This is a genomic window from Burkholderia sp. YHN3-13 (genome assembly GCF_055810675.1).
Map to the genome: position 1 here is coordinate 1 of NZ_JBVVNQ010000023.1, position 56844 is coordinate 56844.

The 56844-nt window shown below is 68.4% G+C and carries 49 protein-coding genes and 1 pseudogene (1 of these 50 only partly in view); 28 read left to right on the top strand and 22 right to left on the bottom strand.

Translation table 11 applies throughout. From position 1 onward, the window contains the following. From AC0KUR_RS32775 to AC0KUR_RS32810, 8 genes and pseudogenes are all read right to left on the bottom strand, one after another. Positions 1–351, bottom strand: a pseudogene (locus tag AC0KUR_RS32775) (transposase); the annotation flags it as partial. A 119-nt stretch (positions 352–470) separates the two neighbouring features. Beyond that, entirely contained in the window at positions 471–2288 is a 1818-nt protein-coding gene (glmS, locus tag AC0KUR_RS32780; protein ID WP_034186685.1) for a glutamine--fructose-6-phosphate transaminase (isomerizing), read from the bottom strand. A 48-nt stretch (positions 2289–2336) separates the two neighbouring features. Then, complete coding sequence (locus AC0KUR_RS32785) at positions 2337–3425, bottom strand: prenyltransferase/squalene oxidase repeat-containing protein (RefSeq protein WP_124609343.1); 1089 nt, start codon at positions 3423–3425, stop codon at positions 2337–2339. Between the two features lie 92 nt (positions 3426–3517). Continuing rightward, positions 3518–5668: a polysaccharide deacetylase family protein gene (locus AC0KUR_RS32790; RefSeq protein WP_473376944.1), complete on the bottom strand. Its 2151-nt coding sequence runs from the start codon at positions 5666–5668 to the stop codon at positions 3518–3520. A 334-nt stretch (positions 5669–6002) separates the two neighbouring features. Beyond that, a complete protein-coding gene (locus AC0KUR_RS32795; RefSeq protein WP_049035217.1) occupies positions 6003–6773 on the bottom strand; it encodes a hypothetical protein in 771 nt (256 codons plus the stop codon). 13 nt (positions 6774–6786) lie between these two features. Continuing rightward, positions 6787–7800 carry a YaiO family outer membrane beta-barrel protein gene (locus AC0KUR_RS32800; protein ID WP_034186689.1) on the bottom strand — a complete coding sequence of 338 codons (1014 nt, stop codon included), beginning with the start codon at positions 7798–7800 and terminating at the stop codon, positions 6787–6789. Positions 7801–7811: 11 nt separating this feature from the next. Continuing rightward, positions 7812–8807 carry a bactofilin family protein gene (locus AC0KUR_RS32805; protein WP_473376945.1) on the bottom strand — a complete coding sequence of 332 codons (996 nt, stop codon included), beginning with the start codon at positions 8805–8807 and terminating at the stop codon, positions 7812–7814. Between the two features lie 3 nt (positions 8808–8810). Further along, positions 8811–10355 carry a glycosyltransferase family 2 protein gene (locus AC0KUR_RS32810; RefSeq protein ID WP_034186766.1) on the bottom strand — a complete coding sequence of 515 codons (1545 nt, stop codon included), beginning with the start codon at positions 10353–10355 and terminating at the stop codon, positions 8811–8813. Positions 10356–11548: 1193 nt separating this feature from the next. On the opposite strand from AC0KUR_RS32810, the gene wecB reads away from it, so the two are divergent. From wecB to AC0KUR_RS32840, 6 genes are all read left to right on the top strand, one after another. Further along, positions 11549–12766 (top strand): non-hydrolyzing UDP-N-acetylglucosamine 2-epimerase, encoded by a 1218-nt coding sequence (gene wecB, locus AC0KUR_RS32815; protein WP_034186691.1) that lies wholly within the window; start codon positions 11549–11551, stop codon positions 12764–12766. Positions 12767–13469: 703 nt separating this feature from the next. After that, on the top strand, positions 13470–13931 hold the full coding sequence (locus AC0KUR_RS32820; protein ID WP_034186692.1) for a (2Fe-2S)-binding protein: 462 nt from the start codon (positions 13470–13472) through the stop codon (positions 13929–13931). Beyond that, positions 13928–16252 carry a xanthine dehydrogenase family protein molybdopterin-binding subunit gene (locus tag AC0KUR_RS32825; protein ID WP_034186693.1) on the top strand — a complete coding sequence of 775 codons (2325 nt, stop codon included), beginning with the start codon at positions 13928–13930 and terminating at the stop codon, positions 16250–16252. Before AC0KUR_RS32820 ends, AC0KUR_RS32825 begins: the two co-directional genes overlap by 4 nt. Before the next feature lie 72 nt (positions 16253–16324). After that, the gene (locus tag AC0KUR_RS32830) at positions 16325–17092 is read left to right on the top strand and encodes a class II aldolase/adducin family protein (RefSeq protein WP_049029982.1); all 768 of its coding nucleotides are present in this window, start codon (positions 16325–16327) and stop codon (positions 17090–17092) included. 108 nt (positions 17093–17200) lie between these two features. Next, positions 17201–19030: an acyl-CoA dehydrogenase gene (locus AC0KUR_RS32835; RefSeq protein ID WP_059557040.1), complete on the top strand. Its 1830-nt coding sequence runs from the start codon at positions 17201–17203 to the stop codon at positions 19028–19030. A gap of 148 nt (positions 19031–19178) precedes the next feature. Then, positions 19179–20159 (top strand): NADPH:quinone oxidoreductase family protein, encoded by a 981-nt coding sequence (locus AC0KUR_RS32840; RefSeq protein WP_473376946.1) that lies wholly within the window; start codon positions 19179–19181, stop codon positions 20157–20159. A gap of 162 nt (positions 20160–20321) precedes the next feature. On the opposite strand, the gene AC0KUR_RS32845 is transcribed toward AC0KUR_RS32840, so the two are convergent. Beyond that, positions 20322–20858, bottom strand: a complete 537-nt coding sequence (locus tag AC0KUR_RS32845) for a PadR family transcriptional regulator (RefSeq protein ID WP_049032392.1) — start codon at positions 20856–20858, stop codon at positions 20322–20324. A gap of 151 nt (positions 20859–21009) precedes the next feature. Here AC0KUR_RS32845 and AC0KUR_RS32850 point away from each other — a divergent pair, with 151 nt between their 5' ends. Beyond that, a complete protein-coding gene (locus AC0KUR_RS32850; RefSeq protein WP_473376947.1) occupies positions 21010–23034 on the top strand; it encodes an oxidoreductase in 2025 nt (674 codons plus the stop codon). A 47-nt stretch (positions 23035–23081) separates the two neighbouring features. Beyond that, positions 23082–23519, top strand: a complete 438-nt coding sequence (locus AC0KUR_RS32855; protein ID WP_059557038.1) for a nuclear transport factor 2 family protein — start codon at positions 23082–23084, stop codon at positions 23517–23519. Positions 23520–23628: 109 nt separating this feature from the next. Here the strand turns inward: AC0KUR_RS32855 and AC0KUR_RS32860 are convergent, their stop codons facing one another. Genes AC0KUR_RS32860 through AC0KUR_RS32870 form a run of 3 tightly spaced genes read right to left on the bottom strand, consistent with a single transcriptional unit; the run spans position 23629 to position 25884 of the window. Beyond that, positions 23629–24696: a maleylacetate reductase gene (locus AC0KUR_RS32860; protein ID WP_226227171.1), complete on the bottom strand. Its 1068-nt coding sequence runs from the start codon at positions 24694–24696 to the stop codon at positions 23629–23631. Between the two features lie 7 nt (positions 24697–24703). After that, entirely contained in the window at positions 24704–25006 is a 303-nt protein-coding gene (locus AC0KUR_RS32865; RefSeq protein ID WP_473376948.1) for a Dabb family protein, read from the bottom strand. Continuing rightward, positions 25003–25884, bottom strand: a complete 882-nt coding sequence (locus tag AC0KUR_RS32870; protein ID WP_034186702.1) for an intradiol ring-cleavage dioxygenase — start codon at positions 25882–25884, stop codon at positions 25003–25005. The genes AC0KUR_RS32865 and AC0KUR_RS32870 overlap by 4 nt, the downstream gene beginning before the upstream one ends. 118 nt (positions 25885–26002) lie before the next feature. Here AC0KUR_RS32870 and AC0KUR_RS32875 point away from each other — a divergent pair, with 118 nt between their 5' ends. The 5 genes from AC0KUR_RS32875 to AC0KUR_RS32895 all read left to right on the top strand — a co-directional run bounded on the left by AC0KUR_RS32875 (position 26003) and on the right by AC0KUR_RS32895 (position 32156). After that, positions 26003–26926 (top strand): LysR family transcriptional regulator, encoded by a 924-nt coding sequence (locus AC0KUR_RS32875; protein ID WP_473376949.1) that lies wholly within the window; start codon positions 26003–26005, stop codon positions 26924–26926. A gap of 346 nt (positions 26927–27272) precedes the next feature. Next, complete coding sequence (locus AC0KUR_RS32880; protein WP_473376976.1) at positions 27273–29363, top strand: TonB-dependent receptor; 2091 nt, start codon at positions 27273–27275, stop codon at positions 29361–29363. An 11-nt stretch (positions 29364–29374) separates the two neighbouring features. Next, complete coding sequence (locus AC0KUR_RS32885) at positions 29375–30160, top strand: ABC transporter ATP-binding protein (RefSeq protein WP_034186768.1); 786 nt, start codon at positions 29375–29377, stop codon at positions 30158–30160. Next, positions 30157–31146 carry an ABC transporter substrate-binding protein gene (locus AC0KUR_RS32890; RefSeq protein ID WP_473376950.1) on the top strand — a complete coding sequence of 330 codons (990 nt, stop codon included), beginning with the start codon at positions 30157–30159 and terminating at the stop codon, positions 31144–31146. The genes AC0KUR_RS32885 and AC0KUR_RS32890 overlap by 4 nt, the downstream gene beginning before the upstream one ends. Positions 31147–31148: 2 nt before the next feature. Then, positions 31149–32156 carry a FecCD family ABC transporter permease gene (locus tag AC0KUR_RS32895; protein ID WP_473376977.1) on the top strand — a complete coding sequence of 336 codons (1008 nt, stop codon included), beginning with the start codon at positions 31149–31151 and terminating at the stop codon, positions 32154–32156. A gap of 56 nt (positions 32157–32212) precedes the next feature. Here the strand turns inward: AC0KUR_RS32895 and AC0KUR_RS32900 are convergent, their stop codons facing one another. After that, positions 32213–33592 (bottom strand): ATP-binding protein, encoded by a 1380-nt coding sequence (locus AC0KUR_RS32900; RefSeq protein WP_343727060.1) that lies wholly within the window; start codon positions 33590–33592, stop codon positions 32213–32215. After that, on the bottom strand, positions 33593–34318 hold the full coding sequence (locus tag AC0KUR_RS32905) for a response regulator (RefSeq protein WP_059557031.1): 726 nt from the start codon (positions 34316–34318) through the stop codon (positions 33593–33595). Positions 34319–34563: 245 nt separating this feature from the next. On the opposite strand from AC0KUR_RS32905, the gene AC0KUR_RS32910 reads away from it, so the two are divergent. Next, on the top strand, positions 34564–35313 hold the full coding sequence (locus AC0KUR_RS32910; RefSeq protein WP_226227168.1) for a MipA/OmpV family protein: 750 nt from the start codon (positions 34564–34566) through the stop codon (positions 35311–35313). Here AC0KUR_RS32910 and AC0KUR_RS32915 read toward each other — a convergent pair. Then, positions 35301–35471 carry a hypothetical protein gene (locus AC0KUR_RS32915; RefSeq protein WP_473376951.1) on the bottom strand — a complete coding sequence of 57 codons (171 nt, stop codon included), beginning with the start codon at positions 35469–35471 and terminating at the stop codon, positions 35301–35303. The genes AC0KUR_RS32910 and AC0KUR_RS32915 overlap by 13 nt on opposite strands. A 61-nt stretch (positions 35472–35532) precedes the next feature. Between AC0KUR_RS32915 and AC0KUR_RS32920 the strand changes: the two genes are divergently transcribed. Continuing rightward, positions 35533–35847 (top strand): hypothetical protein, encoded by a 315-nt coding sequence (locus AC0KUR_RS32920; protein WP_473376952.1) that lies wholly within the window; start codon positions 35533–35535, stop codon positions 35845–35847. A 46-nt stretch (positions 35848–35893) separates the two neighbouring features. Here AC0KUR_RS32920 and AC0KUR_RS32925 read toward each other — a convergent pair whose 3' ends face one another. From AC0KUR_RS32925 to AC0KUR_RS32935, 3 genes are all read right to left on the bottom strand, one after another. Further along, entirely contained in the window at positions 35894–37087 is a 1194-nt protein-coding gene (locus tag AC0KUR_RS32925; protein WP_473376953.1) for a transglycosylase SLT domain-containing protein, read from the bottom strand. An 88-nt stretch (positions 37088–37175) separates the two neighbouring features. Continuing rightward, complete coding sequence (locus tag AC0KUR_RS32930) at positions 37176–37370, bottom strand: hypothetical protein (protein WP_156444746.1); 195 nt, start codon at positions 37368–37370, stop codon at positions 37176–37178. Between the two features lie 118 nt (positions 37371–37488). Next, on the bottom strand, positions 37489–38649 hold the full coding sequence (locus AC0KUR_RS32935) for a porin (protein WP_124669786.1): 1161 nt from the start codon (positions 38647–38649) through the stop codon (positions 37489–37491). A gap of 417 nt (positions 38650–39066) precedes the next feature. Here AC0KUR_RS32935 and AC0KUR_RS32940 point away from each other — a divergent pair, with 417 nt between their 5' ends. From AC0KUR_RS32940 to AC0KUR_RS32955, 4 genes are read left to right on the top strand one after another with little or no spacing between them, the layout of a single operon-like run. Further along, a complete protein-coding gene (locus tag AC0KUR_RS32940) occupies positions 39067–39576 on the top strand; it encodes a sigma-70 family RNA polymerase sigma factor (protein WP_473376954.1) in 510 nt (169 codons plus the stop codon). Between the two features lie 3 nt (positions 39577–39579). Next, the gene (locus AC0KUR_RS32945; protein WP_473376955.1) at positions 39580–40566 is read left to right on the top strand and encodes a FecR domain-containing protein; all 987 of its coding nucleotides are present in this window, start codon (positions 39580–39582) and stop codon (positions 40564–40566) included. Positions 40567–40620: 54 nt separating this feature from the next. Further along, the gene (locus AC0KUR_RS32950) at positions 40621–43182 is read left to right on the top strand and encodes a TonB-dependent siderophore receptor (RefSeq protein WP_473376956.1); all 2562 of its coding nucleotides are present in this window, start codon (positions 40621–40623) and stop codon (positions 43180–43182) included. A gap of 55 nt (positions 43183–43237) precedes the next feature. Then, the gene (locus AC0KUR_RS32955) at positions 43238–43999 is read left to right on the top strand and encodes a hypothetical protein (RefSeq protein ID WP_473376978.1); all 762 of its coding nucleotides are present in this window, start codon (positions 43238–43240) and stop codon (positions 43997–43999) included. A 15-nt stretch (positions 44000–44014) separates the two neighbouring features. Here AC0KUR_RS32955 and AC0KUR_RS32960 read toward each other — a convergent pair whose 3' ends face one another. After that, complete coding sequence (locus AC0KUR_RS32960; RefSeq protein ID WP_473376957.1) at positions 44015–44905, bottom strand: LysR family transcriptional regulator; 891 nt, start codon at positions 44903–44905, stop codon at positions 44015–44017. A gap of 112 nt (positions 44906–45017) precedes the next feature. Here AC0KUR_RS32960 and AC0KUR_RS32965 point away from each other — a divergent pair, with 112 nt between their 5' ends. Both AC0KUR_RS32965 and AC0KUR_RS32970 read left to right on the top strand, forming a co-directional pair. Beyond that, positions 45018–45443, top strand: a complete 426-nt coding sequence (locus AC0KUR_RS32965) for a VOC family protein (protein ID WP_069706049.1) — start codon at positions 45018–45020, stop codon at positions 45441–45443. Positions 45444–45573: 130 nt separating this feature from the next. Beyond that, positions 45574–46158, top strand: coding sequence for a flavin reductase family protein (locus tag AC0KUR_RS32970; RefSeq protein ID WP_034186717.1), 585 nt, complete (start codon positions 45574–45576; stop codon positions 46156–46158). Positions 46159–46197: 39 nt separating this feature from the next. Here AC0KUR_RS32970 and AC0KUR_RS32975 read toward each other — a convergent pair whose 3' ends face one another. Next, on the bottom strand, positions 46198–47094 hold the full coding sequence (locus AC0KUR_RS32975; protein WP_473376958.1) for a LysR family transcriptional regulator: 897 nt from the start codon (positions 47092–47094) through the stop codon (positions 46198–46200). Positions 47095–47191: 97 nt separating this feature from the next. Here AC0KUR_RS32975 and AC0KUR_RS32980 point away from each other — a divergent pair, with 97 nt between their 5' ends. From AC0KUR_RS32980 to AC0KUR_RS32990, 3 genes are read left to right on the top strand one after another with little or no spacing between them, the layout of a single operon-like run. After that, complete coding sequence (locus tag AC0KUR_RS32980) at positions 47192–48490, top strand: CitMHS family transporter (protein WP_034186719.1); 1299 nt, start codon at positions 47192–47194, stop codon at positions 48488–48490. A 39-nt stretch (positions 48491–48529) separates the two neighbouring features. After that, positions 48530–49888, top strand: a complete 1359-nt coding sequence (locus tag AC0KUR_RS32985; protein ID WP_034186720.1) for an acyclic terpene utilization AtuA family protein — start codon at positions 48530–48532, stop codon at positions 49886–49888. Further along, a complete protein-coding gene (locus AC0KUR_RS32990; RefSeq protein WP_034186770.1) occupies positions 49888–50199 on the top strand; it encodes an AtuA-related protein in 312 nt (103 codons plus the stop codon). Before AC0KUR_RS32985 ends, AC0KUR_RS32990 begins: the two co-directional genes overlap by 1 nt. Positions 50200–50236: 37 nt before the next feature. On the opposite strand, the gene AC0KUR_RS32995 is transcribed toward AC0KUR_RS32990, so the two are convergent. Together AC0KUR_RS32995 and AC0KUR_RS33000 are read right to left on the bottom strand one after the other, a co-directional pair. Next, positions 50237–51058: a carbon-nitrogen hydrolase family protein gene (locus AC0KUR_RS32995; RefSeq protein WP_473376959.1), complete on the bottom strand. Its 822-nt coding sequence runs from the start codon at positions 51056–51058 to the stop codon at positions 50237–50239. A gap of 184 nt (positions 51059–51242) precedes the next feature. Then, complete coding sequence (locus tag AC0KUR_RS33000; protein WP_473376960.1) at positions 51243–52046, bottom strand: helix-turn-helix transcriptional regulator; 804 nt, start codon at positions 52044–52046, stop codon at positions 51243–51245. A gap of 105 nt (positions 52047–52151) precedes the next feature. Here AC0KUR_RS33000 and AC0KUR_RS33005 point away from each other — a divergent pair, with 105 nt between their 5' ends. The 4 genes from AC0KUR_RS33005 to AC0KUR_RS33020 form a co-directional block, all read left to right on the top strand. Next, the gene (locus AC0KUR_RS33005; RefSeq protein WP_473376961.1) at positions 52152–52937 is read left to right on the top strand and encodes a hypothetical protein; all 786 of its coding nucleotides are present in this window, start codon (positions 52152–52154) and stop codon (positions 52935–52937) included. A gap of 43 nt (positions 52938–52980) precedes the next feature. Then, positions 52981–53787 (top strand): topoisomerase IV, encoded by an 807-nt coding sequence (locus tag AC0KUR_RS33010; protein ID WP_473376962.1) that lies wholly within the window; start codon positions 52981–52983, stop codon positions 53785–53787. A gap of 156 nt (positions 53788–53943) precedes the next feature. Beyond that, positions 53944–56259: a hypothetical protein gene (locus AC0KUR_RS33015; RefSeq protein WP_473376963.1), complete on the top strand. Its 2316-nt coding sequence runs from the start codon at positions 53944–53946 to the stop codon at positions 56257–56259. Continuing rightward, positions 56256–56844 carry the beginning of a hypothetical protein gene (locus tag AC0KUR_RS33020; RefSeq protein WP_473376964.1) on the top strand. Its footprint extends 626 nt past the window's final position, so the window shows 589 of its 1215 coding nt (coding positions 1–589); its start codon is at positions 56256–56258; its stop codon lies off the right edge, out of view. The genes AC0KUR_RS33015 and AC0KUR_RS33020 overlap by 4 nt, the downstream gene beginning before the upstream one ends.

Here is a 56844-nt window from a genome sequence, read left to right on the forward strand (position 1 = left end):
TGCCAAACAACGCGCAAGTCTTCGTCAGGCTGGTTCGATAGCGATCACGCAATTCATCGATCAACATGCGCCGACGGGCAGGCTTCAGAGCTTTTTTGCGAGTACGTCCTGCAGCATGGCCTTGTCCAGGCTCAGGTCCGCCACGAGCCGCTTCAACTTCGTGTTTTCCTCTTCGAGCTGGCGCAAGCGGCGCAACTCAGAAGGCCCCAGCCCTCCGAATTTCTTCTTCCAGTTGTAGAAAGTCGCCTCGCTTATTCCGAGTTTGCGGCAGATCTCCTCGACCTTCGTACCCAGCTCGGCTTGCTTCAGGGCAAATGCGATCTGCTCTTCCGTAAACTTGCTCGTCTTCATGGCATGGCCTTCGTGTCCGCTTGGACACATCATGCCGAATTTCTCTACTTTTGCACCGGACTATTTCTTGGGTCAGGGTCATATTGAGTGGGAAAACCCGCGAAGCGCCGAGGTATTCGTCACTCCACCGTCACCGATTTCGCCAGATTCCTCGGCTTGTCGATATCCGCGCCGCGCAAGCACGCCGCGTGATACGCGAGCAACTGTAACGGCACGACGTGCAGGATCGGCGACAACAGCCCGTAGTAATCCGGCATCCGCAGCACCGACACGCCTTCGCCGTTGTCGATCCGCGTATCCGCGTCGGCGAATACGTAGAGCTGCCCGCCACGCGCCCGCACTTCCTGCATGTTCGACTTGAGCTTTTCGAGCAGCGCGTCGTTCGGTGCAATCGTCGCGACGGGCATCGTGTGCGTCACAAGCGCAAGCGGCCCGTGTTTCAGCTCACCCGCGGGATACGCCTCCGCGTGGATATACGAAATCTCCTTCAGCTTCAGCGCCCCTTCGAGCGCGATCGGATAGTGCAATCCGCGCCCGAGAAACAGCGCGTTTTCGTGCTGCGAGAATTCCGCCGCCCAGCGCTCGATCTGCGGCTCCAGTCCGAGCACGTCTTCGAGCGCACCGGGTAGCCGTCGCAACTGCATCGTGTACCGCGCGAGCTGCGCGTCGTCGACGTAGCCGCGCAACCGCCCGAGCGTCACGGCAAGAATGAACAGCGCGACGAGCTGCGTCGTGAACGCCTTGGTCGACGCGACGCCGATTTCCGGGCCGGCCCGCGTCAGGAAGCGCAGGCCGGTTTGACGCATCATCGCGCTGGTCGGCACGTTGCAGATCGCCAGCGTGTCGATATGGCCGAGCGCCTGCGCGTACTTGAGCGCGGCGAGCGTGTCGGCGGTCTCGCCGGACTGCGACACGCTGACCACCAGCGTATTCGGCATCGCGAGCGCGTCGCTGTAACGGTATTCGCTCGCGATCTCGACCTGTGCGGGTATGCGCGCGATCGTTTCGAGCCAGCGGCGCGCGGTCAGGCCGGAATAGTGACTCGTGCCGCACGCGAGAATCAGCACGTTGTCGATCTGCTCGAACGCTCGCGCGGCATCCGGGCCGAACACGGCCGGATCGAACAACCCCGCGTCCGGGATGGTCGCGGCCACCGCCTGCGGTTGCTCGAAAATTTCCTTCTGCATGAAATGCCGGTACGGCCCGAGTTCGACCGCACCCTGCGCGGACGAAACGGTTTGTATCGCGCGTTCGACCGGTGCGCCGGTGCGATCGAGCACGCATACGCCGCCTGGCGTCAACTCGACGATGTCGCCTTCCTCGAGAAAGATGAAGCGGTCGGTGATACCGGCGAGCGCGAGCGCATCGGACGCAAGAAAGCATTCGCCGTCCTTCACGCCGACGACGAGCGGCGAGCCGGCCCGCGCGCCGATGAGCCGCTGCGGTTCGTGTTTGCTGAACACCGCGATCGCGTAGGCGCCGTGCAGCTGCGCCGTCGCATCGCGTACGGCGGCGAGCAGGTCGCCGCGATACTTGCTGTGGATCAGGTGGGCGACGACCTCGGTATCGGTCTGGCCGTCGAATTCGTAGTGCTTGTCTGAAAGTTGCTTGCGCAACGTTTCATGGTTCTCGATGATGCCGTTGTGCACGAGCGCGATCTCGTCGCGCGAGAAGATCGGGTGCGCGTTGCAGGTTGCGGGCGCGCCATGGGTCGCCCAGCGCGTGTGGGCGATGCCCGTGCTGCCGGTCAGGCCGGCGCTGCGCACGTGCGCGTCGAGATCGGCGACGCGCGACATGCTGCGTTCGCGGCGCGCCTGGCCGTTGACGACCGTCGCCACCCCGCATGAATCGTAGCCGCGATATTCAAGGCGGCGCAAACCTTCGATCAGAATCGGGACGATGTCCCGTTGCGCGACCGCGCCGACGATGCCACACATGACACGTCTCCTTCCCTGTCAATTCTCCTGGACCGCGTGCACGCTGTGTCAGCGCGACGCGGTCGCCGTTGCCTCTGCCGTCGTGAAGCCGCACTGAGCGGGCGCGACGGGGTCGGCCATCCTGCTTTCGAATGCGAGATAAAGGGATTCCTCCAGTACGTTCCAGTGCGCGCCGTGCCGGTACGGGCCCGATCGCGCATGCCAGCAGGCGACCGTGCTCCAGTCGTTCATCTTGAATGCGACCAGCGCGATCAAGCCCCATGGATAATCGCTGCCGGCCAGCTGCAGCCAGGTCTTGCCGTATTTCTGCATCCATTGCGCGTAGATCGTCTCGTTCGATTGGGCGGGAACTTGAATCCCCGACAGGAGCGGGAAGATCTGCGCGACTTTCGCCGGATAGAAAGTCGTGTCGCTGATGCGCTGCGTGCTCGCCCGAAAGCCGGACTGCGTGCCGCGCCAGAACACCTTCAGGATCGCCGACGAGAGCCGGTCGGCGCGCTGGCTCCACGGGCCCGCATGCGCGTAGTCGGCATGCCGCATGTAGTACGCGGCGAGTGCCTGGAACGCGCTGTGTACCTCGACGTTGTCCATCAGCAGCGCGACGTGCAGCGTCGACGAGATCTGATAGACGCCGGCGGGCTTGCTGAGCAGCGTGTCCAGATGCGCGCCCGCGCGGTTCAGGCTGAGTTCCCAGGCGGCGGGCATGCCGTCGGGCGGCGCGAAGCGGGAGAGCAATTCGATCCACGTCGCCATCATCGAGTCGTCGGCGTCGGCTTCCGCGCATGGACTGTACTGGCCGCTCTTCATGCAGTAACGATCGAAGCCGCCGTCCGGACGCTGGCGCGGCAACAGCCACGCGATCCACGCGAGTGCGGCCTGACGGGCATCGAGCCCGGCGTCGGCGGCGCCGAGCAGCGCCTTCGCCGCGAAGTAAGGATCGATGCCGGCGCCGTTCAGGCGTACGGTGATCGCGCCGTCGGGGCGCTGGTACAGTCCGTTGAGCTGGAGTTCGGCGGCACTCGCGTGCGGCGCGAAGCCGAATGCCGAGAGGCAACTGACAACGCACCACAGGCGGCATAGCCGGGCGACGGCCGCCACGCGTGCGCGTGCGGCCGGGAACAGCGCGGGCCGGTTCATGATCGGGGGCTCCTGCGCGGTGGTCCTGCGCAAATCCCGCCGGGCGCGGCGTTGGCCGCGTCGCGCGCCGGCGGGTAGGTCGATGTTGCGGCTCAGTGCACCTTGGCGCTGTTGAACTTGAGGCTGGTGCCGCTGATCGCGGTCACGAGCCAGTACGTCGAGTCGGTAATGACGACGCTGCCGAGGCCTTGCGTGATGACCGGCAGTGCGAAGCCCTTCTTGGGCAGCAGCCAGGTCATGTTCGCGAGGCTGGTCGGGTGGCTGGCGGCGAACGCCCAGCCGCTGCCCGTGTCGGTGGCCGACCACGTGACGTTCAGGCGTGCGCGATCGAAGATCGTGATGTCGCTCATCGTGTACCACTTGAACTGACCCGCCAGTTTCAGCGTATTGGCTTGCGAGAAGATCGCGGACAGCGTCGACGTGTAGGACGACGCGCCGAGCGGGTGCGCGTAGATCAGCCGGCTCGTACGGTTCGCGACGACGAAGTTCATCAGGGCTGCGTACCAGTTGTTCACGTCGCTCGTGGGCACCGCATACTGCTGGAATTCCTCGAACGTCGCGTACTTGCCGAACGGCATCACGGGGTAAGCCCACAGGCCCGGGTTCAGCAGCGCGCCGTTGCGGTATGCGCGGGTCGGCGCCGAGCCGGTGTGGCCGGTGAAGTAGTACCCGTTGAAGCCGTTGCTCTCGAGCCAGTTGACCGACCAGGTCGGCGTGTTGCCTTCCGGCGCCGCATATTCGACATCCGGCTGGCCCGACGCGGCCTGGACGGCCTGATGGTTCATCACGAGGTACTGCGTGAACGTGCTTGCGTTCGTTTCGCTGGCGTTCGCCCCCCAGTAGTCGTGGATCCAGCCGCCGTGGCTGCCGACGCGATGGCCCTTGCTCACGAAATACCTCACGAGACTCTGCGCGGTCGGGTTGTTGGCGAGGTTGATGCCGTCGCCGTCGCCGAAGGCCGCTTCGTCGGGGCCGGCCGTGATCACGAGCGAGAACGGGCCGTTGTTCCACACGCCGAGGTTCTTCAACTGGAGTGCGGGTTGGATCTGGTCGCCGGCGCAGAAGTGCCAGTTGAACACCAGCCCGGCCATCGCCTTCGGCAGCGGCGACAGCGACGGCAGGTTCAGCATCTGAGTGCCGAAATAGTGCAGGTACCCGTGGATCAGCATGCCGTCGGTCTGGCCGTCGAGGTAGGCGAGCGGCAGGTTGACGAATAGCACGCCGCCGTTGCCGTACGTGTTGTAGCCGGATACCAGCCCGAACGTCGGCGAGGTCAGGATCGTCGTGCCGGTGTACGTGCCCTGCGTGACGAAGCTCGGATAGGTGAGGAAGCCGTACACGTAGCCGGAGATGCCTTCGAGCGTGTCGGTGGTCGTCGCCGCGGTCGACGCGAGCGCGGTGGTCGCCGTGCCGGCCGTCGTGCTGACGAGCGAGTTGGCGCTATAGGTGCCGGACTTCACGAGCTTGCCGTTCGCAACGCCGGTCAGCTTCGGGGCCGTCTGGTTCAGTACGCCGCTGCCTGCGGACGGCGTGTCGTACTGGAACCACGCACCGTGGTTGTAGTTGGCGAGGCCGCCCGGGTTCGACGGGCTGGCGGACAGATAGAGCGCGCTGCCGGACGTCTGCTTCGACGAATTGTTCGTCTTCGTGTTGTTCGTGCTCGCCGCGGCCATGACGCTGGCGGTCGTCGTGGTCGACGCGGTCGTGGTCCACGTCATCGACTTGCCGGGAGGCACCTGGAGCGTGCGAAGCCAGCTGCTCATGCCGGTTACGTTGCCGAGACCGATCATGTTGCCGCCCAATTGGTCATACAGTACGTAGTCCACACCGACCATGTTGCTGAAACGGGATTTGGGGCTCACGTAGAAGCCGGCCGAATTCAGCACGCCGAAATCGTAGACGAGCATCACCTTGCCGCCGTTCAGCGCATAGTTCTGGATCGCCGTGACGAGCGTGTCGTCGGCCGTCGTATGCACCTGATCGGGCAGGATCAGGCCGGGATACTGCGACAGCGACGCGCCGGCCGCCATGAACTGGCTGTCGGTCATCACCGTGATCTGCAGCCCTTCCTCTTGCGCGGTGTCCAGCCATGCAGACACGCGCGGATCGGGCAATGTCAGCGTATTCGGCACCAGCAGGATGAGCTGGTTGGTGGCCGCCTGAACCCCGCCCGGACTGAATGCGAACGCGAGCGCGAACAACGCGAACAGGATCCGCAAGAACTTGCCTGACTTTGCCAACATGGTGTACTCCTCGCTCAAGGAATGGGGGCGCGCGGCCGCCGTGATGCGCGTGCCGCCAGGTCGACCAATCCTGCCCCGTAGGTGTGTGCGGCTGTCCGGTGCGTCGGATATCGAGCGGCACCTGTCGACGGCAGCCGGACCGACGAGATACGTCGGTATGCCGCGCTGTCGTCGTCGACGAGAGGACTCGATGCGACGTATCGAACGAAGCGAACAACGTGCCATTCGCCCCGGAGGCCCGGTCCTGCTGGCTTCATGTGACATGGACCGTGCGGCACGGGAGCAAACGCAATGGATTCGTTTCATCGCTGATACGGCGCATTAGCGGGCGAAATCAGCAGACGGAATCGGAGCCGTTCGTCAGCGCGCCGGGCCAGCTTGCGCAGTAGGTGTAGAGCGTGACCAGCAGGCCGATCAGCAGCGGTCCGCCAAGCAGGAAATAGCAGAACGGCAGGAACAGCAGCGAGCCGTGATGAATGATCGTCGCGTGCAGCAGCATCACGAACGGCAGCGCGACGATGAAGTAGCCGAGCACCAGCATCGACGCGACGGCCTTCTGTGGCAGCGAGAAATCGAGCGGGTAGTACAGCGCCGCCATCACCAGCGGGATCATCGCGATCGCCGCGCCGTGCAGCACGAACATGTCGCGCAGATGCAGCAACGGGCCGTACGGAAACGTGCCGGGCGCGAGCCAGAAGTACACGCAAATCAGCAACTGGGTGAAGCTCGCGATACGTAACAGATATGCAACAGGCAGCCAGTTCCTGTGCCGTATGAAGGATGCGGCGAAGCCGATCGCGCAGAGCGCCGCGGTGGCGGCCAGCAGCACGCCGCCCGGCATGCGCGCGGCGACGTCGATCGACAGCAGCGGTACGCGCGGCGCATCGGGCGGATAGCCGAGCACGATCACGTGGAGCGCCGGATCGATCTGGTGCGCACCCCACACCATCACCGCGCGCCAGTAGCGCCAGGCGAGCGGCAAGCCGACCCACAGCAACGCATACAGCGAGGGCGTCAGCAGGGCGATCGACAGCAGCCAGCGCTGCGGATGGGCGTGAATCCGCAGCGAACGGTCGGCGGGAGGGCGGACGGGATGCGTCTGCATGGCGCCCGCCCGGCTACCAGCGATAAAACACGCTGAGCTCGCCGCCGATCCGCGAGTAGTAAGGGTTGTGGTAGTAATTGAATTCGAGCTGCGTGCCCCACTTGCGCGTGAACCAGTAACGCCATTTCGCGTCGATCTCGTGGCTGCGGAAATCGGCGATCTGCGAGCCGGAGCCCGTGACCTGGTAGGCCTCGCGCCCGAACCCGCCGCGCAGCACGATCACGCTCTTGCCGACTTCGCCGTAGGTGACGGCGCCGTAATAGGCCGGCGCCTTTACCGATCCGGGCGAATCGACGGTGTAGTTCGTGCCTGCCTCGAAGATCCACTTCGGCAGGGCGTACCAGATCACGCCGGCGTGATAGAGCTGGTCGCGATGGCCGCTGCGGTTCCATGCGTAGCCGGCGCCCAGCGACACGACCAGCGAACGATCCGACAATAGCTTGCGATTGATCGACAGGTCGACGCGTGCGCTCGGCAGGATCGTCCCCGACGTGGTGCCCGCGAAGCCGATGCCGCCGAACCAGTCGGGGCCGAGATCCTGCACGTACGTCAGGGCGCCGAGCTGCGTGTTCTCGCCGAAGCGGTGCAGTTGCGCGAGTTCGCCGAGCACGGTGCGCCCGCCATCCTGATAGACGCCACGCAGATGCACGCCGTACCAGTCACCGTAGCCGTGCGTCAGGTGTGCGCTCGAATAGCCGAGCGACAGTTCGGTATGCGATTCTTGCGGCGCCTGGACATGTGTGACGATTGCGTCGGGCAGGGCCGGCCGGTTCGTATCGTCAGGCGTGAACTCGGCGAGCGGCACGCCGTCCGGCAGGCCGTCGGCGCTGACGCGGACGAACGTGGATTCGTCGCGCGGCCGCGGCGTGATGACGGTCGGGACGTCGGGCGACGGCGCGGGCGGCGCGGCGGCCGCATCGTCCGGCAGTGCCGCGAGCGCCGGTGGCGTACCGAAGGCGACGCCGCACAGCACCGCGAGGGTGGCAACCGGCACGCGCGGACCGCGATGGCAAGGGCGATCGGACATGAAGGCGCTCCTTAACGGGATGCATGAAACCAGCCGCTGCGCCACGCGACGAGGTCGCCATGCACGCAGGCATGACCGACGACCGAGACGTCGCGCGCACATGCGCTGACAGGATGGCCGGCGACACCGATGCGTGCACCGGTCAGCCGCAGCAGGCCGCCGGCCGACACGATCCCGTCGATGCAGCTCGCATTCGCGAGCAGCACGTCGTCGCGCGCGAACACGGCGCCGTGCAGCAACGCATGACGTTCGAGTTCGACGCGATGCGCCTTGACGCTGCCGCGCAGCACGCAGCCTTCGCCGAGCACGAGCGTGCCGTCGACGATGAGGTTGCCTTGCACGACCGTGTGCGCGGGCAGGCGAACGTCGCAATGCACCAGGTAGCGGCCGTGCAGGAAGCGATGCGGGAGCGATGCGAAGTGGCGGGCGAGCGAGATCGCGCGGCGCGGCGCGGCTGGCGTGCCGACCGGTCGCGCGCTCGGTGCCGCGCCGAAGACGATCGGCTCGCCGTACAGGCACGCGAAGCCGCCGGCGCCGCGCAGGTGTACCGTGCCGCCGACCACGACGCCACGCAGCACCGCGCCGTCGACGTCGATCCGCGGCGCGTGCGCAAGCGCGCCGATGGTCGCGCCGGCGCGAATGTCGATGCGTTCGCCGGCGAACGCGTACGCCGCGTGGGCGCCGCCGTCGAGCGTGATCGCATGATCGGCATGGAGCACGTCGTCGCGATGCTCGTCGTGCGCGACGTGGATCGTGCCGGCGTGCTGCACGGCCAGTCCGAGCGCTTGCCAGGGCGGTGCGGCGGATGGATCGGCCGCCGGTTCGCCGGCCGCGTGCGCGCGCAGCGCGTCGTGCCATTGCGTGGCGAGCAACGCCTGATCGACGAACGGACCGTCGCCGATCGGCAGTGCCGCGACGTCGCTGCGCCGGATCAGCTCATGCAGCATCGGCAGGAACGGCAGGCTGAGCACGCCGGCCACCGGCACCAACACATTGAAGGTCGTCATCGATCAACGCTCCGGTTTCAGTTGCCGGCGAAAACGCTCGGTCTTGTCCCACTTCAGTTCGCGACGGAATGCGGCGTCGAGCGTGAGTCCCCACAACGCGGAGACGACGGCCGCGATCGTCACGCAGAAGCCGACGACGTTGACCGGTACGAGCCGCAGCCGCGTCGCGCGGCCGTCGAGCCGGGCGGCGACGACGATCTCGAAGAACACGCCGAAGTTGCCGAAGGTGCTGAACGAGAACAGCGCGAACAGCGACACGATCAGGCCGAGCGCCGTCGAGTTGACCCCGTTGAACAGGTAGAGCGTGAGCGCGGCGATCCATGCGACCGCGAGCAGCGCGGGCATCACGAACACGCCGAGCAGCAACGCGCCGTCCAGCCGGCAGCGCCGCGAGATCAGCGGGTTGCGCAGTACCGGAACCAGATAGCGCAGCAGCGTCTGGTTGTGGCCTTTCGCCCAGCGCGTCAACTGCCGGGCACGCACGGCCCAGCGCTCCGGCACTTCCTCATAGCATTCGGCGTGATTCAGGTAGACCGTGCGCCAGTCGCTCAGCAGCAGGCGATAGGTCATGTCGGTGTCCTCGGCCAGCGTGTCGTCGCGCCAGCCGCCCACCGCGTCGAGCGCGCCCTTGCGGATGCCGCCGACCGTGCCGCCGTACTGCGGCACCAGGTTGAGGTTGTTGCGGGCTTGCTGGTTGACCTGGTAGCCGCCCGCGCGCTCGAGGTCGAGCAGCCGCGCGAGCAGGTTGCTGTCGGCGTTCTGCGGCACGACGCGGCCCATCACCGCGCCGACTTCCGGATCGAAGAACGGCGCGACGAGTTCCTTCAGCAGCCCCGGGCGCGGCAGGTAGTCGGCGTCGAACACCACCATGATGTCGCCGCGAATGTAGCGCAGCGCATCCTTCAGCGCGGCCGCCTTGCCCGGTTTGCCGGTCTCGCGGTGAAACGGCTGGATGAGGTCGGGCGCGAGCGCCCGGACCTCGTCGATCAGCGCACGGGTGTTGTCGGTCGAGCGGTCGTTGACCGGAATGATCGTCAGCCTGTCGCGCGGGTAGGTCGTCGCCAGCAGTGCCATCAGGCAATCGACGACGACGGCTTCCTCGTTGTGGGCGGCGACGAACACCGTGAGCCTCGGCCAGTCGCCGTGGGTAATCGTCCGGTAGGGCGCGCATTGCGGCTTGAACAGGCGGTCGAGGCTGAACACGTAATGCCGTCCGGCGTAGATGCACGTCAACACCGTGAACAGCCACAGGTACGCGACGCAGGGCATCAGCAGCAGGTCGGGGTCGAGCGTGATACCCGGCGCGCCGGCCGGCGGCGGCTCGAGTGACGCGTTCGCATCGGGCGAAGCCTGCGCGGCGATCGCGAACCGCGCGCCGTCGAGGGCCGCGCGTTCGACCGCGACCGCGGCGTTTGCGGCAGGCAGGATGATCCGCGCCGGCTCGGCGATCGCCTGCGATGCGGTGTCGCGCACGCTCAGCGAAAAGGCAAGCACGATCAGCAGCAGAACGCCTTGCTCGCAGAGTGACGCCATCCGCGGATTCTTCATGTCCTGGTCCCCGGTGTCCGCGACGACGACCGATGAGAGCGGAAGGCGCCCGTGGATCGCGCGGATGTCAATGGGACGCGGCCGCACGTTCGTCGCGCGGGGCGGATGTCGTTCGCCCCCGCGCACGCGTCGCGTCGCTTCCCGGCTTCGTTGCTTTGGCGTCCCCGTCCGTCTGCTGCTGCCGTGCGAGTGCTTCGGGACGCACCTGTCTGACATTAAGCAAGGCGTGAGCCATGGGCCGCGATGCCCCGTGCAGCAAGGAGGCGGGCGCGAGGCGCGCGTAGGGTCAGGCGCGTGGCGACGTGTTTTGATTCACTGACGAATCAGCGCCGTCGCGCGACATGCGACGCCACGCAGCCTGCGACACATCTCGCCGACCTCGCACGGCGGGCGGTTTGTCTAACGAGTCGTCGCCGCCTTGTTCGATGTGGCCTTGCGAGACGTGCAGCGGCGTGTCGCTCGCCGCGCGCGCGTTGCCCCGATGGACGAAACGGTTGCCGCCGTCGTGCGCGCGGAATAGACCGGACTCCGATGTATCTTCCCGCTCGGCTCTGCGTTACACATTCGCAACATTTCCCGCGCATGCATTCGTGCGACGCAAGCCGCGCCGCGTGTCGGGGAATTCGCGCGCACATGGTCGTGGCCGGAGGTCGCGTGCGCGCCGCGCGCTGCACAGACAAAAGTGCCGAATCGAGACGACGCAACGCGCTTCGAAAGATGCACGCGGTGCGATGCGTGACGGGCGTCCGACCTGCGTTCTCGATTCATCGGACGACGTCGTCAGACGGATCGCGCGATCGGCCGGCTGTTTATCGTTGTCGTGCCGGCTCGTCGATGAGACGCCCGTAGCAGTTGTGAAACATTCCGTAACGCACCGCGCATGTGCGGTGTGCGTCGCGCGAGCCAGCTGCGGCTGCGGGGGCGGCTGGTTTGAATATTGCTGGTGTGGAAGCGACGTGACGGACCGACGTGACGCTCGACACAGCGAGGAACGACTCATGACGTGACTGATCAGTGCAACGGGACGCCGGTAGTACGACGATTCGCGTGGCCGGGACCGCGCGGACAGGACGGCGCGCCTGCCTCGCAGCACGGTTACGTGCCGACCGCGCGAGTATGGGCAGTGCCGCCTGAATACATGCTTCGCGCCACGTGCAGGATCATCCGCGCGAAGTGGCTAAACGAGGATAACGATGAAGAAGATCTTGCTTGTGTTCGGGACTCGGCCGGAGGCCATCAAGATGGCGCCGCTGGTGCGTGCGCTGAAGGCGCAAGCGGAGGTCGACGCCCGGGTATGCGTGACCGCGCAGCATCGGGAAATGCTCGACCAGGTGCTGACGCTGTTCGACATCAAGCCCGACTACGATCTCAACCTGATGCGGCAAAGCCAGACGCTGACCGACGTGACGACCGGCATTCTTCAGGCGATCGGCATGGTCTTCGACGACCTGCGTCCGGACGTCGTGCTGGTGCACGGCGATACGACGACCACGCTGGCGGTCAGCCTGGCGGCGTTCTACCGCTATCTGCCGGTCGGGCACGTGGAGGCCGGGCTGCGCAGCGGCGACATCTGGTCGCCGTGGCCGGAGGAGCTGAATCGCCGCGTGACCGATGCGGTGTCGTCGTGGCACTTCGCGCCGACCGGGCAGGCGCGCGACAACCTGCTCAGCGAGGGCGTGCCGGGCAGCGGCGTCTCGCTGACCGGCAATACCGTGATCGATGCGTTGCACGAGGTCAAACGCATGCTGGACCGCACCTCTGCGTTGTCTGACAAGGTCGCCGCGTATTTTCCGTTTCTCGAACCGTCGCGGCGCGTCGTGCTGATCACGGGGCATCGCCGCGAGAGTTTCGGCGAACCGTTCCAGCATTTTTGCGAGGCGCTCTGTACGCTCGCGGGCCGCTATCGCGACGCGCAGTTCGTCTATCCGCTGCACATGAATCCGAACGTGCGGGAGCCGGCGCGAGCGCGGCTCGGCGGCGTGCCGAACATCTACCTGATCGAACCGCAGGAATACCTGTCGTTCGTATTCCTGATGTCCCGCGCGCATTTCATCATTACCGACTCGGGCGGCATTCAGGAAGAAGGGCCGGCGCTCGGCAAGCCGGTGCTCGTCACGCGCGAGACGACCGAGCGGCCCGAGGCGATCCAGGCAGGCACCGCACGGCTCGTCGGTACGGACCAGGAGCGGATCGTGTGGGAGGCGTCGCGCCTGTTCGACAGCGAAAGCGCCTACGAGGAAATGTCGCGCGCGAGCAATCCGTATGGCGACGGCCACGCGAGCGAGCGGATCGTTCACGCGCTGATGCGCACGCCGGGCGTGACCACGAAAACGACGAGTTTTTCGATGGGGGCAACGGAGATGCCGTTCAACGCGCTCACGCTGGGCTTGCAGGCGTTGCGCTCGCCGTGAGCCGGATCGCGCGATAGCGTACTTCCGTACCGTTCGTTACCGTCGCGCGCGAGGATCCGGTTCGGCCGCCAGGCCGGCCGGATCCTCGCATTTGCGCGACCCCGAACGAATTTTCCCGCCGCGTTCTTCAAGACTGTCTTAGCGGAATGTTCCGTTCGCGGTGCGGCGCCGCGCATGGATACTTCCGCGGATACCCGCCCCGCATCGGCCGGAATGCACGGCAAACTCCCGGTTTCAGATGCGGGGATCCGATGCATCCGATCCCCGGCCATCCGTCGCAACCCATGCCGCACGAGTTCGGTCTCGACCCGGTCGGCTGGAAAGCGCCCGGCGGCGCAAAGCTGCCGCACATCGGTTAAAGTTGGAGCGCGGCTCAATCCCCATACGAATCCGCCTGCCCGGGCATGTCGAAGCCCTCCGGGCCGGACGTCGCGCGCGGGGGCAGCGGCGATCCCGGGCACCGTTTCTGGCAGCCCCGACAGGGTCGCGTCGCCTGAGTGACGGTTTGCATGGGGCAGAATCGGGACCCGCGGGCGCCCGCTTTCGATCGGAGTCGAACACCCGGTCGTCATCGGCACCGATAGCCCGTCGGCCGCTGGTGCTTCCGGCGAAGCAGTCCGCCAGGCGGTGCCGGGCCGGCACCGTTCGAATCCCCACACGGCACCCGTGGTGCGACGCGGGCGCCTCGACCAGGAGGTGAACGATGATCACGCTGACCGTCAACGGTAGCGAGCAACACTTCGACGGCAATCCCGACATGCCGTTGCTCTGGTATCTGCGCGACGTGCTCGGCCACACCGGCACCAAGTTCGGCTGCGGGATGGCGCTGTGCGGCGCGTGTACCGTTCATCTCGACGGCGTCGCGATCCGGTCGTGCATCACGCCCGTTGCGGCGGCTTCCGGCAAGCGCGTGACGACGATCGAGGGACTGTCGACCGACCTGACCCACCCGCTGCAGCAGGCATGGCAGGAACTGAACGTCGCGCAATGCGGCTACTGCCAGTCCGGGCAGATCATGCAGGCCGCATCGCTGCTGAAGACGAATCCCCATCCGACCGATGCCGACATCGACGATGCGATGTCCGGCAACATCTGCCGCTGCGGCACCTACACGCGCATTCGCGCGGCGATCCGCCTGGCCGTGCGCCGCGGAGGTGCCGCATGAGCGCGCCCGAACTCTCCGTCCACAACGAAAGCCGCCGCGCGCTGCTGTTGGGCTTCGCGTCCGGCGGGCTGCTGCTCGCGTTCGGCGTGCCGTCGCTCGCGCAGGCCGCGGCACCGGTGCAGCCGCCCGTCAGCACGAACCCGCAATACGGCGGCGCCGGGATGCCGCACGGGCTGCGCGACGATCCGCACCTGTTCGTCGCGATCGCCCCGGACGGCACCGTGACCGTCACCTGCATCCGCTCCGAGATGGGACAGGGCGTGCGCACGAGCGTCGCGCTCGTGGTCGCCGACGAGCTGGGTGCCGACTGGGCGCGCGTGAAGGTCGCGCAGGCCGTCGGCGACGAGCCGCGCTACGGCAACCAGAACACCGACGGCTCGCGCAGCCTGCGCCAGAGTTTCGCCGCGCTGCGTCGGGCAGGGGCCGCCGCGCGCACGATGCTCGAGCAGGCGGCCGCGACCGAGTGGGGCGTTGATGTGGGCCAGGTCAAGGCATCGGTGCACGAGGTCGTCGACACGAAGGGCGGGCGCAAGCTCGGTTTCGGCGAACTCGCCGCGAAAGCGGCCGCGTTGCCGGTGCCCGACACGAAGACGCTCGCGTTGAAGGCACCGGCCGAATTCCGCTATATCGGCAAGGGCAAGACCGCGCTGATCGACGGGCGCGACATCGTCGGCGGCCGTGCGCACTACGGGATCGACACGCGGCTCGACGGCATGCTGTATGCGGTCGTTGCGCGGCCGCCGGCCTACGGCGACACGGTCGCGTCATTCGATGCGTCGGCGGCCGAGAAACTGCCGGGCGTCGTCAAGGTCGTGCAGCTTGCGTCGGCGCCGCTGCCGTCCGGCTTCCAGCCGCTCGGCGGCGTGGCCGTCGTCGCACGCGACACGTGGACGGCCATCCAGGCGCGCGCGCAACTGAAGATCGACTGGAAGCGCGGGCCCCACGCGGGCTACGACTCGGCCGATTATCGCAAGGCGCTCGAGGCGGCCGCCGCGCAGCCGGGCGACGTGATCCGCAACGACGGCGATGCGGCCGCGGCGCTCGCCGGCGCCGCGAAACGCGTCCGTGCGACGTACTACATCCCGCATCTCGCCCACGCGACGATGGAGCCGCCCGCGGCCGTCGCGCGCGTGGCCGACGGCCGCTGCGAGGTGTGGACCTGCACGCAGGCGCCGCAGACCACCCGCGACGAGGTCGCGAAGGCGCTCGCGCTGCCGACCGAGCGCGTGACGGTCAACGTGACGCTGCTCGGCGGCGGATTCGGCCGCAAGTCGAAACCCGATTACGTGGTGGAAGCCGCGCTGCTGTCGAAGGCGGTCGGCGCGCCCGTGAAGCTGACTTTCACGCGCGAGGACGACATCGCGCACGACTATTTCCACGCGGTGTCGCTCGAGGCGTTCGACGGCGGGATCGACGCGTCGGGGAAGGTGGTCGCGTGGCAGCATCGCACGGTCGCGCCGTCGATCCAGTCGACCTTCAAGCCGGACATCGTGCACGAGCAGCCGGGCGAACTGGCTCAGGGGATCGCGGACCTGCCGTTCGCGATCCCGAACGTGCGGATCGAGAATCCGGCTGCCGAAGGGCACACGCGGATCGGCTGGTTTCGCTCGGTCTACAACATCCCGCATGCGTTCGGCATCCAGAGCTTCGTGTCGGAGCTCGCGCACGCGGCCGGCCGCGACCCGAAGGATTTCCTGCTCGCGCTGATCGGGCCCGCGCGGCGCTTCGAGCCGCACATCACGGTGAAGAACGTGAACTACGGCGAGGATCCCGCGCTGTACCCGGTCGATACGGGGCGGCTGCGGCGCGTGGTCGAGACGGTCGCGCGCGAAGCCGGCTGGGGGCGCAAGCTGCCGAAGGGGCACGGGCTCGGGATCGCCGCGCATCGCAGTTTCGTGTCGTACACGGCGGCGGTCTGCGAGGTGCAGGTCGGCGCGGACGGCAGGATCACGGTGCCGCGCGTCGACATCGCGATCGACTGCGGGCCTCAGGTCAATCCGGAGCGCGTGCGCTCGCAGCTCGAGGGAGCGGTGGTGATGGGGCTCGGCATCGCGCTGCATGGCGAGATCACGTTCAAGGACGGCCATCCGGAACAGAGCAACTTCAACGGCTTCCAGGTGCTGAGAATGAACGAGGCGCCGCGTGAGATCCGCGTGCATCTCGTCGCGCCGGACGACTTCACGGCACCGCTCGGCGGCGTCGGCGAGCCGGGCCTGCCGCCCGTCGCACCGGCGCTGACCAACGCGATCTTCGCGGCGACCGGCACGCGCATCCGCAGCCTGCCGATTGCCGATCAGCTCGCGAAGCCGCAGGCGGGTTGACGCACAATCCCTCCGACGCCGGGCCGCTTCGCGCGGCCCGGTTCGCATCGATCCCTGAACAAGGAGTGTGACGTGGCCTCATCCGATGTCAGTGTGCAGCAGGCGGTTTCTCCCGCCGAATGGGATGCGCGAGTCAACCTGGCGGCGGCCTATCGCCTGACCGCGCTGTTCGGCTGGGACGATCTCGTGTTCACCCATATCTCGGCGCGTGTGCCCGGCCCGGAACATCATGTCCTGATCAACCCGTACGGGATGATGTTCGACGAGATCACGGCGTCGTCGCTGGTCAAGATCGATCTCGACGGTCGCAAGGTGTCCGAATCGCCGTACGAGATCAACCCGGCCGGCTTCACGATTCACAGCGCGGTGCATGCGGCCCGTGACGACGCGCTGTGCGTGATGCACACGCACTCGATCAACGGTGTCGCCGTATCGGCGCAGGAAGCCGGCTTGCTGCCGCTGTCGCAGCAGTCGCTCGGCGTGCTGGCGTCGCTCGGGTATCACGATTACGAAGGCATTGCGCTCGACGAGGGCGAGAAGGCGCGCCTCGTGCGGGACCTCGGCGGCAACACGAACCTGATGCTGCGCAATCATGGGCTCTTGACGGTCGGCGCGACGCCGGCCGACGCGTTCGTCGCGATGTACTTCTTCGAGGCCGCGTGCATGATCCAGGTCCGCGCGCAGGCCGGCGGCGCGGCGCTGCGGCCGATCGCGCAACCGATTCTCGACGGTATCAGGCAGCAGATCGCCGCGGTCACGCGCGGGATGGGCGCCGGGGCGCTCGTCTGGCCGGGATTGTTGCGCCGGCTCGATCGACTTAATCCCGGGTACGCGGACTAGCTCGCTCGTCGTTGTTGTTTGCGAACGATCGTGCTAAATTCCTGCCAGCAACTTGCGGTCACGAACCCTTCATTCGGCTGACGAAGCCGGCGCCCGGGAGGCAGCACGATGAGCCTGTTGATGTCGCGACGCGATCTCGCGTTCCTGCTGTACGACTGGCTCGACGCCGAAGCGCTCGCCGCGCTGCCGCGCTTCGCGGAGCACAGTCGCGAGACCTTCGACGCGGTGCTCGACACCAGCGAGCGGATCGCCGAGAACCTGTTTGCACCGCATGCGGCGCGCGGCGATCGCGAGGAACCGCAGTTCGACGGCGAGCGCGTGACGCTGATCCCCGAGGTCGAGCCGGCCGTGCGCGCGTTCGCGGACGCCGGGCTGATCGCCGCGGGGCATGACGACGCGCTCGGCGGCATGCGGTTGCCGAAGCTGGTCGAAGCCGCATCGTTCCTGTTCTTCCAGGCCGCGAACATCGCGACGGCCGCCTATCCGTTCCTGACCGTCGCCAACGCGAACCTGCTCGTCGCGCACGGCAGCCCCGCGCAGATCGACGCGTTCGCGCGCCCGGAACTGGAAGGGCGCTTCCTCGGCACGATGTGCCTGTCCGAACCGCAAGCCGGCTCGTCGTTGTCCGACATCGCGACGCGGGCGGATTTCGAGGGCGACTCGCCGCTCGGCTCGCGCTACCGGCTGACCGGCAACAAGATGTGGATCTCCGGCGGCGAACACGAGCTGGCGGAGAACATCGTGCACCTCGTGCTCGCGAAGATTCCCGACGAACACGGCCGGCTGCAGCCCGGCACGCGCGGCATCTCGCTGTTCATCGTGCCGAAGTACCTGCCGGACGCCGACGGCCGTGCGCGGGGCGAGCACAACGACGTCGTGCTCGCCGGGCTGAACCACAAGATGGGCTATCGCGGCACGACCAACTGCCTGCTGAATTTCGGCGAAGGCACGCGCTATCGTCCGGAAGGGCGTGCGGGCGCGATCGGCTACCTGGTCGGCAAGCCGAACCATGGCCTCGCCTACATGTTCCACATGATGAACGAGGCGCGCATCGGCGTCGGCGCGGGTGCGGTGGCGCTCGGCTATACCGGTTATCTGCGCGCGCTCGACTATGCGCGCAACCGGCCGCAGGGGCGTCCGCTCGGGCCGGCCGGCAAGGACGCGGCCGCGCCGCAGGCGCCAATCGTCGAGCATCCGGACGTGCGGCGCATGCTGCTCGCGCAGAAGGCCTATGTCGAAGGCGGTCTCGCGCTGATCCTGTACTGCGCGAAGCTGGTCGATGAAGCACGCGGGCACGGCGACGCGGACGCGCGCGCCCAGGCCGCGGGCCTGCTCGACATCCTCACGCCGATCGCGAAAAGCTGGCCGTCGCAGTGGTGTCTCGCCGCGAACGACCTCGCGATCCAGGTGCACGGCGGCTACGGCTACACGCGCGACTACGCGGTCGAGCGGCTCTACCGGGACAACCGGCTGAATCCGATTCACGAAGGCACGCACGGGATCCAGGCGCTCGACCTGCTGGGCCGCAAGGTCGCCCAGGACGACGGCGCGCTGCTGCATGCGCTCGATGCGCGGATCGGCGCGACGGTCGAGCGCGCGCGAGCGCTGGATGCCGGCACGCGCGAGCAGGCCGATGCGCTGGCGCGGCGCTGGGCGCGACTGTGCGACGTCACGCGGCAGCTCGGCGCGATCGGCGATCCGCGGACACGGCTGGCGAACGCGAGCGTCTATCTCGAAGCGTTCGGCCACCTCGTCGTCGCATGGCTGTGGCTCGACGTGACGCTTGCCGCGCACGGGCACGACGGCGATTTCCACGACGGCAAGCGTGCGGCGGCCCGATACTTTTTCCGCTGGGAGTTGCCGAAGGTGGATGCGCAGCTCGATCTGCTGTCGAGCGTCGACACGACGACGCTCGACATGCGGGACACGTGGTTCTGAACGTTGCGTCACCGACATTCCGGCATGCGGACGATATTGCGGGGGCGGGTGCTGCCGGCCGTCGCCGGTTCGTCGCAAGCCGGCCGGGCGGGAGCATTCCGCCGACCGTACCGATGCGCGGCCGCGCCGCGCAAGGAGTGAGAAGCGCATGAAAGCCCTGTTGTGTACCGCATTCGGCCCGATCGACAGTTTGCGTATCGAGGACGTCGCGATTCCCGAACCGGCCGCCGGCCAGGTGCGGATCCAGGTGAAGGCGGCGTCGCTCAATTTTCCCGACGCGTTGATCGTTCAGGGCTTGTATCAGGTGAAGCCGGCGCTGCCGTTTTCGCCAGGCGCCGAGTTTGCCGGCGTGATCGACGCGGTCGGCGACGGCGTGAGCGCGTATCGGCCGGGCGATTCGGTGGTGGCGTTCACCGGGCATGGCGGGTTCGCGGAGCAGTGCGTGGCCGACGTGCACCAGATCGCCGCGCTGCCCCCGGGCATGGCGTTCGAGCAGGGGGCGGCGCTCGTGCTCGCCTACGGCACGTCGCTGCACGCGTTGCAGCAGCGCGCGCGGCTCCAGGTGGGCGAGACGCTGCTCGTGCTGGGCGCGGCGGGCGGGGTCGGGCTCGCGGCGATCGAGATCGCGAAGGCGCTCGGCGCGCGCGTGATCGCGGCGGCGTCGAGCGCGGACAAGCTCGCGTTGTGCCGTGAAGCGGGGGCCGACGAGACGATCGACTATGCGACCGAAGACCTGCGTCGGCGCGTCGACGCATTGACCGGCGGGCGCGGCGCCGACGTCGTCTACGATCCGGTGGGCGGCGCGTACAGCGAAGCGGCGCTGCGCGCGACCGCCTGGCGCGGCCGGTTCCTCGTGGTCGGCTTCGCGGCCGGCGAGATTCCGAAGATCGCGCTGAACCTCGCGCTGCTCAAGGAGCGTGACATTCTCGGCGTGTTCTGGGGCGATGCGGTGCGCCGCGACCCGGCGCAGCATGTCGCGAACATGCGGCTGCTGGCCGAATGGTTCGCGGCCGGCAAGGTGCGGCCGGCGATCACCGAGCGCGTGTCGCTGGCCGGCGCGGCCGACGCGATCGCACGGATGGCGAACCGGCAGGTGAAGGGCAAGGTGGTGATCCTGCCCGGCGCGTGATCCTGATTCGCCGCGCGGTGATTCAACGTCGGCCGCGCGGCCGATTGCCTGAGGCAGCGGCGCCGCGTGAACCGCGGCAGGCTCATCGTTACCGCGCATGCGCTGCGCGAGTGCGATGCCGATCGGCACCGAGACGAACGCCGCCCATGTTCCGTCAGCGGATCAATCCTTCGGCAAGCGCAGCGTGTCGAGCGCGTCCTGCGAAAACTCGACCCAGAACCGCTCGTTCGCGATGCCGGCCTGCAGCACCAGATGCTGCAAGCGTTTCGCGCGCGAGTCGGCGCCTTCCGGAAAATCGCGCGCCTCGATCTTCAGGTACAGGTCGAGCTTCTCCTGGTGAAGCGCGATCCGCCGCCGGATTTCGTCCTCGAGGCCCGACGGGCCGAGCACCGCTTCCGCACGCAGGCGCACCATCAACGCTTCGCGCAGCGGCGTCGGATCTTCCTGTTCGGCGATCCAGCGTCGCAGTTCCTTCTTGCCGGCCGGCAGGATCCGATAGGCACGCTTGCGGCCACGGCCCGATTCGGCGGGCAGCGATTCGATCCAGCCCGTTTCCTCGAGGCGCCCCAGTTCGCGATAGATCTGCTGATGCGTCGCCTGCCAGAAATAACCGATCGAGCGATCGAAGCGGTCGGCAAGCTCGGACCCCGAACCGGGACGTTCGGCGAGCGCGGTGAGGAGGGCGTGAGGCAAGGACATGTCGGATCGGAGGAGGCCGCGGAATGAATCGCATCTTGCCATATCGGGGCCACAGTACAAGCCAGGGATCCCGTTTATGCAACATGTTGCATAAACGGATGCGGTGAACTACCATCTGTGCAACTTGTTGCATAAAAATGGAGACGCCCCGATGACATCCCGTTATCCGCATTTGACGACCCCGCTCGACCTGGGCTTCACGTGGCTCAGGAACCGCGTGCTGATGGGGTCGATGCATGTGGGACTCGAGGAAGCGCCGAACGGTTTCGAGCGGATGGCGGCGTTCTACGCGGAGCGCGCGCGAGGCGAGGCCGGCCTGATCGTCACGGGCGGATTCGCACCGAACGAGCGCGGCCGTCCGGCGCCGGGCGGCGCGATGCTGACGACCGAGGCGGAAGCCGAACGCCATCGTGTCGTGACGCGCGCGGTGCACGCGGCGGGCGGCAAGATCGCGCTGCAGATCCTGCATTTCGGACGCTACGCGTATCACCCGGCGCTCGCGGCGCCCAGCGCGCTGAAGGCGCCGATCAACCCGTTCACGCCGCATGCGTTGAGCAGCGACGAAGTCGACGAGACGATCGCCGATTTCGTGCGTTGCGCGGCGCTCGCGCAGCATGCGGGCTACGACGGCGTCGAAATCATGGGGTCCGAAGGTTACCTGATCAACGAATTCATCGCCGCGCGCACGAACCATCGCGACGACGCATGGGGCGGCGCGTACGAGAACCGCATCCGTTTCGCGGTCGAGATCGTGCGGCGCGTGCGCGAGCGCGTCGGCACGAACTTCATCGTCATCTACCGGCTGTCGATGCTCGATCTCGTCGAAGGCGGCTCGACGCTCGACGAGGTGATCCGCCTCGCGCAGGCGATCGAGGCGGCCGGCGCGACGATCCTCAATACCGGCATCGGCTGGCACGAGGCGCGCATTCCGACCATCGCGACCAAGGTGCCGCGCGCCGCGTATGCGTGGGTGACGCGGCAATTGATGGGCAAGGTCGGCATCCCGCTCGTCGCGACCAACCGGATCAACACGCCGGAAGTGGCCGAGCAACTGCTCGCCGACGGCTATTGCGACATGGTGTCGATGGCGCGGCCGTTCCTTGCCGATGCCGAATTCGTCCGCAAGGCGCGGGAAGGGCGCGCGGACGAAATCAACACGTGCATCGGCTGCAACCAGGCGTGCCTCGACCATACCTTCAGCGGCAGGATCACGTCCTGCCTCGTCAATCCGCGCGCCTGCCATGAAACCGAACTCGTGATCCGCCCCGCCGGGCAGCGCAAGCGGATCGCGGTGGTCGGCGCCGGGCCGGCGGGCCTCGGCTTCGCGGTCACGGCCGCCGAACGCGGTCACGCGGTGACGCTGTACGAAGCCGGCGCCGAGATCGGCGGTCAGTTCAACATCGCGAAGAAGGTGCCCGGCAAGGAAGAGTTCAACGAAACGCTGCGCTATTTCCGCCGGCAGATCGAACTGCGCGGCGTGGCGCTGCACGTCAATACGCGCGCGACCGCCGAGATGCTGCTGCAGGGCGAATTCGACGAAGTGGTGATCGCGACCGGCATCGTGCCGCGCACGCCGCCGATCGACGGCGTCGGCCATCCGAAGGTGCTCGGTTATCTCGACGTGTTGCGCGACGGCAAGGTCGTCGGCCGCGACGTGGCGATCGTCGGCGCCGGCGGCATCGGCTTCGACGTCGCCGAATATCTCGTGCATCGCGGCGACGGTGAACGTGTCGACGCGGCGCGGTTCTTTGCCGAGTGGGGTGTCGACCGGACGTATGCGAACGCGGGCGGTCTCGGCCATGCGCGGCCCGAACCGGCGGCACGTCATGTCCACCTGCTGCAGCGCAAGGCGTCGAAGGTCGGCGACGGGCTCGGCAAGACCACCGGCTGGATTCATCGCACGGCGCTGAAGGCGCGCGGCGTCGGGATGTCGTCGGCGGTGACGTACCGGCGCATCGACGACGAGGGACTGCACGTGACGATCGACGGCGTCGAGCGGACGCTGCCGGTGGACAACGTGATCATCTGCGCGGGGCAGGAGCCGTTGCGCGAACTCGCCGTGCAGCTCGAGGCGGCCGGGTGCAAGGTTCATGTGATCGGCGGCGCGCACGAAGCCGCCGAGCTCGATGCGAAGCGCGCGATTCACCAGGGTACGACGCTGGCCGCGACGCTTTGACGCCGATTCGCTTTTCTTTCCGTTCGACGATTCAGGAGTCTACGAAGATGAATGCAACGACGCAGGTTCATCCCGCTGTCGCGAAGTCGCTCGACGTGTGGCACGTGATGGTCGAGAACAAGGACTTCGGGCCGCTGGAGTCGATCGTCCACCCGGATGCCGTGTTCCGTTCACCGATGGCGTTCAAGCCGTACGGGCCGGCGCCTGCGCTGTTGATCGCGCTGCGCACGGTGATCACGATCCTCGAGGATTTCGCGTATCACCGCCAGTTCGTCAGCGACGACGGCCGGAGCGTCGTGCTCGAGTTCAGCGCGCGCGTCGGCGACAAGGCGCTGAAGGGAATCGACATGATCCGCTTCGACGACGACGGCCGGATCGTCGAGTTCGAGGTGATGATCCGGCCGTTCAATGCGCTGCAGGCGCTCGGTGCGGAAATGGGCGCGCGGCTCGGGCAGCAGATGCCGACGTTCAAGATCGGCGGGTGAGCGCAGGCGTGGCTGCCGCATGGTCCCGGCCCGCCGCCGCATGGCGTCGTTCGGCATTCGTGCGGGTTGTCTCGCCGGGGTTCGTTGGTGGGTTTGTCGCATGTGCGGGTCAGTACGCGGTCGAGCCGGGCAGGTTGCCGTCGAAGGCGTCCTGCAGCAGCGCGCGCAGGCCGTCGCGTTCGATCGGGCGAGGGTTCCAGTACGGATTGGCCGCCGCGAGGTCGGCCGCGCGATCGAGATCGGCCGCCTGCATGCCGATCGCCTTCAACGACACCGGCGCGCCGTTGTCGCGCGCCAGCGCGTAGAGGCCGCGCGCGGCGTCGTTGGTCCCGAGCGCGCGGGCGATCCGCTGCATCGCCTCGGGCGCGTACGCCGCGTTGTACGCGAGCGCATGCGGCAGCACGACCGTGTGGGTCGGTGCGTGTGGCAGGTTGAAGCTGCCGCCGAGCGTGTGGCAGAGCTTGTGGTGCAGCGCCATGCCGACGTTGCCGAGCACCATCCCGCACAGCCACGCGCCGTAGAGGGCATCGCCGCGCGCGGCGAGATCGGCGGGATCGCGCCGCACGCCGGGCAGGCCGCGCGCCAGCGCGCGAATGCCTTCCTCGGCGACGAGACCCATCACCGGATTCGCGTTGTCCGCGTACAGGCCCTCCGCCGCGTGTGCGATCGCATTGAGGCCGCTCGTCACCGAGAGCTCGACCGGCAGCGTCACGGTGAGCTCGGGATCGTAGATCACCGTCTTCGGCAGCACGCGTGCATCCGTGCCGGTGCGCTTGAGGCCGCCTTCTGTCAGGCCGTAGATCGGCGTCATTTCGCTGCCGGCGTACGTGGTCGGTATCGCGAGGATCGGCAGGCAGCTTTCGAGCGCGATCGCCTTGCCCAGGCCGATCGTCGAGCCGCCACCGATCGCGATCGCGCAATCGGCGTCGCAGGATGTCGCGAACGCCTGCGCATCGCGGGCGATCTCGATCGGCACGTGCATCGTCGCGCGGTCGTACAGCCCGGCGGCACGTGCGCCGAGCCGGTCGACGATGCGTTGCGCGAGGTCGCGCTGCTCCGGCGTGCAGAGCACGATCGCGCGCTGCGCGCCGAGCTCCAGTACTTCGCGTTCGAGATGGTGCAGGCTGCCTGCGCCGAAGACGACGCGGGCCGGCCGCGCCTGATAGATGAAGTTCATGTCTTGCTCACTCCGTCGCGTAGTCGACCTGATGGCGCGCAGTGCGCAGGCCGGTCAGTGTGTCGCGTACGCGTGCGTGTTCGGGATGCGTCGCGTAGCCGTCGAGCGCTTCGCGCGATTCGAATTCGGCGACGAGAATCAGGTCGCATGCGTGGTCGGCCGCACCGAGGTCCGTGCCGACCTCGAGGTGCGTCATGCCCGGAACCCTGCCGCGCAGGCTCTCGAAAGCCGTCTTGACGCTGGCGCGCGCCGTCGCGCGCTCGTGGTCGGTTGCGCCCGCAACGTTCCGCATCACGACGCGCCGGATCATGCGACCCGCTCCGCGGGATTCAGCACGAAGTCGTAGTCGAGCGTGTAGAACGGCGTGTCCATTCGCGACCCGTCGGGCGCGAGCCCGGGCGCATGCCGCACCCAGTCGGCGACGAGCGTCGAGCGCACGCCGAATACCGCGTCGGAGTCGAGATAGCGGTCGCCGTCGCGGAATACGTGCGTGATCAGCGTTTCATAGCCGCGCGCTGCGATCATGAAGTGCAGGTGGGCGGGGCGCCAAGGGTGGCGGCCGAGCGCATCGAGCATCGCCCCGACGGGGCCGTCGTGCGGAATCGGATACGGCTCCGCGAGGATCGAGCGGAATGCGTAACGGCCGTCGGCGCCGCTGCGCAGCCGGCCGCGTGCGCGATGCGTGACGGACCCGTCGTCGGCCGGCTGCTGCACGTCGTAGTGGCCGTCTTCGTCGGCTTGCCAGACTTCCAGCGACGCGTTCGCGACGGGCGTGCCGTCGATGCCTCGCACCTGGCCGGACACGAAGCAGGGCGCGCCGCATGCGCCGTTCGCGATGTCGTCGAACATCGCGAACTCGGGGCTGCCGTCGACGTAGAACGGGCCGAACACGGTCGCCTCGGTGCAGCCGGCCGGCTTCGCATGGTTTTGCGCGGTGACGAGCGTGGACAACCCGAGCACGTCGGACAGCAGGATGAACTCCTGGCGCTTGTCGTCGGTGATGTGGCCGACGGCCGTCAGGAAGCCGATCGCGACTTGCCATTCGGCCTCGGTGAGTTTCGTTTCGCGGGCGAACGAATGCAGGTGCTGGACGAGGCTCGTCATCACCGTGCGCAGCCGCTCGTCGCGACAGCCGGCGAGCGACGCGATCACGGCCTGCGTGATGGTGTCTTCGTTGAGATTGCGCATAGGGGGTGTCTCCTGATGTCGTTCGATGGCGCGCTGACGTAACATTAATTCCTCCCGGAAACGTAAAAAAGCGGGTTTGGAGGAGTTTTGTTCTCCGCCAGGTGGAAGAATCGAACGCATGGACAAGTGGACGCAGATCGAATTTTTCGTGCAGGTGGCCGAGCTGGGCAGCCTGACGAAGGCCGCCGAACGGCTCGGCATGTCGAGCGCGGCGGCGAGCCGCTGCCTGAATGCGCTGGAGGAGCGGCTGGGCGCGCGGCTCGTCGAGCGCACCACGCGCCGCCTGTGGTTGACCGACGCGGGGCACGAGTACCACCGCCGTTGCGTCGCGATCCTGACGGAGCTGTCGGAGGCCGATGCGGCCGTCAACGCAGCGAGCGTCAATCCGGCCGGCACGCTGCGCGTGACCGCGTCGGTGTCGTTCGCGTCGATCTATATCGCGCCCGCGCTGCCGGAGTTTCACCGGCGGTACCCGAACCTGAACGTGCAGATCGTCGCGGCGAACCGTTACCCGGATTTCATCGAGGCCAGCATCGACGTGGCGATCCGCACGCGCGAGCACGAAGCCGATTCGGGCATCACCGTGCGCAAGCTCGCCGAGACGCGGCGCGTGCTGGCCGCGTCGCCCGGGTATCTGGCGAAGCATGGCGCGCCGGCGACGCCCGACGCGCTGTGCGACCATCGGCTGCTGGTCTACAACCTCGCGAACGATCCATACGTGCTGCATTTCCGCCGTCGCGCGAAGACGCAGTCGGTCACGATCAAGAGCGTGCTCGATGCGAACGAGGGGCAGGTGATCCGCGCGGCGGCGCTCGCCGGGTTCGGCATCCTGATCCAGCCGCTCTACATCATCCACGACGATATCGTCGCGGGGAAGCTGGTGCCGGTGCTCACCGACTGGCAGCTGCCCGCGCTCACCGTCAACATCGCGTACCAGAGCCGCCGGCACCAGCCGGCGAAGATCCGCGTGTTCACCGAGTTCCTGATCGAGCGTTTCGAGCGCCTCGGGCTCGCGCGCAAGTGGAAGGAAGTCGGCCGCTGATCGCGGGCCGGCGTCGGGCGGGGTCGTGAAGTCCCGGCGCGAGTTCGCGATGCGCAACCGACCGCAGGGCGACACGCTGTGGGTGCGGTTCAGTTTCCCCGCTGTAAGGGCACCGGGAAGGGCAGAAAGGCTGACAAATTCCTGACGGATCGAGTTGATATATTGTATCATCCGACGTTTTCGTCGCCGGTGGCCGGCGACGACATTCCACACAGATCGATACGACGTGACGAAATCCGGAAACCATCTGGCGCGCGGGGAGCGGCACCATGCCGCGCAGCGCCGGAACGCGGGCGCCTGGCGCACACGCGCGGCGCGCGGCTGCACGACCCTGCTGGGCTGCGCGATGGCGACCTCCGGCGCGTTGGCCGCCGAAGCGGCCGCATCCGCACCGGACGAGCGGCATGTGCTGCCGGCGATCAACGTCAGCGCGCAACCCGTAGCGACCGACCCGCTGGCACAACCGCTCGAAACAGGCTCGCGGCTCGGGCTCGCGAGCCTCGATACGCCCGCGAGCGTCGAGACGGTCACGGCCGCCACGATCGACTCGCGCGGCGATCGCACGGTGCTCGACGCGGTCACGCGCGCGGCCGGCTTCGCGAGCGCGATGGCGCCCGGCAACGGCGGCACCGCGTTGAGCGTGCGCGGTTTCAGCGGGCAGGAATCGGTGATGACGCTGCTCGACGGCGTGCGGCTGATGCCGGCGGCCGGCACCATCACGTTTCCGTTCGATACGTGGTCGGCCGAGCGCATCGAGGTGCTGCGCGGCCCCGCGTCGGTGCTGTACGGCGAGGGCGCGATCGGCGGCGTCGTGAACGTCGTGCCGAAGCGGCCGCAGCGCACGCGCGAGACGACGCTGCAGGCGGGCATCGGCCTCGACGGCGCGAAGCGCGTCGCGTTCGATACGACGGGTGCGCTCGGCGCGCGGCTGTCTTACCGCTTCTACGTGAGCGACGCGCGCGCGAACGGCCTCGCCGAGCGGGCCGATACGCATACGACGGCGCTCGGCGGCGCACTGAAGCTCGACGTGAGCCCGCGGCTCACGCTGACGCTCGACTACGACTACGGCCGCCAGATGCCGGCAACGTACTACGGCGTGCCGGCGCCGAACGGCGTGCTCGATCCGGCGCTGCGCAAGCTCAACTACACCGTCGGCGATGCGACGATTTCGTACTACGACCAGTGGACTCGCCTGTCGGCCAGTTACCGGCCCGCGGCCGGCGTGACGATCGACAACCAGCTCTACTACCTGACGTCGAACCGCCACTGGCGCAACGCCGAATCGTACGCGCTCGATCCCGCGGCGGGGCGCGTCACGCGCGGCGACTATCTCGACATCGGCCACCACCAGCGGCAGATCGGCGACCGCCTGAGCGCGCGCGTCGACGGCACGCTGTTCGGCCGTGCGAACCGCTTCGTCGTCGGCACGGAGTTCAGCCGGATCACGTTCAGCGGCATCAACAACTCGCCGTACGGCGGCGAATCGACGGTGCCCGTGCACGGCTTCGACCCCGGCATCTTCACGAGCCCCGATCCGACCGTGCCGCAATTCAGCACGCGGGCGCGGCAGGCCGCGGTGTTCGCCGAGAACCGGCTCGAAGTGCTGCCGCGGCTCGCTTGGCTGAGCGGCGTGCGCTACGACCACATCGCCTTCAGCCGCGAACAGGCGGCGACCGGTGCGGGCTTCGACAAGCGCTTCGCGAACGTCGGCTGGCGCACCGGTTTCGTGTTCGAAGTCGCCCCGACCCTCAGCGCGTATGCGCAATACACGACGGGCGCGGAGGGGCTCGGCTCGCTCGTGACGTTGTCCGCGTCACAGGCGAACTACCGGCTCGCGACCGGCGAGCAGTGGGAGGCCGGGCTCAAGCAGACGCTGCTCGACGGCCGCGCATACTGGACGTTCGCCGTGTACGACATCACGAAGCGCAACCTGCTCAGCAGCGATCCGTTCCATCCGGCGCTGCGCCGGCAGGTCGGCCGGCAATCGTCGCGCGGCATCGAGTTGACGGGCGGTGCGCGGCTGCCGCAGGGCTGGACGATCGACGCGAACGTCGCGCTGCTGCGCGCGCGTTACGACGAATTCAACCAGACTGACGGCGGCGCGACGGTATCGCGAGCCGGCAACGTGCCGTCCAACGTGCCGCAGCAGACCGCGAACCTGTGGCTTGGCTGGGCGTTCGCCGAACGCTGGCAGGCGAATGCAGGCGTGCGCTACGTCGGCGCGACCTACGGCGACGATGCGAACCGCCTGCAGGTGCCGTCGTACACGGTGTTCGATGCATCGTTGCGCTGGCAGCCGACGTCGCGCACCGAGCTCGCGCTGTATCTGCGCAATCTCGCGAACCGCACGTACGCGGTGACGACGTCGAACGGCGGCGAGCAATGGCTGCTCGGCCCGTCGCGCTCGGCGGAGCTCGTCGCGACGATGCGTTTCTAGTGCGGCGCGACATGCGTCCCGTCACCCACATGCTCGACATCGAACGCGTGAGCTGGTCTCCCGGCGGTGCGATCGACGTGCTCGATTCGGTGACGCTGACGGTCGCCGAAGGCGAATTCGTCGGGCTGGTCGGCCCGAACGGCAGCGGCAAGACGAGCCTGCTGCGCTGCATATTCCGTTACGCGCGGCCCGATGCGGGCCGCGTTGCGCTCGATGCGCAGGACGTCTGGCGCATGCGGCCGCGCGCGGTCGCGCAGCGCATCGCGGTGCTGCAGCAGGAGACGCCGGACGATTTCGGGCTGACGGTCGACGAACTGGTCGGCATGGGCCGCACGCCGCACCAGCGGGCGTTCGACGCGGAGTCGGCCGACGATCGCCGGATCGTCGAATCCGCGCTCCGCGACGTCGGCCTCGTCGCGCGCCGCGCGCAACGCTTCGCCTCGCTGTCGGGCGGCGAGAAGCAGCGTGCGCTGCTGGCCCGCGCGCTCGCGCAGCAGCCCGAATTGCTGCTGCTCGACGAACCGACCAACCATCTCGACTTGCGTCACCAGCTCGAACTGCTCGCACGCGTGCGCCGCCTCGGCATCGCGACGCTCGCGACGATTCACGACCTCAATCTCGCGGCCGCGTATTGCGACCGGCTCCACGTGCTCGCGCATGGCCGGGTCGTCGCGTCCGGCACGCCGGGCGACGTGCTGACCGATGCGCTGCTGCGCGACGTATTCGGCGTCGCCGCGCTCGTCGATCGGCATCCTGTGTCGGGCCGGCCGCGCATCACGCCGCTTCATCCGGAATGACCGCCATGCCGTTTTCTTTGTCCTCCGTCGCACGCCGGCTGGTTGCCGCCGCCGCGCTCGGCTGCGCCGCCGCTCACGCGGGCGCCTATCCCGTCACCGTGCGCAGTTGCGAGCGCGACGTGACGTTCGAGCGTGCCCCGACGCGCGCGGTCAGCAACGACGTCAACCTGACCGAGATGATGCTCGTGCTCGGCCTGAAGGACCGGCTCGTCGGTTATACGGGCATCGGCGGCTGGAAAACGGGCACCGCCCGCGTGCGCGACGCGTTGCGCGGCGTGCCCGAGCTGGCGAGCCAGTATCCGTCGCTCGAGGTACTGGCCGCCGCGCGCGCCGACTTCTATCTTGCGGGCTGGAACTACGGGATGCATGTCGGCGGCGCCGTGACGCCCGCGACGCTCGCACCGTTCGGCATTCGCACCTACGAACTGACCGAGTCGTGCTCGCACGTGATGAAGCAATCGGCCGCGTCGTTCGAGGACGTGTTCCGCGACCTGAACAATCTCGGCCGGATCTTCGGCGTCGACGCGCGTGCCGCGCAAGTCGTCGCCGCGATGCGTGCGCGTCTCGCGGCGGTGGCGCGCACGCTCGGGAAGCCGGCGCCGCTGCGCGTGTTCGTCTACGACAGCGGGACCGACAAGCCGATGACGGCGGGCGGGCTCGCGATGCCGACCGCGTTGCTGGCGGCGGCCGGTGCGCGCAACGTGATGGACGACCTGCCGCGCAGCTGGACGCAGGTGAGCTGGGAGAGTGTGGTCGCGCGCGATCCGCAGGCGATCGTGATCGTCGACTACTCGGCGGTGACGGCCGCGCAGAAGCAGCAGTTCCTGCTGAGCCAGCCGGCGCTCGCGCGCGTGGCGGCGATCCGCGACCGGCGCTTCATCGTGATTCCGTACGATGCGGCGACACCGGGCCCCGAGAACGTCGCGGCCGTCGAGACGCTGGCGCGTGCGCTGTATCCGGCCGCGTTCGCCGGGCCGACGCGATGAGCATGCGCGTCGTGCTGCCGGCGCTGGCCGTGCTGCTGATCGTGTCGATCGTCGTGTCGGCCGCGTTCGGTCCGGCTCCGATCGCGATGCCGGCCGCGGTGCGGATCGTGGTCGCGCACTTCGCCTCGGCGTTCGGCGAGACTGGCGCGGTCGCGGCGAGCGCGGGCGACGACAGCATCGTGTGGCTGATCCGGATGCCGCGCGCGCTGCTGGCCGCGACCGTCGGGGCGACGCTGGCGGCGGTCGGCGTCGCGTTGCAGGCGGCGACCGCGAATCGTCTGGCCGATCCGCATCTGCTCGGCGTGAGCGCGGGCGCGATGCTCGGCGCCGTCGCGGTCACGGTGGTCGCCGGTGCGGCGTTCGGCCCGTTCACGTTGTCGGCCGCGGCGTTCGCTGGCGCGCTCGCGGCAACCGCATGCGTCGTCGCGCTCGCGCACCGGGCCGGCCGGCTCGAATCGGACAGGCTGTTGCTCGCGGGCGTGTCGGTGTCGTTCATGATGGCCGCATTCGGCAATCTGCTGCTGTATCTCGGCGACCAGCGCGCCGCATCGTCGGTGCTGTTCTGGATGCTCGGCGGCGTGGGGCTCGCACGCTGGGACCTGTTGCCGGTGCCGGCCGTGTGTGCGGTGCTTGCCGGCGGCGCGCTGTACGCGCGACGGCGCGAACTGAACGCGCTGATGTCGGGGGATGTCGCCGCGGCGTCGCTCGGCGTGCCGAGCGCGCGGATGCGGCGCGAGGTGTTCGTCGTCGCGTCGTTCGCGACGGGCGCGATGGTCGCGGTGAGCGGTGCGATCGGCTTCGTCGGGCTCGTCACGCCGCATCTGTGCCGGCGCGTCGTCGGCGCCGAGCACGGTCGGCTGCTGCCGGTCGCCGCGCTGACGGGCGCGATCCTGCTCGTGTGGGCCGACGTCGCGGCCCGCACGCTGGCCGCGCCGGAGGATTTGCCGATCGGCATCGTGACGGCGCTGTTCGGCAGCCTGTTCTTCGTCGCGCTGCTGCGCCGCCGCTGAGCGGCGAGCAATCGGATCCGGTCGGGTGGCGGCGGGGCGGCGGCCCACCGTGCCTGTCATCGCGACGGCGTGGCCGTGCGCTTGACGTCGCCGGGCGCGTCGGCGCGTGTATCGGTGCCCGTCATGTCGAAAAGGCTGTCCGGCAGTGTCAGCGCGGGCAGCGTGATCACGAAGCGTGCGCCGCCGAGCGGCGAATCCTCGAGCCGCACGTCGCCGCCGTGCACCTGCGCGACGCGCCGCACGATCGCGAGCCCGAGCCCGAAACCGCCGGTCTGCCGGTCGCGGCTGGAGTCGAGCCGCTGGAACGGTTCGAACACGCGCGCGCGTTCGGCGACCGGAATGCCGGGGCCGTCGTCGTCGACGCTGAGCACGAGCGCGCCGCTCGCGTCGCCGGCAGCGGCCAGCAGGACCTTGCGCGACGCATAACGCGCGCCGTTGCGGATCAGGTTCAGCAGCGCGCGGGCGACGAGCTTCGGATCGCACACGTGAGTCGCGGGCGCACCGAACGCCGATACGTCGAGCGTGATCCCGCGATCGGCGACGTCGTTCGCGACGTTGCCGGCGACGCTGTCGATCAGCGCGTCGACGACGATCTCCATCGGCGCGAGTTCGCTCGCCCCCTGTTCGAGGCGGCCGATCGTCAGCAGCTCGGTGACGAGCTCGTCGAGTTCGCGCACGTCGCGCCGCAGCGCATCGCGGCGCTCGCGCATCCGTCCGGTCTCGTCGGGTTCGGCGAGCAGGGCGAGCCCGAATTCGAGCCGCGCGAGCGGCGTCTTCAGTTCATGCGAGATGCCATGCATCATTTCGCGCTGCTGCTTGATCGACGCCTCGATGCGCTCGGCCATGTCGTTGAACTGCCGCGACAGCTCGTAGATGTTCGACTTCTTGCCCGCCAGCTTCACGCGCGTCGACAGCTTGCCGGCGCCGAACGCGCGCGCGGCATCCTGCAGCCGCCGAATGTCGCGCCAGTGATAGTGAATCCACAGCACGACCGCAAACAGCGCCGCGAGCGCGAGCAGCAGGTACGCATAGATCCGGATGTCGAGATCCGGCGGCTCGATCGGGCGCGCATGCAGCACCGAGCCATCCGCGAGCGGCATGTAGTAATCCTTGCCGTTGTAGCTGATCGCGATCCTGCCGGCATCGAGATCGCGCAGCGGTGCGCCGCTCAGTTGCGCGCGCGCGTCGGCCATCGACATGAAGCCGAACCCTTCGTTGCCGTGCAGCGCGAGTTCGCGCAGTGCAAGCTCGCGCTGCGCGCCCGGATGGCGCTCGAGGTAGTCGTTCAGCACGAACGAATAGGTCGTCAGCGAATCGCGCTGCGCCTGCGCGACGCGTTCGTAGAAGATCCGGTCGAACGCCAGCTGGATGAACATGATCGACGCGGCGACGCACACGATCACGATGAGGTACAGCCTGATCAACGGGCGCAGCATTTATTCGTCCCACGCGGAAGGGCTGAACAGATAACCGCGACCCCAGATCGTCTTGATCTTGTGCGGCTCCGACGACGCATCCTCGAAGCGGCGGCGCAGCTTCGAGATACCCGAGTCGACCGAGCGGTCGAGCCCGTCGAATTCGATCCCGCGCAACTGCTTCAGGATGTCGTCGCGGCTCAGCACGGTGCCGGCCGCGCGCGCGAGGATCAGCAGCAGGTTGAATTCGGCCGTCTTCAGGTCGACCGGCTCGCCGCGCCACGTGACGGTGCGGTTCGGTGGCGAGATCGTCAGTTCGCCGAACACGATCGCCTCCGGCGCGGCGACGGGCGCTTCGGCCGCGGCCGTTTGCGCGCGGCGCAGCAGCGCACGGGCGCGCGCGACGAGCACGCGCGGCTCGATCGGCTTCGTCACGTAGTCGTCGGCGCCGGTCTCGAGGCCCGCAACCTGGTCGTAGACGTCGGCGCGCGCGGTCAGGATCAGCACGGGGACGTTGGTGAACGCGCGGATGCGCCGGCAGACTTCCATCCCGTCGAGGTTCGGCAGCATCAGGTCGAGGATCACGAGGGCCGGCTGGTGCTCGCGCACGGCCGCGACGGCAAGGTCGCCGCGCCGCACGACCGTCACCGCGAATTCGTAGCCGTCGAGGTATTCGCGGACGAGCTGCGCGAGACGGTCGTCGTCCTCGATCAGCAGCACACGGTATTTGAGCGGGTCTTCGTTCATGGTCTCCTCGGGATGCGCGCGCCATCTCGCACCCGGCAGGCTGATGGGCGGCGCGGCACGCGAATTCTATCCGGCGTACGGGAGGGCGGGGGAGCGGGGCGACAATCTCGAACAATCGAACACAATTGAGCACAGATTCTCCGCACATTCAGGACAGTCGCGACGCAAGGCCGCACCTAGACTTCGGGCTCCGTCACTCTTATCTCAATATTGTGCGCCCCCTACTCCGCCGCTATCGTTATTGCATGCCGCTCGCCGGCCTGACCCTCGCCGCCGCCGCCGCCCACGCGGAAAACCAGTATTCGCTGTCGCTCGGCGGCGGCTTCGCGCCACGCTACGCGGGCAGCAACCAGTATCGCGGCGTCGTCGCACCATCGTTCTCCGCGACGTTCGGCAACGGCTTCTTCATCGACAGCACCGAGGGCGCGGGCTACAAGCTGAACCTGCCGCACGGCGTGTTCGTGTCGGCGGCCGTGAGCTACGACGCGGGCCGCGCGGACGAGAACCGCTTCGACCTGCCGGGCTCCGACTACCTGAAGGGCATGGGCCGGATTCCGGGTTCGGTGCTCGTCGGCGTGCGCGCGGGCGTGACGCTCTTCGACGCGGCCGAACTGAGCGTCGCGATCGATACACCGGTGACGCACACGTCGCGCGGCGTGTCGGGGCACGTGGATCTCGCGGTGCCGGTGCTCAAGACGTCGCAGCACGAGATCATCGTGACGGGCACCGTGCACGCGGGCTCGGGACGTTACATGCAGACGTTCTACGGCGTGACCGATGCCCAGTCGATGACGAGCCGGTTCCGGCCGTATTCGACGAGCGGCGGGATCGACAGCGCGTCGATGGCGCTCGCGTGGAACTGGACGCTGTCGCGGCACTGGTCGGTGCTCGCGACCGGCGGCGTGACGCGGCTGCTCGGCCGCTACGGCGACAGCCCGATCGTCCAGTCGCGCAGCAATTACTACGGGATGGCGGGCGTGACCTACACGTTCTGATCGGGCCGGCTCGACATGCGCGACCGGGCGCGCATCCCGGATGCGCGCGCCTTCGCGCCGGTCAGCGTGCGGTAACATGCAGGCGGCTTCGGCACCGGGCCGAAGCCGCCGAAGCCGCGATACCGGCGCGCCGCATCGGCGCGGGACCGGTCAAGCATGCAACGCCCGGCCGGCGACGAACGCCGCCCATGTTTCGCCGGGCGCGAAAGGGAGAACCCGATGAAGAAGACGATCGCGATGATGACGGCGCTGGTTGCGGGCGCAACGTTTGCGGGATGTGCGGACATGAACACGGAGGTCTCGAGCGCAAGCGGCGCGCCGGCCGGTGCGCAGCAGGCATGCAAGGCGGACGCGGGGCAGGACGACGCGCTGGTCGGCAAGACCGAGGCCGATGCGGCGGCGCAACTGGACGGCTGCCTGTGGCGCGTGCTCGAGCGCGACGGCAAGTCGCTGCCGGGCACGATGGATTACCGGCAGGAGCGCCGCAATCTCGGCATTCGCGACGGGAAAGTGATCTGGGTCCGGCGCGGGTGATGTGACGGCGCCGGCGTGACGCGCTACCCGTGCGATCGGGGGCGCGTCACTTCGAGATGTACCACAGCGCATCCGTACTGACGCGCGAAGGCTGGGCGGCCGGTGCCTCGGCCGGCGCGGGCGGCGGCGTGTTCGACGTGATGGCCGTCGGCAGCGTGGCGGGAAGGTTCGCCGTCGATGGCGAGGCGGCCGTCGATCCCGACGTCGACGGCGTATCCAGATACCACAGCGCATCGGCCGAAGCCGCGCGTTTCGACGCCGCTCCCGCTGCCGGATTCGTTGCGGTACCGGCGGACTTCTTCGAAGCGGCGGCCGCGCCCGTCGTACCGACCTGCGCGGTCATGCCCGCGCTCCCGGCCGCCCCACGCTGCGCACGCGCCTCGAACGGCCCGAGCTGGAAGATTAACGTTTGCGCGGGACGGGTCAGGACGGCATACGGAAACTGCAGCTCCCACGACATCAGCACGCGCCCGCTCGACGTCTCGGTGAAGATCGCCGGCACGTGCTTCATGTCGCTGAACTGCACGTAGATCCGCGCGCCGTCGTCGAATACCTGGGTCGGCTTGGCCTGGTCCGCGCCTGTGACCGTCCAGCCGAAGTTGTACGTGCCGGCCGGGCCGGCGGGGCCGCCCTGCGGCGACGGAGGCGGCGGAGCCGGCGAGACCGTGCGCGGGCGCGTGACCGGCGGCGCCGACACGCTCAGGCTCGCGAACGGGTTGTACGCCTGTGCCTGTTGCGGCGGCGTGAAGGAGGGGGGCAGGATAGGCATGGGGGTATCCGGCGAATCCGGCATGGTTCGGATTGCATCATAGACCTTGCGCGCATACGCGAGGCGCTTGTCGGGCGACGCGGAGTTGTACGCGCCGATCGCGTTCCAGTTGGGGCCGAGCTGGCGGATGTTCTGCGACAGGATCCACGCGCCGACATACGCGTTCGTGCACGCATCGAACAGGCTTTCCCGCGTGATGCCCTCGCGCGCGAGCGTCGGCAGCCACGTGCTGTTGATCTGCATCAGCCCGATGTCGACCGTGCCGTTCGTATTGGTGTTGACGGCGTTCGGATTCATTCCCGATTCGACCTGCGCGATGCCGCGCATCAGGCTGACGCTCACGTGCTGGAACGCGGCCGCGTCGTCGAGGCAATCGGCCTGCGCGACACCCTGCACCGCGCACGACAGCGCGATCGTCGAGGCGATTTTCAGCGTTTCGCGGCTGATCGGACGGATGGTATGACGCGGCATGGCAGGTTGGGGCACAATCCGGGCGCCCGGTGCAAGGAAATGACGTGAGACGCGAAGTGTGCCATAGCGGGCGGGCAAATGGCTCGCGTCAAACTTTCCTTTGCATTTGCGCACGCGTTCGCCACGCATTTTTATCGCGTCGGATCACGCGGCGCGACGACATCCGACCGGTAAAAATGGCCGGATTTTCGGTGAATGCCGGTGCGACGGCGGCGATCGAAACCTGACGCACGACGTCAGCCGTCTCGTGTGCGCCGTATCGAATTGCGTGAAAGGATTTCACCGGGCCATCCCTGTCCGGCTCGAATTCGAACAAAAGCGGAAAAACAACGGCGGCCGAAGCCGCCGTTCACGTCCCGCCGCTTCGACCGGCCGCATCGCGTGCGACCGGTCGCTTCCCATCAGAAGCGGTGACGCAGGCCGAGGTTGACCATCGTCTGCGAGCTGGTGCCCGCATAGCCGTACGAACCGATCGACGCCTGCGCGGCCATCGAGCCGCCCTGGCCGTCGCCGGTCTGGCCGCTCGCATGCTGGTAGGCGGCGGTCAGGTAGACGTCGGTGCGCTTCGACAGGTTGTAGTCGGCGCCGGCCGATACCTGGTGATAGGTGGCCGACGTGTCGCCGCCCGAGCGCGTGTAGCTGTAGCCGACGCCGACGAGCAGCGCGTTCGTCGCCTGGTAGTTCACGAAGCCTTGCCCGGTGTTGTAGTGCTCGTTCGAGCCGAACACCGAGCTGGCGTCGCGGCGGTATTGCGCGTTGCTGTAGCCGAGGCCGAACGTGAAGGGCCCGGCGACGTACTGGCCCGCGATACGCGCGATGCCGAGCGAGTGGGCGCTCGCGTAGCCGCTGTTGATCGGGCCGTCGAAGGTGCCGTCCGACGAGCTGGTCCAGCCGCTGCGCAGGCCGTTCGACGCGGGGCTGTTGGTCGCGTGGAAGTAGCCGCCGGCGACGCTGAATGGTCCATTGTTGTACGACACGGCGGCCGAATACGACTGCGCGGCGCCGGTGCTGCCCGCGATGCCGCCGAACGAGTACATCGCCGCGAACTGCAGGCCCGCATAGACGGCGGACGTGTACTTCACCGCGTTGTCGACCCGGAAGCTGTTGTCGTAGTTGTCGACGTCGCCCGGCGTCGCGAACACGCTGCCGAGATAGTTGTCGGCGGTGATGCCCTGCACGAGATCGACGAGCGGGTCGTACTGGCGGCCGAACGTGAGCGTGCCGTAGCGGTCGCTCGTCAGGCCGACGAATGCCTGCCGGCCGAACATGCGGCCGCCCTGGCCCTGGCGCCCGTTGCTCGGGTCGAAGCCGTTCTCGAGCTGGAACAGCGCCTTCAGCCCGCCGCCGAGATCCTCGGTGCCTTTCACGCCGAAGCGGCTGCCGGCCAGGTTGCCCGCGCTGCTGTTGCCGAGCATCCACGCGTTGTCCTTGCCCTGCGCGTGGTTCACGTAGGTGATCGACGTGTCGATCACGCCGTACAGCGTGACGCTCGATTGCGCATGTGCGACGGGTATCGCCGCGAACGACGCGACGGAAATCAGCGAGAGGGTCGTGCGTTTCATTTCATCTCCTTGCGCATGGGCTTGTGTTCGTGATCCGGAATGGCAGGAGACTACCGAGCCGCAATGGAACGGCAAAAACGAAATTCTCCGTTGTGGTCTGACGCAGACAGGGGTGTTCTTCGAAATGCACCGTTGAGGGATTTGGATTATTGAGAATCTCGTATCAATGCGTTGGCGTTTCGTGATTTCGTCATTGCGTTTTGCGTCTCCCGCGACAATGCCGGGCAATCGAGCGGGGAATCGCGGCGATTCGAATATTGTTATTGATCCGTCAAATAATTATTGAATGAATTGAATGGGCCGGACCGCAATGCGTGTGTTAAAGACAAGTCGCCCGCGGCCGCAAGCTTGCTTTTGTATATAATAATCATTCTCATTTACAGAATCGTTGACGCCCGCGCACCCCGGAACCCGGCCATGTCCGCTGACAAGCTGTCTCTCCATCGAGAAATCGACGCCCTTTATGCCGGCCACCATGCGTGGCTGCGCGGCTGGCTGAGCCGGAAGCTCGGTTGCGCGCATCGCGCGGCCGATCTGGCGCACGACACGTTCATGCGCCTGCTCGCACGCGACGAGCCGATCGGCGCCGACGAGCCGCGCGCGTTCCTGACGACGGTCGCGCAGCGCGTGCTGAGCAATCACTGGCGGCGCGAGCAGATCGAGCGCGCGTATCTCGACGTGCTGGCGCAGCGCCCCGAAGCGCATGCGCCGTCGCCGGAGGAGCGGGCCGTCGTGCTCGAGACGCTGCTCGAAATCGACCAGCTGCTCGACGGCCTGCCGCTCGCGGCGAAGCGTGCGTTTCTGCTCGCGCAACTCGACGGCCTTACCCAGGCCGAGATCGCGCACGAACTCGGCGTGTCGCTCGCGACGGTGAAGCGCCATCTCGTGAAGGCCGGCACGCAGTGCTTCTTCGCGATGGCGGCCTGACCGATGGCCGTGCCACGCGCACCGGCGGTGCCGCCGCACGTCGCACGCCGCGCGGTCGAATGGTGGGCCGACCGGCAGTCCGGCCGCGCCGACGAGGCGTTTGACGCCGCGCTCGCGCGCTGGCGCGCCGAGGATCCGGCGCATGAAGCGGCATGGCGTCATATCGAGACGATGCAGGGCCGTTTCGGCCGCCTCGCGGCCGGGCTCGACGCGCAGGCCGCGCATGCGGCGCTGCTGCCGCCGCGTGCGGGCCGCCGCCGCGCGGCCGTGAAGACGCTGGCCGTGCTGCTGTTCGCGGGCGGCGCCGCCTGGATGGCCGAGCCCGCGCGGCGCGCGGCGATCTGGCCGGCCGACCTGCGCACGGCGGTCGGCGAGCGGCGCACGGTGACACTCGCGGATCGCACGGTCGTCGTGCTCGATACCGATACGGCGCTCGACGTGCATTTCGACGACACGACGCGCCACCTGCGCCTGTTGCGCGGCACGGTCATGGTGACGAGCGGCCATGACGATCGCGAGCCCGCGCGGCCGCTCGTCGTCGCGACCGCGCAAGGCGAGTTGCAGCCGCTCGGCACGCGCTTCGCGGTACGGCAGCGCGACGGTGCGACCCGCCTCGAGGTGTTCGCCGGCGCGGTGCGCGTGCAGCCGGCCGGCGCGACGGCCGGCACGCGCGTGATCGTGGCGGGAGAGGGGGCGGATTTCACGCGCGATGCGATCGGCGCGCCGGCGCCGCTCGATCCGCATGCGTCCGCATGGACGGGCGGCATGCTGGTCGCGTCGCGCATGCGGCTGGCCGATCTCGTCGCCGAGCTCGACCGCTATCGGCGCGGCAGCCTGCGCTGCGATGCGGCCGTGGCCGACCTGCGCGTATCGGGCACCTATCCGCTCGACGATCCCGCGCGCGTGCTCGACACGCTGAAGGCGACGCTGCCGATCGACATCCACTACCTGACCCGCTACTGGGCGACGGTCGTGCCGGCCGGTTCGTGAGCGCATCGACAAAAATTTCCGCCGGCTTGAGCTGTTTTTCGCGGTTCGCGTGACATGGGTATTGAAAGCAGCATTGGCCCATCGTCCACCGACTCTCCGCTCATGGTTTCCATCCGTCTCACGTATCGGCGCCGTCCGGCGCCCGCCCGTCATCTGCCGCGCGCGGTCGCGCCGGGCCGTCTTGCGCGCCGACTCGCCGGTGCGGTCCTGCTGTCGGCGCTGCTGCCGCTGCCCGCGCTGGCCGACACCGACGCCGACGCGGCGCCCGCGGCACAGCGTGCGCCGCGCCGCGCGTTCGACGTTCCGGCCGGCCCGCTCGAGGCCGCGCTGAACCGGTTCGGGCGCGACGCGGGCATCCTGCTCGCGTTTCCGGCCGAGTTGACGGCCGGTCTGACGAGCGGCGGCGTGCACGGCCGGTTCGACATCGACGGCGCGTTCGATCGCCTGCTGGCCGGCACGGGGCTCGTCGCGCTGCGCCAGCCGGGCGGCGGCTACACGCTGATGCGCGCGGACGGTTCGGCGGCCGGAACCGTGGCGGCCGGCGTCGCACCGGCCGCCGAGCTGCCGGCGATCAACGTGCGCACGAGTGCGTTGCGCGCCGAAAGTTATCGCGCGCCGAAGGAAGCGGGCGTGCTGCGCTCGGACATTCCACTGCTCGACACCGCGCAGGCCGTCAACATCGTGCCCGCGCAGGTGTTGCGCGACCAGCGTCCGCGCAATCTCGACGACGCGCTCGGCAACGTGAGCGGCATCACGCAGGGCAACACGCTTGCAGGCACGCAGGACACGATCATGAAGCGCGGCTTCGGCGGCAACCGCGACGGCTCGATCATGCAGAACGGCATGCCGCTCGTGCAGGGTCGCGCGTTCAACGCGGCGGTCGACAGCGTCGAGGTGCTGAAGGGCCCGACGTCGCTGCTGTACGGGCTGATGGATCCGGGCGGGATGATCAACGTCGTCACCAAGCAGCCGCAGCTCGCGCGCTACAATGCGATTTCGCTCGGCGCATCGACGTTCGGACACGGCAAGAACGGCGGCGGCGCGACGTTCGATTCGACCGGGCCGATCGGCGATTCGCGGCTCGCGTACCGGCTGATCGTCGACCAGTCGAACGAGCAGTACTGGCGCAACTTCGGCGAGAACCGGCAGACCTTCGTCGCGCCGTCGCTCGCGTGGTACGGCCGCGACACGCAGGTCGCGCTCTCCTACCAGTACCGCAAGTTCCATACGCCGTTCGATCGCGGCACCGCGCTCGATCCGCGCACCAATGCGCCGCTCGACATTCCCGCGCGGCGGCGCATCGACGAGCCGTTCAACAACATGGACGGCGAATCGCATCTCGCGCAGCTGACCGTCGATCACCAGTTCAACGCGGACTGGAGCGCGCATTTCGGCTACAGCTACAACCGCGAGACCTACGACGCGAACCAGCTGCGCACGACCGGCGTCGACCCGGTGAAGGGCACGATGACGCGCAGCAACGATGCGACGCACGGCTCGCTCAGCACCGACAGCTACGGAGTCGGCTACGTGAACGGCAAGCTGACGCTCGCGGGGATGCGTCACGACGTGCAGGTCGGCTTCGATACCGAATACCGCCGCATCTATCGCAAGGACATGCTGCGCCAGGCCGTGAAGACGCCGTTCAGCTACATCGATCCGGTGTACGGGCTGCTGCCGCCGTCGAGCACGGTGTCCGCGAGCGACAGCGACCAGACCGACACGCTGCACGATGCGTCCGCGTTCTTCCAGGATACCGTTCACCTCACCGACAAGTGGATCGTGTCGGGCGGCCTGCGCTACATCACGTACAACCAGGTCGCGGGGCGCGGCCGGCCGTTCAAGGCGAACACCGACCTGAGCGGCTCGAAGTGGCTGCCGCGCGCGGGCGTCGTCTACAAATGGACCGACACGTTCTCGCTGTACGGCAGCTACTCGCAGTCGCTGAAGCCGTCGTCGTCGATCGCGCCGATGGCGTCGGGCTACATGATCGACGGCTCGACGCCGCCCGAGGAGGCGACCGCATGGGAAGTAGGCGGCAAGCTCGACCTGCCGGGCGGGATGACGGGCACGCTTGCGCTGTTCAACATCGACAAGAAGAACGTGCTCGTGTCGCAGTACAACGACGCGACGAAGTTGACCGACTGGCGCACGTCGGGCAAGGCGCGCTCGCGCGGTGTCGAGCTCGACGTGTCGGGCAGGATCGGCGAACGCGTGAACGTGATCGCGAGTTATGCGTACATCGACGCGAAGACGACCGAGGATCCGCTGTATGCGGGCAACCAGCTGTGGAACGTCGCGCGCCACACCGCTTCGCTCGCGGCCGTCTACGACTTCGGCACGATGATCGGCGGCGACGACCTGCGCGTCGGCGCGGCCGCGCGCTATGTCGGCGCCCGTCCCGGCGATTCGGCGAACAGCTTCACGCTGCCGTCGTACGTGCTCGCCGACGCGTTCGCGACCTACGACACGCGGATCGGCAAGCAGAAGCTGTCGTTCCAGCTGAACGTGAAGAACCTGTTCAACCGCACGTACTACCCGTCGAGCGCGAACCGCTACTTCGTCGCGATCGGCGACGCGCGACAGGTGTCGCTGCTGACCACGCTGCAGTTCTGATCATGCAATCGCCGCGCGGCCGGTGCGCCGGCGCGCGGCCATGGAGAACATTCCGATGAACCTGAAGACGAAGACCGGCGCCCTGCGTGCCGTTGCCGCCGGCACGCGGCGCCGCGCGTTGCGCGCGATCGCGGGCGCGGTGCTTGCGCTGGGCGCGGGCGTATCGGCTCCCGCGTCCGCGGCCGACGCACCGGCGGCCGTCACGCGCGTCGCGATGCTCGTGCAGCTGCGCGGCCCGAACCTGAAGGCCGACGAACGCATCGGCCGGCATCTTGGCGAACGCGGCTATGCGGTGCGCCTGATCGACGAGTCGGCCACGCCCGATGCGGCGCGCGACGCGGACCTCGTCGTGATCTCGTCGACGGTGTCGTCGAAGAACGTGCAGCCCGGCTGGCGCACGCTCGACAAGCCGCTCGTGACCTGGGAAAACGACCTGCTCGACGATCTCGCGATGACGGGCAAGCGGCACGACGCCGACTTCGGCGAAACGGGCAAGGAGCGCTACCTGTGGCTCGTCAACGCACCGCATCCGATTGCGGCCGGCTTGCCGGCCGGCGCCACCAACGTGTACGGCAAGCAGGCGCCGATGAGCTGGGGCAAGCCGGGGCTCGGCGCGATCACGATCGCGACCGTGTACGGGCAGCCCGACAAGGCCGCGATCTTCGCGTACGAGAAGGGCGCGACGATGGACTACGAAGCGCTCGCGCCGGCGCGCCGCGTGATGTTCTTCCTCGACAACGATACGTTCGCGAACCTGTCGCCGGCCGGCGTCGCGCTGTTCGACGCGGCCGTCGACTGGGCGGCCGGGCGGCGTTGAGCCGCCACGCGCCGGTCAGGCAGGCCGCGGCGGCGTACTGATCCGCGACGCGGCTTCGATCAGTTGCGCCAGCTGCTGCGCCGGTTCCGACATCGTGCGCCGGGCGCGGTGCACGAGCCCGATGTCGCGGTGGAACGTGTGCGGCCCGAGGTCGATCGCGCGCACGCCGGCCGGCCAGTGGCGATACACGGCCGTCTGCGGCACGATCGCGATGCCGACACCGTTTTCGACCAGCTTGACGATCGCATCGAGCTCGTCGAGTTCGCAGGTGTCACGCACCGCGATGTGCATCTTGCGCAGGAAGCGATCGACCTGACGGCCGCCGAACGACGCGCGGTCGTAGCGCACGAACGGCTCGCTCGCGAGCAGGCCGGCCCAGTCCTTGCCCTTCACGCCGCGCGGCACGATCAGCCGGAACGGTTCCTGCGCGAGGGTCGTCCAGTGCAGGTCGCTCTGCAGCGAAAACGGCGGGCGGATGATGGCGGCCATGTCGATCTCGCCCGCATCGACCCGGTTCACCAGCTCGATCGACAGCCCCGGGATCACGCGTGTCCGGCATGCGGGATGCCGGCGATGGAAATCGGCCAGCGCGGCCGGCAGCAGCGCGCTCTGCACCGATGCGATCGCGCCGATCGTCACGCGCACGGCGGCCGGCGAGCCGGGCGCCGTCGAGCTCAGGTTGTCGTACAGGCCGAGCAGCGCCTGCGCCTGGTCGAGCACGTGATGGCCCATCTCGTTGAGCCGCGCCGACCGGCCTTGCCGGTCGAACAGCGCGAAGCCGAGCTCGGCCTCGAGCCGCTGCATCTGCGCACTGACGGCTGCCTGCGTGAGCCCGATGCGGTTGCCGGCGGCGGCGAACGTGCCTTCCCGGGCGACGGCGACGAGGGTTTTCAGCTCGCGGATCATTCATCAATTCCGTTTGTGAATCGCGAAAGTATATATTGATTTAATTTTTGCTCGACCTTGTCTACCATGGTGCCGTCCTCGCGCCACGCGAGCGTTTCCCCACGAGGCAACCATGAGTCTTTCCCCGTTTCACCTGGCGATTCCGGTCTACGACCTGCCGGCCGCACGCGATTTCTATGGCCGCGTGTTCGGGCTGGCAGAAGGGCGTTCGAGCGCGCAGTGGGTCGATTTCGACTTTTATGGGCACCAGCTCGTGATTCACGAGCATCCGAAGACCGCGTCGCAGGACGGCGCGCATACGAATCCGGTCGACGGTCACGACGTGCCGGTGCCGCATTTCGGGATCGTGCTCGACTGGCCGAGCTGGGAGGCGCTGGCCGAGCGCTTGCGCGCGTTCGGCGTGACCTTCGTGATCGAGCCGTACGTGCGGTTCCAGGGGCAGGTCGGCGAACAGGCGACGATGTTCCTGCTCGATCCGTGCGGCAATGCGCTCGAATTCAAGGCGTTCCGCGATATCGGCCAGCTGTTCGCGAAGTGACCGGCGGCGCCGTCAGCGCCGATTGAATTTGGGTGCGAGAATGCGGCCTCCGGCACGCGCGCGCAGGTGCGCAGGCCGGTGCCGCGCCGCACGGCATCCGTCCGTGCGCGCCGTTCTCCAAGGAACCCGTATGGACAGTCACATCGCTCCGGTGGCGCTGAAGAACGCCTACCGTCTCCTCAACCACGGCCCGACCGTGCTCGTGTCGGCCCGCCACGACGGTGTCGACAACGTGATGGCCGCCGCGTGGGCATGCGCGTTGGACTTCCTGCCGCCGAAGCTGACGGTCGTGCTCGACAAGTCCGCGAAGACGCGCGAGCTCGTCGAGCGCAGCGGCACGTTCGTGATCCAGGTGCCGACGGCCGCGCAACTGCGGCTCACGCATGCGGTCGGCAGCCACAGTCTCGCGGAGCGGCCGGCCAAGCTGCGCGAAGCGGGCGTCGAGCTGTTCGACGTCGACGGGCATGACCTGCCGTTCGTCGCCGGCTGCTCGGGCTGGCTCGCGTGCAAGCTGATTCCCGAGCCGCACAACCAGCAGACCTACGACCTGTTCATCGGCGAAGTCGTCGGTGCGTGGTCCGACACGCGCGTGTTCCGCGACGGTCACTGGTATTTCGAATCGGCCGATCCCGCGCTGCGCAGCCTGCACTACATCGCGGGCGGCAATTTCTATGCGATCGGCGAATCGCTGCACGTCGATCCGGACGCGCAGTAAGCGCCAGCCGACCGGCCAGGGTCGACCGGAGCGCGCGATTCACGCGCGCCTTTTCAATTCCGCCAGCATCGCTTCGGCGAACGCCTGCGCGACGCGCGGCAGCGTGCGCCCGCGCTTCGTGACGAGCGCGATCGGCCGCACGAATGCCGGGTCATCGATCGGTTTCGCGACCAGCTCGGGCTCGGCGCGCACCTCGCGCGCGGTCGCGGGCAGGATCGTCACGCCGAGGCCGCCGCGCACCATCGCGACGGCGGTCATCATGTAGGTCGGCTCGCACGCGATGTCGGGCGTGTAGCCGGCCGCCTCCAGCGCGGCGTCGACGACGCTGCGCACGCTCGTCCCTTGCGCGGTCAGCACCAGCGGCACGCCCGCGAGGTCGGCGGTGGCGACGCGGCGCTTGCGCGCGAGCGGATGATCCTTCGGGCACACGGCGACGAGCCGGTCGGCGCCCGCGTACAGCACCTCCAGCGACGCGTCGAACGTGTCGCCGCCCGTCAAGCCGAGATCGGCTTCCTCGTTGCGCACGAGCGCGGTGACCAGGCTCGCGACGCCGTCACGGATCTCGAAGCCCGCCCGCGGCACGTCGTGCCGGAACGCCTGGATCAGCTCCGGCAGCATGCTGGACGCAAAGGTCGGCAGGCAGGCGAGCCGTACCGTGCCGCTCGTGCCTTCGCCGAGCGCGCGCGCATCGCGCAGCACGCGCTCCATGTCGTCGAGCGAGCGCTGCAGCAGCGGCAGCAGCTCGCGTCCGGTCTGCGTCAGCGCGACGCTGCGGCTGTTGCGGTCGAACAGGCGCGCGCCGACGATCTCCTCGAGCCGGCGGATCTGCACGGTCAGCGCCGGCTGCGACAGGTGCAGCCGCGCGGCCGCGCGCGTGAAGTTGCCGGCGTGCGCGACGGTGACGAACGCGCGAATGTCGCGAAGATTCAGATCCATAACGGTTCGTGATTGCTGCGATCAAATCATTTCAATTGTGCTATCGCTGCGCCGACCTTACGCTCGTCTCCAACAAAAGACAAGGTAGGAGACACGGATGCTGCCGTTACTCGGGCTTGGCACGATCGTCGTGCTGCTGGCCGCGATTCTGTCGAAGCGGATGTCGCCGCTCGTCGCGCTGATCCTCGTGCCGATCGCCGCGTCGCTGATCGGCGGCTTCGGGCTGCACACCAGCAAGTTCGTCGTCGACGGGCTGAAGGGCCTCGCGCCCGTCGTCGGGATGTTCGTGTTCGCGATCCTCTATTTCGGGACGATCACCGACGCCGGCACGCTCGACCCGATCATCGACCGGATCCTGCGCGCGGTCGGCACGCGGCCGACCCGCATCGTGATGGGCACGACGCTGCTCGCGCTGCTGATCCACCTCGACGGCTCGGGCGCCGTCTGCTTCCTCGTGACGATTCCGGCCGTGCTGCCGCTGTACGACCGGCTGAAGATGGACCGGCGCGTCCTGGCCGCCGCCGTGTCGATGGCCGCGGGCATCAACTTCCTGCCGTGGACGGGACCGATGATCCGCGCGTCGGCGTCGCTGCACCTGCCGGTGTCGGCGCTGTTCAATCCGCTGATCCCGGTGCAGGCGATCGGGCTCGTGTTCGTGTTCGGCGTCGCGTACTGGCTCGGGCGGCGCGAGGAGAAGCGGCTCGGCCTGTCGCGCGACGACCCGTCGATCCCGCTGCCCAAGCGCGAGCTGACGCCCGACGAGCAGGCGTTGCGCCGGCCGCACCTGTTCTGGTTCAACCTCGTGCTGACGCTCGTCGTGCTCGGCACGATGGTCGTGATGGGCGAGAAGATCCCGCCCGCGATCATGTTCATGGTCGGGCTGTGCATCGCGCTGATGGTGAATTACCCGGACGTCGACATGCAGCGCAAGCGCATCGATGCGCATGCGCGCGCCGCGCTGATGATGGCCGGCATCCTGCTCGCGGCCGGCGTGTTCACCGGGATCATGCAGGGCAGCGGGATGCTGAAGGCGATGGCGCAGGCGGCGGTCGGGTTCGTGCCGCCGTCGATGGCTGGTCACATTCCGGTCGTGCTCGGCCTCGCATCGATGCCGCTCAGCATGCTGTTCGACCCCGATTCGTTCTACTTCGGCGTGCTGCCGGTGATCGCGGAAGTGGCCGGCCAGTTGGGCGTGCCGGCCGTCCAGGTCGGACAGGCCGCGCTGCTCGGCCAGATGACGACGGGGTTCCCGGTCAGTCCGCTGACGCCCGCGACGTTCCTCGTCGTCGGACTGTGCGGCATCGAGCTGGCCGAGCACCAGAAGTTCACGTTTCCGCTGCTGTTCGGCGCCTCGATCGTGATGACGATCGCATGCGTCGTGCTGGGCATCTTTTGATTTTCGCCGGCGGCGCGCCCGCCGGGACACGGTACCGACATGACAGCAAAGCAACCTGAACGGCGCGTGCGCATCGGCGCGGGCGCCGGCTACTCGGGCGACCGGATCGAGCCCGCGGTCGAACTCGCCGAACACGGGCAACTCGACTATCTCGTCTTCGAATGCCTGGCCGAGCGTACGATCGCGATCGCGCAGCAGGCACGACGCCAGGATCCGGCGCTCGGCTACGATCCGCTGCTCGACGCGCGGATGCATGCGGTGCTGCCGGTCGCCGCGGCGAAACACGTGCGCATCGTGTCGAACATGGGCGCCGCGAACCCGCGCGCGGCGGCGCGGCGCACCGCGCGGATCGCGCGGTCGCTCGGCATCGCGGGGCTGAAGGTCGCGGCGGTCGAAGGCGACGACGTGCGCGATGTCGTGCTGCGCGGGGCGTTCCGCTTCGAGGAATCGGGCGACGAAGTCGCCGCGTATCGCGACCGCATCGTGTCCGCGAATGCGTATCTCGGCGCCGCGCCGATCGTCGACGCGCTCGCGGCCGGCGCGGACGTCGTGCTGACCGGGCGCGTCGCCGATCCGTCGCTGTTCGCCGCGCCGCTGATCCACGCGTTCGGCTGGCGAATGGACGACTGGGACACGCTCGGGCAGGCGACCGTCGTCGGCCATCTGCTCGAATGCGCGGGGCAGGTGACGGGCGGCTATTTCGCGGATCCCGGCTACAAGGACGTGCCGAACCTCGCGCGGCTCGGCTTCCCGATCGGCGAAGTCGCGGCCGACGGCTCGGTCACGATCACGAAGGTGCCGCATGCGGGCGGCCGCGTGAGCGCGGCGACCTGCAAGGAACAGCTGCTTTACGAGATTCACGATCCGGCGCGCTATCTGCAGCCCGATGTCGTCGCCGATTTCACGCGGGTCGCCGTTGCCGAGGAGGCGATCGACCGCGTGCGCGTGACGGGCGGGCGCGGCGCCGCGCGGCCCGATACGCTGAAGGTGTCGGTCGCTTATGTCGACGGGTACATCGGCGAAGGCCAGATCTCGTACGGCGGCCCGGGCGCGCGTGAGCGCGCACGCCTCGCGCTCGACATCGTCCGCGAGCGGCTGGCGCTGACCGGCGTCGCGGCCACCGAGTTGCGCTTCGACCTGATCGGCGTCGATGCGCTGTATGGCGACGCCACGCCGGCCGCTCATGGCGAGCCGGCCGAGGTGCGCGTGCGGGTGGCCGGCCGCGCGGCGAGCGCCGCCGAGGCCGCGCGGATCGGCAACGAGGTCGAGACGCTTTATACGAACGGGCCGGCCGGCGGCGGCGGTGCGTTCAAGTCGACGCGCGAGGTGGTCGCCGTGCAGTCGGTGCTGCTGCCGCGTGCGGCCGTGACGCCGTCGTTTTCATTCGTGGAGGCATGATGCAACTGCGTGAACTCGCGCATGCGCGCACCGGCGACAAGGGCAATACGCTGAACGTATCGGTCATCTGCCGCGATCCGCGTCATTACGACCATCTGCGCGCGCATCTGGATGCGCAAGCGGTGAAGGCGTGGCTCGCGGGCATCGTGCGCGGCGACGTCGTGCGCTACGAGTTGCCGTCGCTCGGGGCGTTCAATTTCGTGCTGCGCGATGCGCTCGGCGGCGGCGTGACGCGTTCGCTCGCGCTCGACGCGCACGGCAAGTCGGTCAGTTCGGCGCTGCTGGCGATCGAGGTGCCCGACCCGGCGTGACGTGCGGCGTCGCCGCCGGGGGGCGAGTGGCGGCCCGTCACGGAATCAGCAGTTCGCGACGTCCGTCCGGGTGCGCGATGCGCTCGCCGGCGATGTGCAGGCGCTGATCGTTGCGATAGTCGTAGACCGCGCGCGAGGCGGCGAGCTGGTCGAAATCGAGCACGATCGCATGACGCGATTCGGTGTTGCCGGCTTCGAAGATCACGTTGCCGAACGGATCGACCGCGAGGCTGCCGCCGGCGAACACGATGTCGTGCGCGCTGCCGCCCACGCGGTTCGCGACCGCCGCGAACACCTGGTTCTCCATCGCGCGCGCCGACACCGATGTGCGGTGGACGTTGCGGTACGGTTCCATGTTGCCGTCGGTCACGAGGATCAGTTGCGCACCGAGCGCGGCGAGCGCGCGGCCGGATTCGGGGAATTCGCTGTCGTAGCAGATCAGCAGGCCGATCCGCACGCCGCGCCATTCGACCGTCGTATAGCGGTCGCCGGGCAGTACGACGCCACGCTCGCTTACCCACAGATGCGTCTTGCGATAGCGCAGCGCGATCCCGTCCGGCGTGACGAACACGGTCGTGTTGTAGAAGCGGCCGCCGTCGTTCTCGATCAACCCGACCACGACCGCGACGTCGCGTGCACGCGCGGCCGCGATCACCGCGCCGACGCTCGGCCCGTCGAGCGGCTCGGCGACTGCCGCGAGATTCGACGGATCGAGAAAGCCGGTGAGCTGCGCTTCGGGAAACATCACGATGTCGGTGCCGGGCGCGCAGGTCGCGATCGCTTCGAGCGTGCGCTGCAGGTTGTAGTGCGTGTCGCCGTCGCGGCCGGCGAGCTGGACGATGTCGAGCTTCAGTTTCATGGGCGGGTTCGGGGGGCGTTTGGAACGAAGTTCTAGTATGCGCCGAACCACGCGGTTGCCCATCCCGCCGACGCGTTAACCCGTCGGGGGTATTGATTTCGCGGCTGACGTACCGGAAGCGACGGCGAACAGGTCCTGTCAAGGTGGCGCGACACGGCGGCGACATCGCGCCGCCCACCGGTCGTCACGTATCGGTCTGGGCCTTCAGAAACAGCGAAAACAGTTCAGACTGCGAATTGATCGCGAGCTTGGCGTAGATGTTGCGCCGGTGCACCTTGACCGTTTCCGCCGAGATGTCCAGCTTGTTCGCGACTTCCTTGTTCGAGCGGCCGCTCAGGATCAGCCGGATCACGTCGAGCTCGCGCGCGGTGAGCGGCGTGCCGAGCCGCGCCATCGCGTGCTCGAAGCCGCTTCCGGCACCCGCGCGGGCGTGGGTCCGGCGCGACGGAGCCGGTTCGGCATGCGTGTGCTCGTACGCGAGGCGCTGGCGCATCAGCGCGGCGACCCATGGCCGGACGAGGTCGAGCAAGGCCACCTGCGCGGGACTGAAGCGCCGCTTGCTGCCGAGCGACAGGCACAGCGTGCGCGCACCGTCGAGCACGACGTTGAACTGCACTTCGTCCTCGACGACGTTGTGCGTGAAATAACGCGTGTAGTACTCGGTAGCGCGAAAGCACTCCGGCGCGACGTCGGACAGCCGGAACAGCCCGCTCGTCGGCGCGTCGCGGTTCGCGATGTAGAACGGGTCCAGCAGGTACAGCCCCTGCACGTAGTCGCGGAACAGCGGATCGGGGCCATCGCCTTCGTACGCGCATTCGGCGAACACCTGCGGGCGGCCGTCGCCGAACATCAGCGCGACCCAGCTGTCGACCGCGACGTATTCCTCGATCAGCCGGATCAGCGCGAGCCAGAAACCCGGCTGGTCGAGCGTCTCGATGAGCCGCCCGACCGAGCGGTGCCAGGCGACGTCCTGCAAGCTCAGGTTCATGCGTATGTCCGTGTCGGGCCGGCCGATGCGCGCTGGCGGTGCCGCGCCGTGCGTGTACGCTACGGGCTCGCGGGTGCTTCCCGCCCGCATCGAACGGATCATGGAATGAAGAACGAGATCGTAACGCCGGCCGGCGCGAATGGCGAGGCTGGGCGCGGCCGCCGGTTCGCGGCGCTCGCCGTGCACGTCGCGCTGGCGAGTGTCGGGGCGGCCGCCGCGCATGTGGCTCATGCGGCATCGTCCGCGTCGTGCGACGCACAGCTTACGCAACTGATCGTGCCGGCACTGCGGCAGACCGCATTCGACCGGCAGGCGATCCACGCCGAGCCCGCGGCGCTGACCGGTCAGCCGGACGGCGTGCTGGGCGTCCGGTTGTTCGTCACCCCCGACCGTCCGGGCACGCCGAACCGCGACGCGACGATCGGCTGGGTCACGCTCGACACGCATGCGCTGCGTGCGCTCGACGTGACACGCGATCCCGATCAGCCGGACGTGCTGAAGATCGACCGGCACGCGCTGTCGCGCTACGTATCGACGTGCGTCGCGCCACCGGCCGCCTCCGCGCGTACCGATGCGGCCCCGCACGGCGCCGTCGATTGCGACGCGCTGAACCGCCTCGCGCAGGCGCGGGGCGACCGCGTGCCGGGCAGCGACGCCGGGCGCGTCGTGACGGGCAAGGGGCGGCTGCCGTTCTTTGTCGCACCGGACGACGCGTGCCGGATCGACGGCCTGTTCATCGTCGAGCACGATCACGTCGACGCGCGGACCGAATACGGCCGGTTCACGGCGGTCACGTACCTGAATCCGCGCACGCATGGCATGGCCGACGGCTGGGTGCCGAGCGCGCGATTGCGACCGGACGGCACCGGCATCGCGCCGCGGCAACCCTGATGGCCCGTCCGTATCGACCTTGTCCTCCGAATCGCCCATCTCCATGAACGTCCAGAACCCGAAAACACGCGTGAAGCCATTCGCGGCCACGCTCGCCGTGCTGTTCGTACTCGCCGCGGCGGCGCCCGTTCACGCGACCGAGCCGGTCCCTCCCGCGCGTCAGCTGCAAAAATTCATCCGCGACACGTACGGCACATGGCGCGCCGATCGCAAGGGCTGGCAGCCGGATGCGGGCGACTTCATCTATTCGCCGTGCGGCGCGCTGCGCGTCGCGACGGCCGACGGCCCGCGCACGCTGCTCGCGATGTGCGGCGAGACCGAGGCGGCCGTCCAGAACGGGATGCCGGGCATGGATTCGGACGGCGCGCCGGGCACGATCGACCTGTACGTGCTGAAGCCGAGCCAGAACGGCGGCACGCTCGAGCCCGTCGTGAAGAAGACGGATATCGCGTCGGGCAAGCGCGGCGAGCCCGGCACCGTCCGCATCGAGCGGCTCGGCCCGCACTTGTTCGGTTTCGTGATCGGCGACGGTGTCACGCTGCAGGGCTATACGCAGGCGAGCCGGTCGATCTGGCTGCCGCTCGGCAACGCGATCGTCGAAGCCGCGCCGCGCATCAACGAAACGATGGACAACGGCGGGTCGCTCGATTGCGATCATGCGAAGTCGCATTGCGAGCGCCGCACGTTCGCGATCGTGCCGGATACGACCGGCGCGGGCGACGTCTATCCGCTGACGGTCACGGAGACGGGCGAGCGCGGCGGCAGGGACGTCCATGCGCGCTACACGGTGAGGTTCGACGCGGCGCGCGGGCGCTACGTGGTGCCGAAGGCGCTGCGGGAGGGGTACTGAGCGGGGCGCGTGCCGGCAGGTGTCGTCGGCTTGATTCGCGCGTCGGTCCTGATAAGCTATCGCGATTCCGAGATGGAGAAGTCGATGACTCCCAGCGCCGATACAACAACGACGACAACAACGATGCCCGTCACGGGCCAACAACTCGACACCCTGATGAATCGGCTCGAGGCCGATCTCGAGGAGAGCGATTCGAGCCGTGAAACCGATCTCGCGGCGAGGTTGCGCGCGCAGCCGTTGCGTGCCGATACGCTCGACGCGGTCGCACGTCTGCACACGCTGTGGATGCACGCGGGCGATCCGGCCGCCGCACGCGCGGTGATCGACGTCGACGGCGCGCTCGTCCACGAGGCCGCCCCGCCCGACGCGCGGCCCGATATCCGCATGCAGCTCGCGCTGTACCGATTGCAGGTCGGTCATCACCTGCGCGAGCACGATTCGGTCGCGCAGGCGATCGGCGAGATGCACGAGGTGGTGCGCACGTCGCCGACGCTCGACGCCGAGCGTTATGTGCGATTGCGCATGCTGGATACGCTGGAGCGCGACGGCGCGGCGCATTCGCTCGATGCGATCGAACTGCGGCATGCGCTGAACGGCGCGATTGCCGGGCGGGCCCGGTTCCGCGCGTGGGACGAAGCCGACCGGCAATGCCGGCGCGCGTGGGCGCTGCAGCGTCTCGACCGTGCCGCCGACGCGCGCGCGGCCGCCGAAGCCGCCGTGGCGGCGCTCGGCTCGGCCGCCGCGGATCAGGACATCGACGCGTACGACTGGCTGCGCATCGGCCACGCGATCATCGAGATCGCGCCGCTGCAGCTCGATACGATCCGGCAAGCCGTCGAAGCGCGCGTGGCGGACTGGGCGTTGCCGCCGCGTCGGGAGGTGGAGGTCAGGGTCGCACGGCTCGCCGCGCGTGCGGCGCGCGCGCAGGGCGATCTCGACGGGGCGCTCGCGCAGTGTGCATTCGCGAGACACAGCCTCGAGTCGGACGGCGGCGACGATTTCGTCGAATATGAACTGCCGTGGCTGATCGAAGCCGGTCGATTCGACGAAGCCGGCCGCCGTGCATTCTTCCATGTGTACCAGATCGAAGGCAGCATGCTCGACACGGTCGGGCACATCGTTCACGCGCGGCTGGCCGACCCGTCCGACACGTCGGTCTGGTGGCCGCTGTGCGTGATGCGCGCGGCCGGCTTCGGGCCGACGCTCGAGCGGCTGATCGAACTGGGCCAGCAGTGGCGCGACCCGCTGGCGTCGGGCTCGCCGGTGCATGCGGCGCTCTTCGCCGCGCTCGGCTCGCTCGATGGCGACGCGCGGCGTCATGCGATCGCCGACGCCGCGCGCGAGCTTGCCGCGCAGCGCGCGCCAGGCCATCCGTGGATCGCGCGGCTCGCGGCGGCCTACGACGGCGAAAACGGCCGGATCGACGCGACGACGCAGGCGGCGCGACTGCTCGCCGCCGCGCAGGAAGGCGACCTGCACGACAATCGCACGGCATTCGTGCTGTTCGGCGCGCGGATCCGCGCGCTCGGCGTCGCGGCCGCGCTGAAGCTGCCGCCGCCATCGCTGCCGAGCGGCCTGTGGAGCTATGCGTTCGCGGTGTCGATCGAGGACGAGGTCGACGACGCGCTCGAAGCGCTGCCGGCGGCGCAGCGCGATGACGTGCGCGCCGACCTGGCACGCCTGCAGACCGCGGTGTACGAGCAGGGGCGGGCGTGCATGGAGCGCTTCTTCGAGACGGGCAACGGGCACCCGTACGATGCGTGCGCGCATCTGTATTCGATGCTGTGCAACAACCTCGCGATTCTCTATCGCGGGGTCGAACGGTACGACGACTCGCTGCAGCTGCATCGCAACGGCATCGCGGCGAGCCCGTTCGCCGAGCATTACGACGGCATACGCTACGTGCTCACGTGTCAGGGCAAGGACGACGAGATGCTCGAAGCGGCCGAGCAGCTGTGGCACTACGCCGCCGAAAACGGATACAGCCGGCACGGGCCGAACGGGTACCTGCGCGACGTCGTGCGTGCGCTGTCGCGCGTCGAGCGATCCAACGAAATGCCGATCTGGCTCGAACGTCTCGTCGGCTGGCAGCGCGATAACGACCAGGTCGACGGGAACCTGCCCGCCGAGGCGTTGAGCGCGCGCTTCATCTTCGCGACCTACATGACGGCGTCGCATCCGGACCAGGCGGCCGCGTTGTACGACGCCGCACGCGCGCAGGCGATCGCGTCGAGCGACCTGAGCGTCCAGCTCGACGCCGGCAACGCGGCGTATCAGCTGCGTCGCGATGCCGACGTCAAGCGCTTCTACGAACATGTGCTGGCTGCCAACCCGCACGCGGCCGAACCGCTCGACCTGAACGTCGAGCTGATCGAGCAGCGGATCCGCGAGGCGAGCGGGCTGGCGCCGGCAGCGGACGCGGACCCCGTGCCCGCCGCGTCGAACAAGCGCTGGTGGAAGTTCTGGCAATGACGGCCGCGCTTCGGCGAGCCGGCTATGCGCCGCGCAATGCGCTGAACGCGGATGCATTGAAAGCCGCGATCGCGGCGCGCAGTACCGCGCGCGGTGACGCGGACGCCGTGCGCGCGTGGCTGCTTAACCATTTCTACCGGCATGTCGTCGCGAATTTCGAACCGGCGCGTACGATCGCATCGCTCGACGATGCGCGGCACGCGCTGGGGCACGTCGCGCCACCCGAGTGGGTGGCCCGCCGTTTCGGTCCCGCCGCGAAGATGGCGGGCGCATCGCGCGCCGATGCGCCGGCCCCCGTCGTATGGGTCGATCCGGCCGATCCGGCGCTGCTCGTGCTGGAAGCGACGCTCGTCGAGTTTCTCGAATCGCGCAAGGGCACCGGACTCGAGGGCAAGCTCGACCGGATCAACTGTCCGCAGGCGCTCGCGTTGTGGGAGCACGAGCATGCGCGGATGGTCGCGCGCGTCGCACGCGGCTGGCGCGAGAGCCGGCCCGAGGCGCTGCGCACGTGGTGCGACACGCCCAACGGACGTTTCGTCGAATTGTTGCCCGACAGCGGGCTGCTGCGCGAGGAAATGGCGTTCG

Bases quoted from the DNA above. Each gene is read 5' to 3' on its own strand.
- AC0KUR_RS32910 (WP_226227168.1), top strand. From the start codon at position 34,564: ATGCCGCTCGCCGGCCTGACCCTCGCCGCCGCCGCCGCCCACGCGGAA.
- AC0KUR_RS33015 (WP_473376963.1), top strand. From the start codon at position 53,944: ATGAATCGGCTCGAGGCCGATCTCGAGGAGAGCGATTCGAGCCGTGAA.
- AC0KUR_RS32975 (WP_473376958.1), bottom strand. From the start codon at position 47,094: ATGGATCTGAATCTTCGCGACATTCGCGCGTTCGTCACCGTCGCGCAC.
- AC0KUR_RS32985 (WP_034186720.1), top strand. From the start codon at position 48,530: ATGACAGCAAAGCAACCTGAACGGCGCGTGCGCATCGGCGCGGGCGCC.
- AC0KUR_RS32900 (WP_343727060.1), bottom strand. From the start codon at position 33,592: ATGCTGCGCCCGTTGATCAGGCTGTACCTCATCGTGATCGTGTGCGTC.
- AC0KUR_RS32970 (WP_034186717.1), top strand. From the start codon at position 45,574: ATGGACAGTCACATCGCTCCGGTGGCGCTGAAGAACGCCTACCGTCTC.
- AC0KUR_RS32915 (WP_473376951.1), bottom strand. From the start codon at position 35,471: ATGCTTGACCGGTCCCGCGCCGATGCGGCGCGCCGGTATCGCGGCTTC.
- AC0KUR_RS33000 (WP_473376960.1), bottom strand. From the start codon at position 52,046: ATGAACCTGAGCTTGCAGGACGTCGCCTGGCACCGCTCGGTCGGGCGG.
- AC0KUR_RS32920 (WP_473376952.1), top strand. From the start codon at position 35,533: ATGAAGAAGACGATCGCGATGATGACGGCGCTGGTTGCGGGCGCAACG.
- AC0KUR_RS32790 (WP_473376944.1), bottom strand. From the start codon at position 5,668: ATGTTGGCAAAGTCAGGCAAGTTCTTGCGGATCCTGTTCGCGTTGTTC.
- AC0KUR_RS32945 (WP_473376955.1), top strand. From the start codon at position 39,580: ATGGCCGTGCCACGCGCACCGGCGGTGCCGCCGCACGTCGCACGCCGC.
- AC0KUR_RS32980 (WP_034186719.1), top strand. From the start codon at position 47,192: ATGCTGCCGTTACTCGGGCTTGGCACGATCGTCGTGCTGCTGGCCGCG.
- AC0KUR_RS32810 (WP_034186766.1), bottom strand. From the start codon at position 10,355: ATGAAGAATCCGCGGATGGCGTCACTCTGCGAGCAAGGCGTTCTGCTG.
- AC0KUR_RS32995 (WP_473376959.1), bottom strand. From the start codon at position 51,058: ATGAAACTGAAGCTCGACATCGTCCAGCTCGCCGGCCGCGACGGCGAC.
- glmS (WP_034186685.1), bottom strand. From the start codon at position 2,288: ATGTGTGGCATCGTCGGCGCGGTCGCGCAACGGGACATCGTCCCGATT.
- wecB (WP_034186691.1), top strand. From the start codon at position 11,549: ATGAAGAAGATCTTGCTTGTGTTCGGGACTCGGCCGGAGGCCATCAAG.
- AC0KUR_RS32855 (WP_059557038.1), top strand. From the start codon at position 23,082: ATGAATGCAACGACGCAGGTTCATCCCGCTGTCGCGAAGTCGCTCGAC.
- AC0KUR_RS32860 (WP_226227171.1), bottom strand. From the start codon at position 24,696: ATGAACTTCATCTATCAGGCGCGGCCGGCCCGCGTCGTCTTCGGCGCA.
- AC0KUR_RS32895 (WP_473376977.1), top strand. From the start codon at position 31,149: ATGCGCGTCGTGCTGCCGGCGCTGGCCGTGCTGCTGATCGTGTCGATC.
- AC0KUR_RS32850 (WP_473376947.1), top strand. From the start codon at position 21,010: ATGACATCCCGTTATCCGCATTTGACGACCCCGCTCGACCTGGGCTTC.
- AC0KUR_RS32885 (WP_034186768.1), top strand. From the start codon at position 29,375: ATGCGTCCCGTCACCCACATGCTCGACATCGAACGCGTGAGCTGGTCT.
- AC0KUR_RS32960 (WP_473376957.1), bottom strand. From the start codon at position 44,905: ATGATCCGCGAGCTGAAAACCCTCGTCGCCGTCGCCCGGGAAGGCACG.
- AC0KUR_RS33005 (WP_473376961.1), top strand. From the start codon at position 52,152: ATGAAGAACGAGATCGTAACGCCGGCCGGCGCGAATGGCGAGGCTGGG.
- AC0KUR_RS32805 (WP_473376945.1), bottom strand. From the start codon at position 8,807: ATGACGACCTTCAATGTGTTGGTGCCGGTGGCCGGCGTGCTCAGCCTG.
- AC0KUR_RS32845 (WP_049032392.1), bottom strand. From the start codon at position 20,858: ATGTCCTTGCCTCACGCCCTCCTCACCGCGCTCGCCGAACGTCCCGGT.
- AC0KUR_RS32795 (WP_049035217.1), bottom strand. From the start codon at position 6,773: ATGCAGACGCATCCCGTCCGCCCTCCCGCCGACCGTTCGCTGCGGATT.
- AC0KUR_RS32935 (WP_124669786.1), bottom strand. From the start codon at position 38,649: ATGAAACGCACGACCCTCTCGCTGATTTCCGTCGCGTCGTTCGCGGCG.
- AC0KUR_RS32840 (WP_473376946.1), top strand. From the start codon at position 19,179: ATGAAAGCCCTGTTGTGTACCGCATTCGGCCCGATCGACAGTTTGCGT.
- AC0KUR_RS32820 (WP_034186692.1), top strand. From the start codon at position 13,470: ATGATCACGCTGACCGTCAACGGTAGCGAGCAACACTTCGACGGCAAT.
- AC0KUR_RS32825 (WP_034186693.1), top strand. From the start codon at position 13,928: ATGAGCGCGCCCGAACTCTCCGTCCACAACGAAAGCCGCCGCGCGCTG.
- AC0KUR_RS32880 (WP_473376976.1), top strand. From the start codon at position 27,273: ATGGCGACCTCCGGCGCGTTGGCCGCCGAAGCGGCCGCATCCGCACCG.
- AC0KUR_RS32940 (WP_473376954.1), top strand. From the start codon at position 39,067: ATGTCCGCTGACAAGCTGTCTCTCCATCGAGAAATCGACGCCCTTTAT.
- AC0KUR_RS33010 (WP_473376962.1), top strand. From the start codon at position 52,981: ATGAACGTCCAGAACCCGAAAACACGCGTGAAGCCATTCGCGGCCACG.
- AC0KUR_RS32950 (WP_473376956.1), top strand. From the start codon at position 40,621: ATGGGTATTGAAAGCAGCATTGGCCCATCGTCCACCGACTCTCCGCTC.
- AC0KUR_RS32955 (WP_473376978.1), top strand. From the start codon at position 43,238: ATGAACCTGAAGACGAAGACCGGCGCCCTGCGTGCCGTTGCCGCCGGC.
- AC0KUR_RS32835 (WP_059557040.1), top strand. From the start codon at position 17,201: ATGAGCCTGTTGATGTCGCGACGCGATCTCGCGTTCCTGCTGTACGAC.
- AC0KUR_RS32990 (WP_034186770.1), top strand. From the start codon at position 49,888: ATGCAACTGCGTGAACTCGCGCATGCGCGCACCGGCGACAAGGGCAAT.
- AC0KUR_RS32965 (WP_069706049.1), top strand. From the start codon at position 45,018: ATGAGTCTTTCCCCGTTTCACCTGGCGATTCCGGTCTACGACCTGCCG.
- AC0KUR_RS32865 (WP_473376948.1), bottom strand. From the start codon at position 25,006: ATGATCCGGCGCGTCGTGATGCGGAACGTTGCGGGCGCAACCGACCAC.
- AC0KUR_RS32905 (WP_059557031.1), bottom strand. From the start codon at position 34,318: ATGAACGAAGACCCGCTCAAATACCGTGTGCTGCTGATCGAGGACGAC.
- AC0KUR_RS32925 (WP_473376953.1), bottom strand. From the start codon at position 37,087: ATGCCGCGTCATACCATCCGTCCGATCAGCCGCGAAACGCTGAAAATC.
- AC0KUR_RS32870 (WP_034186702.1), bottom strand. From the start codon at position 25,884: ATGCGCAATCTCAACGAAGACACCATCACGCAGGCCGTGATCGCGTCG.
- AC0KUR_RS32800 (WP_034186689.1), bottom strand. From the start codon at position 7,800: ATGTCCGATCGCCCTTGCCATCGCGGTCCGCGCGTGCCGGTTGCCACC.
- AC0KUR_RS32875 (WP_473376949.1), top strand. From the start codon at position 26,003: ATGGACAAGTGGACGCAGATCGAATTTTTCGTGCAGGTGGCCGAGCTG.
- AC0KUR_RS32890 (WP_473376950.1), top strand. From the start codon at position 30,157: ATGACCGCCATGCCGTTTTCTTTGTCCTCCGTCGCACGCCGGCTGGTT.
- AC0KUR_RS32785 (WP_124609343.1), bottom strand. From the start codon at position 3,425: ATGAACCGGCCCGCGCTGTTCCCGGCCGCACGCGCACGCGTGGCGGCC.